The 57,671-nt window shown below is 46.1% G+C and carries 50 protein-coding genes (2 of these 50 cut by a window edge); 28 read left to right on the top strand and 22 right to left on the bottom strand.

Going from position 1 to position 57,671, the window contains the following annotated elements; all coding sequences use genetic code 11:
• The 3 genes in view from hutH to hutC are tightly spaced (at most 16 nt apart) and all read right to left on the bottom strand, a layout consistent with a single transcriptional unit that may run on beyond the window.
• A protein-coding gene (hutH, locus tag P3C17_RS02135; protein WP_233081530.1) for a histidine ammonia-lyase crosses the window boundary here: on the bottom strand, nt 1-997 show its 5' portion. Its footprint begins 539 nt before the window's first position; only the first 997 of its 1,536 coding nucleotides appear in the window; its start codon is at nt 995-997; its stop codon lies beyond the left edge, outside the window.
• Nucleotides 998-1,013: 16 nt separating this feature from the next.
• The gene (hutU, locus tag P3C17_RS02140) at nt 1,014-2,690 is read right to left on the bottom strand and encodes a urocanate hydratase (RefSeq protein ID WP_300927892.1); all 1,677 of its coding nucleotides are present in this window, start codon (nt 2,688-2,690) and stop codon (nt 1,014-1,016) included.
• A 12-nt stretch (nt 2,691-2,702) separates the two neighbouring features.
• Nucleotides 2,703-3,428, bottom strand: a complete 726-nt coding sequence (gene hutC, locus P3C17_RS02145; protein WP_300927893.1) for a histidine utilization repressor — start codon at nt 3,426-3,428, stop codon at nt 2,703-2,705.
• A gap of 137 nt (nt 3,429-3,565) precedes the next feature.
• On the opposite strand from hutC, the gene hutI reads away from it, so the two are divergent.
• Together hutI and P3C17_RS02155 are read left to right on the top strand one after the other, a co-directional pair.
• Nucleotides 3,566-4,801: an imidazolonepropionase gene (gene hutI, locus P3C17_RS02150; protein WP_300927894.1), complete on the top strand. Its 1,236-nt coding sequence runs from the start codon at nt 3,566-3,568 to the stop codon at nt 4,799-4,801.
• Nucleotides 4,802-4,886: 85 nt separating this feature from the next.
• Nucleotides 4,887-6,410, top strand: a complete 1,524-nt coding sequence (locus tag P3C17_RS02155; RefSeq protein WP_300927895.1) for a phosphodiesterase — start codon at nt 4,887-4,889, stop codon at nt 6,408-6,410.
• Here P3C17_RS02155 and P3C17_RS02160 read toward each other — a convergent pair.
• Both P3C17_RS02160 and rraA read right to left on the bottom strand, forming a co-directional pair.
• A complete protein-coding gene (locus P3C17_RS02160) occupies nt 6,404-7,435 on the bottom strand; it encodes a formimidoylglutamase (protein ID WP_300927896.1) in 1,032 nt (343 codons plus the stop codon). The two genes, P3C17_RS02155 and P3C17_RS02160, sit on opposite strands and share 7 nt — an antisense overlap.
• 3 nt (nt 7,436-7,438) lie before the next feature.
• The gene (gene rraA, locus P3C17_RS02165) at nt 7,439-7,924 is read right to left on the bottom strand and encodes a ribonuclease E activity regulator RraA (RefSeq protein WP_233081540.1); all 486 of its coding nucleotides are present in this window, start codon (nt 7,922-7,924) and stop codon (nt 7,439-7,441) included.
• A 271-nt stretch (nt 7,925-8,195) separates the two neighbouring features.
• Here rraA and P3C17_RS02170 point away from each other — a divergent pair, with 271 nt between their 5' ends.
• From P3C17_RS02170 to P3C17_RS02180, 3 genes are all read left to right on the top strand, one after another.
• A complete protein-coding gene (locus P3C17_RS02170; protein ID WP_300927897.1) occupies nt 8,196-10,196 on the top strand; it encodes a GGDEF domain-containing phosphodiesterase in 2,001 nt (666 codons plus the stop codon).
• A 77-nt stretch (nt 10,197-10,273) separates the two neighbouring features.
• Nucleotides 10,274-10,798 (top strand): phosphatase PAP2 family protein, encoded by a 525-nt coding sequence (locus P3C17_RS02175; RefSeq protein ID WP_300927898.1) that lies wholly within the window; start codon nt 10,274-10,276, stop codon nt 10,796-10,798.
• A 149-nt stretch (nt 10,799-10,947) separates the two neighbouring features.
• Nucleotides 10,948-12,828 carry a methyl-accepting chemotaxis protein gene (locus P3C17_RS02180; RefSeq protein ID WP_300927899.1) on the top strand — a complete coding sequence of 627 codons (1,881 nt, stop codon included), beginning with the start codon at nt 10,948-10,950 and terminating at the stop codon, nt 12,826-12,828.
• A 57-nt stretch (nt 12,829-12,885) separates the two neighbouring features.
• Here P3C17_RS02180 and P3C17_RS02185 read toward each other — a convergent pair whose 3' ends face one another.
• The 5 genes from P3C17_RS02185 to priA all read right to left on the bottom strand — a co-directional run bounded on the left by P3C17_RS02185 (nt 12,886) and on the right by priA (nt 18,057).
• On the bottom strand, nt 12,886-13,293 hold the full coding sequence (locus P3C17_RS02185) for a DUF971 domain-containing protein (RefSeq protein WP_300927900.1): 408 nt from the start codon (nt 13,291-13,293) through the stop codon (nt 12,886-12,888).
• Between the two features lie 27 nt (nt 13,294-13,320).
• Nucleotides 13,321-14,652: an HslU--HslV peptidase ATPase subunit gene (gene hslU / locus P3C17_RS02190; RefSeq protein WP_300927901.1), complete on the bottom strand. Its 1,332-nt coding sequence runs from the start codon at nt 14,650-14,652 to the stop codon at nt 13,321-13,323.
• An 11-nt stretch (nt 14,653-14,663) separates the two neighbouring features.
• A complete protein-coding gene (gene hslV, locus P3C17_RS02195) occupies nt 14,664-15,182 on the bottom strand; it encodes an ATP-dependent protease subunit HslV (protein WP_046520987.1) in 519 nt (172 codons plus the stop codon).
• A 119-nt stretch (nt 15,183-15,301) separates the two neighbouring features.
• Nucleotides 15,302-15,865 carry an SPOR domain-containing protein gene (locus tag P3C17_RS02200; RefSeq protein ID WP_300927902.1) on the bottom strand — a complete coding sequence of 188 codons (564 nt, stop codon included), beginning with the start codon at nt 15,863-15,865 and terminating at the stop codon, nt 15,302-15,304.
• Nucleotides 15,866-15,894: 29 nt separating this feature from the next.
• Nucleotides 15,895-18,057, bottom strand: a complete 2,163-nt coding sequence (priA, locus tag P3C17_RS02205) for a primosomal protein N' (protein ID WP_300928360.1) — start codon at nt 18,055-18,057, stop codon at nt 15,895-15,897.
• A gap of 196 nt (nt 18,058-18,253) precedes the next feature.
• Between priA and rpmE the strand changes: the two genes are divergently transcribed.
• The 7 genes from rpmE to P3C17_RS02240 all read left to right on the top strand — a co-directional run bounded on the left by rpmE (nt 18,254) and on the right by P3C17_RS02240 (nt 26,220).
• Complete coding sequence (rpmE, locus tag P3C17_RS02210; RefSeq protein WP_008899179.1) at nt 18,254-18,466, top strand: 50S ribosomal protein L31; 213 nt, start codon at nt 18,254-18,256, stop codon at nt 18,464-18,466.
• 322 nt (nt 18,467-18,788) lie between these two features.
• Nucleotides 18,789-22,049: a winged helix-turn-helix domain-containing protein gene (locus P3C17_RS02215; protein ID WP_300927903.1), complete on the top strand. Its 3,261-nt coding sequence runs from the start codon at nt 18,789-18,791 to the stop codon at nt 22,047-22,049.
• A 30-nt stretch (nt 22,050-22,079) separates the two neighbouring features.
• Nucleotides 22,080-22,448, top strand: coding sequence for a DP-EP family protein (locus P3C17_RS02220; protein ID WP_300927904.1), 369 nt, complete (start codon nt 22,080-22,082; stop codon nt 22,446-22,448).
• A gap of 218 nt (nt 22,449-22,666) precedes the next feature.
• A complete protein-coding gene (locus P3C17_RS02225; protein WP_300927905.1) occupies nt 22,667-23,422 on the top strand; it encodes a DP-EP family protein in 756 nt (251 codons plus the stop codon).
• Between the two features lie 257 nt (nt 23,423-23,679).
• On the top strand, nt 23,680-24,717 hold the full coding sequence (locus tag P3C17_RS02230; RefSeq protein WP_300927906.1) for a sensor domain-containing diguanylate cyclase: 1,038 nt from the start codon (nt 23,680-23,682) through the stop codon (nt 24,715-24,717).
• A gap of 237 nt (nt 24,718-24,954) precedes the next feature.
• Complete coding sequence (locus tag P3C17_RS02235) at nt 24,955-25,524, top strand: HutD family protein (RefSeq protein ID WP_300927907.1); 570 nt, start codon at nt 24,955-24,957, stop codon at nt 25,522-25,524.
• 321 nt (nt 25,525-25,845) lie between these two features.
• Nucleotides 25,846-26,220 (top strand): rhodanese-like domain-containing protein, encoded by a 375-nt coding sequence (locus tag P3C17_RS02240; RefSeq protein WP_300927908.1) that lies wholly within the window; start codon nt 25,846-25,848, stop codon nt 26,218-26,220.
• Nucleotides 26,221-26,280: 60 nt separating this feature from the next.
• On the opposite strand, the gene suhB is transcribed toward P3C17_RS02240, so the two are convergent.
• The 3 genes from suhB to P3C17_RS02255 all read right to left on the bottom strand — a co-directional run bounded on the left by suhB (nt 26,281) and on the right by P3C17_RS02255 (nt 28,944).
• A complete protein-coding gene (gene suhB, locus P3C17_RS02245) occupies nt 26,281-27,084 on the bottom strand; it encodes an inositol-1-monophosphatase (protein ID WP_300927909.1) in 804 nt (267 codons plus the stop codon).
• 79 nt (nt 27,085-27,163) lie between these two features.
• On the bottom strand, nt 27,164-27,676 hold the full coding sequence (locus P3C17_RS02250) for a response regulator (RefSeq protein ID WP_300927910.1): 513 nt from the start codon (nt 27,674-27,676) through the stop codon (nt 27,164-27,166).
• Nucleotides 27,673-28,944, bottom strand: coding sequence for an ATP-binding protein (locus P3C17_RS02255; RefSeq protein ID WP_300927911.1), 1,272 nt, complete (start codon nt 28,942-28,944; stop codon nt 27,673-27,675). Before P3C17_RS02255 ends, P3C17_RS02250 begins: the two co-directional genes overlap by 4 nt.
• A gap of 280 nt (nt 28,945-29,224) precedes the next feature.
• Between P3C17_RS02255 and sixA the strand changes: the two genes are divergently transcribed.
• The 4 genes from sixA (at nt 29,225) to P3C17_RS02275 (ending at nt 33,641) form a co-directional block, all read left to right on the top strand.
• Nucleotides 29,225-29,710, top strand: coding sequence for a phosphohistidine phosphatase SixA (gene sixA, locus P3C17_RS02260; RefSeq protein WP_300927912.1), 486 nt, complete (start codon nt 29,225-29,227; stop codon nt 29,708-29,710).
• A 126-nt stretch (nt 29,711-29,836) separates the two neighbouring features.
• Complete coding sequence (locus P3C17_RS02265) at nt 29,837-31,975, top strand: TonB-dependent receptor (RefSeq protein ID WP_300927913.1); 2,139 nt, start codon at nt 29,837-29,839, stop codon at nt 31,973-31,975.
• Nucleotides 31,976-31,982: 7 nt separating this feature from the next.
• On the top strand, nt 31,983-33,185 hold the full coding sequence (locus tag P3C17_RS02270) for a PepSY-associated TM helix domain-containing protein (RefSeq protein WP_300927914.1): 1,203 nt from the start codon (nt 31,983-31,985) through the stop codon (nt 33,183-33,185).
• 237 nt (nt 33,186-33,422) lie between these two features.
• On the top strand, nt 33,423-33,641 hold the full coding sequence (locus tag P3C17_RS02275) for a hypothetical protein (protein ID WP_300927915.1): 219 nt from the start codon (nt 33,423-33,425) through the stop codon (nt 33,639-33,641).
• Nucleotides 33,642-33,729: 88 nt separating this feature from the next.
• On the opposite strand, the gene purH is transcribed toward P3C17_RS02275, so the two are convergent.
• The 3 genes from purH to dusB form a co-directional block, all read right to left on the bottom strand.
• Complete coding sequence (gene purH, locus P3C17_RS02280) at nt 33,730-35,331, bottom strand: bifunctional phosphoribosylaminoimidazolecarboxamide formyltransferase/IMP cyclohydrolase (RefSeq protein WP_300927916.1); 1,602 nt, start codon at nt 35,329-35,331, stop codon at nt 33,730-33,732.
• 335 nt (nt 35,332-35,666) lie between these two features.
• Complete coding sequence (gene fis, locus P3C17_RS02285; RefSeq protein ID WP_008897208.1) at nt 35,667-35,957, bottom strand: DNA-binding transcriptional regulator Fis; 291 nt, start codon at nt 35,955-35,957, stop codon at nt 35,667-35,669.
• Nucleotides 35,958-35,975: 18 nt separating this feature from the next.
• Nucleotides 35,976-36,950 (bottom strand): tRNA dihydrouridine synthase DusB, encoded by a 975-nt coding sequence (gene dusB, locus P3C17_RS02290; RefSeq protein WP_300928361.1) that lies wholly within the window; start codon nt 36,948-36,950, stop codon nt 35,976-35,978.
• A 339-nt stretch (nt 36,951-37,289) separates the two neighbouring features.
• Between dusB and P3C17_RS02295 the strand changes: the two genes are divergently transcribed.
• From P3C17_RS02295 to P3C17_RS02310, 4 genes are all read left to right on the top strand, one after another.
• Nucleotides 37,290-37,715 (top strand): copper chaperone PCu(A)C, encoded by a 426-nt coding sequence (locus P3C17_RS02295; RefSeq protein WP_300927917.1) that lies wholly within the window; start codon nt 37,290-37,292, stop codon nt 37,713-37,715.
• 9 nt (nt 37,716-37,724) lie between these two features.
• Nucleotides 37,725-38,702 (top strand): DUF2333 family protein, encoded by a 978-nt coding sequence (locus tag P3C17_RS02300; protein WP_300927918.1) that lies wholly within the window; start codon nt 37,725-37,727, stop codon nt 38,700-38,702.
• Between the two features lie 3 nt (nt 38,703-38,705).
• Nucleotides 38,706-39,455, top strand: coding sequence for a TIGR04219 family outer membrane beta-barrel protein (locus P3C17_RS02305; RefSeq protein WP_300927919.1), 750 nt, complete (start codon nt 38,706-38,708; stop codon nt 39,453-39,455).
• Between the two features lie 106 nt (nt 39,456-39,561).
• Complete coding sequence (locus P3C17_RS02310) at nt 39,562-41,727, top strand: response regulator (protein WP_300927920.1); 2,166 nt, start codon at nt 39,562-39,564, stop codon at nt 41,725-41,727.
• Here the strand turns inward: P3C17_RS02310 and P3C17_RS02315 are convergent.
• Nucleotides 41,699-42,613 carry a TIGR03899 family protein gene (locus tag P3C17_RS02315; protein WP_300927921.1) on the bottom strand — a complete coding sequence of 305 codons (915 nt, stop codon included), beginning with the start codon at nt 42,611-42,613 and terminating at the stop codon, nt 41,699-41,701. The two genes, P3C17_RS02310 and P3C17_RS02315, sit on opposite strands and share 29 nt — an antisense overlap.
• A 310-nt stretch (nt 42,614-42,923) precedes the next feature.
• On the opposite strand from P3C17_RS02315, the gene P3C17_RS02320 reads away from it, so the two are divergent.
• On the top strand, nt 42,924-45,140 hold the full coding sequence (locus tag P3C17_RS02320) for an EAL domain-containing protein (protein ID WP_300927922.1): 2,217 nt from the start codon (nt 42,924-42,926) through the stop codon (nt 45,138-45,140).
• 62 nt (nt 45,141-45,202) lie between these two features.
• Here P3C17_RS02320 and P3C17_RS02325 read toward each other — a convergent pair whose 3' ends face one another.
• From P3C17_RS02325 to P3C17_RS02335, 3 genes are all read right to left on the bottom strand, one after another.
• Nucleotides 45,203-46,342, bottom strand: a complete 1,140-nt coding sequence (locus P3C17_RS02325; protein WP_300927923.1) for a methyl-accepting chemotaxis protein — start codon at nt 46,340-46,342, stop codon at nt 45,203-45,205.
• 283 nt (nt 46,343-46,625) lie between these two features.
• On the bottom strand, nt 46,626-47,156 hold the full coding sequence (ppa, locus tag P3C17_RS02330) for an inorganic diphosphatase (protein WP_233078463.1): 531 nt from the start codon (nt 47,154-47,156) through the stop codon (nt 46,626-46,628).
• 215 nt (nt 47,157-47,371) lie between these two features.
• Nucleotides 47,372-48,343 carry a class 1 fructose-bisphosphatase gene (locus P3C17_RS02335; protein WP_300927924.1) on the bottom strand — a complete coding sequence of 324 codons (972 nt, stop codon included), beginning with the start codon at nt 48,341-48,343 and terminating at the stop codon, nt 47,372-47,374.
• A 201-nt stretch (nt 48,344-48,544) separates the two neighbouring features.
• Here P3C17_RS02335 and mpl point away from each other — a divergent pair, with 201 nt between their 5' ends.
• Genes mpl through P3C17_RS02355 form a run of 4 tightly spaced genes read left to right on the top strand, consistent with a single transcriptional unit; the run spans nt 48,545 to nt 52,224 of the window.
• On the top strand, nt 48,545-49,894 hold the full coding sequence (gene mpl, locus P3C17_RS02340; RefSeq protein WP_300927925.1) for a UDP-N-acetylmuramate:L-alanyl-gamma-D-glutamyl-meso-diaminopimelate ligase: 1,350 nt from the start codon (nt 48,545-48,547) through the stop codon (nt 49,892-49,894).
• Between the two features lie 25 nt (nt 49,895-49,919).
• On the top strand, nt 49,920-50,534 hold the full coding sequence (locus tag P3C17_RS02345) for a flavin prenyltransferase UbiX (protein ID WP_300927926.1): 615 nt from the start codon (nt 49,920-49,922) through the stop codon (nt 50,532-50,534).
• Nucleotides 50,531-51,457: an ABC transporter ATP-binding protein gene (locus tag P3C17_RS02350; RefSeq protein WP_300927927.1), complete on the top strand. Its 927-nt coding sequence runs from the start codon at nt 50,531-50,533 to the stop codon at nt 51,455-51,457. Before P3C17_RS02345 ends, P3C17_RS02350 begins: the two co-directional genes overlap by 4 nt.
• Nucleotides 51,454-52,224 carry an ABC transporter permease gene (locus P3C17_RS02355; protein ID WP_300927928.1) on the top strand — a complete coding sequence of 257 codons (771 nt, stop codon included), beginning with the start codon at nt 51,454-51,456 and terminating at the stop codon, nt 52,222-52,224. The genes P3C17_RS02350 and P3C17_RS02355 overlap by 4 nt, the downstream gene beginning before the upstream one ends.
• A gap of 57 nt (nt 52,225-52,281) precedes the next feature.
• Here P3C17_RS02355 and P3C17_RS02360 read toward each other — a convergent pair whose 3' ends face one another.
• Entirely contained in the window at nt 52,282-54,159 is a 1,878-nt protein-coding gene (locus P3C17_RS02360; RefSeq protein ID WP_300927929.1) for an EAL domain-containing protein, read from the bottom strand.
• A gap of 324 nt (nt 54,160-54,483) precedes the next feature.
• Between P3C17_RS02360 and panP the strand changes: the two genes are divergently transcribed.
• Entirely contained in the window at nt 54,484-56,130 is a 1,647-nt protein-coding gene (gene panP / locus P3C17_RS02365; RefSeq protein WP_300927930.1) for a pyridoxal-dependent aspartate 1-decarboxylase PanP, read from the top strand.
• A 109-nt stretch (nt 56,131-56,239) separates the two neighbouring features.
• Here the strand turns inward: panP and P3C17_RS02370 are convergent, their stop codons facing one another.
• The gene (locus P3C17_RS02370; protein WP_300927931.1) at nt 56,240-57,115 is read right to left on the bottom strand and encodes a DUF4394 domain-containing protein; all 876 of its coding nucleotides are present in this window, start codon (nt 57,113-57,115) and stop codon (nt 56,240-56,242) included.
• Nucleotides 57,116-57,387: 272 nt separating this feature from the next.
• On the opposite strand from P3C17_RS02370, the gene P3C17_RS02375 reads away from it, so the two are divergent.
• Together P3C17_RS02375 and P3C17_RS02380 are read left to right on the top strand one after the other, a co-directional pair.
• Entirely contained in the window at nt 57,388-57,585 is a 198-nt protein-coding gene (locus tag P3C17_RS02375) for a PspC domain-containing protein (RefSeq protein WP_233078478.1), read from the top strand.
• Between the two features lie 29 nt (nt 57,586-57,614).
• A protein-coding gene (locus P3C17_RS02380; protein WP_300927932.1) for a GFA family protein crosses the window boundary here: on the top strand, nt 57,615-57,671 show its beginning. It continues 351 nt past the right edge of the window; the window shows 57 of its 408 coding nt (coding positions 1-57); the start codon lies at nt 57,615-57,617; the stop codon falls past the right edge of the window.

Raw genomic sequence — 57,671 nt, forward strand, 5'->3', positions numbered from 1 at the left:
CGTGGAAGTTACCACCAGAGATAATGTCATCTTCAGCAGCAAACACCAGCGGGTTGTCGGTCACGCCGTTGGCTTCTACCAATAACACAGAAGCAGCAAAACGGATTTGAGCTAAGCAGGCACCCATCACCTGAGGCTGGCAACGCAAGCTGTATGGGTCTTGTACTTTTTCACAGTCGATATGTGACTCGGCAATTTCTGAGCTCTCACCTAATAAATGGCGGTAAATCAGAGCTGCATCTATCTGGCCTTGCTGACCACGCACTGCATGAATACGGGCATCAAAAGGCGAGCGGCTACCCATAGCGGCTTCCACACTCATAGCGCCAATGACAGAACCTGCTGCATATAAGTCTTCAGCGCGGAACAAACCTTCCAAAGCAAAAGCAGTGGACGCCTGAGTACCGTTTAATAACGCCAGACCTTCTTTTGCCGCTAAAGTAATAGGCTCTAAACCCGCTATGGCTAAACCTTCTTTGGCGGAGTAAATCTGACCTGCGATGCACACTTCGCCTTCACCTATTAAAGGCAACACCATATGAGATAAAGGGGCTAAATCGCCTGAAGCACCGACTGAGCCTTTTTTCGGAATACAAGGGTAGACACCCGCATTGACCAGTTTAATCAGCGCGTTGATCACTAAAGGACGTACACCTGAATAACCACGGGCTAAGGAGTTAATTTTCAGTACCAGCATTAAACGTACCGTGCTGTCGTCCATCAGATCGCCAAAACCGGCAGCGTGCGATAAAACGATAGAACGTTGCAGCGTTTCCAGTTTGTCCTGATCAATTTTGGTATTAGCCAATAAACCAAAACCAGTATTGATGCCGTACACAGTGCGGTTTTCTGCGACAATTTTGGCCACTGTCGCAGCTGAAGCTTCAATAGCAGGTAAAGCGGCTGGATCTAAAGTCACAGTCACTGCATGTTGTTGCACCTGACGCAGTTGCGCCAGAGTCAGTTCACCTGGGGTAATGGTTAAAGCGTAAGTCATGTTCTTATCCTTCAAATTAGTTCTGGTTGATCATTGGCAGATCAAGGCCTTGTTCACGGGCGCAGTTTTTCGCTATGTCATAACCTGCATCAGCATGACGCATCACGCCAGTGCCTGGGTCATTCCACAAAACACGGCCTAAACGGCGCGATGCTGCCTCTGTACCATCGGCTAAAATAACCACACCAGAATGCTGGCTGTAACCCATACCCACACCACCACCGTGGTGCAAGGACACCCAGGTTGCGCCGCCTGCAGTATTTAACAGCGCGTTTAATAACGGCCAATCAGATACAGCGTCTGATCCATCCATCATGGCTTCAGTTTCACGGTTTGGACTGGCAACAGAGCCTGAGTCTAAATGGTCACGGCCAATGATAATCGGAGCTTTGAGTTCGCCATTTTTCACCATGTCGTTAAACGCTAAAGCAATGCGGGCGCGGTCTTTTAAACCAATCCAGCAAATACGGGCCGGTAAACCCTGGAACTTAATACGTTCACGCGCCATGTCCAGCCAGCGGTGTAAATGTGGATTGTCCGGGATCAGCTCTTTGACTTTAGCGTCAGTTTTGTAGATATCTTCCGGATCGCCTGATAGCGCAACCCAGCGGAATGGACCTATGCCCTCACAAAACAATGGGCGGATATAAGCAGGCACAAAACCAGGGTAATCAAAGGCGTTAGCAACCCCCATATCGAGCGCCATCTGGCGGATATTGTTGCCATAATCCACAGCAACAGCGCCTTTGCTTTGCATATCCAAAGTAGCTTGCACCTGTATAGCCATTGAGGCTTTTGCTGCCTGAACTACTGCAGTTTCGCTTTCAAGGCGGCGCTCTTTGGCTTGCTCCATAGTCCAGCCTTGTGGCAGGTAACCATTTAACGGGTCGTGCGCTGAGGTTTGGTCAGTCACTACATCAGGAATAATGTTGCGGGCAACTAATTCAGCGAAGATATCAGCAGCATTGCCTAACAAGCCGATAGATGTGGGTTTGCCTGATGCTTTGGCTGCTTCTAATTGAGCCAAAGCTTCATCCAGGTTGTAAGCTTTTTGGTCAACATAACCAGTGCGTAAGCGAAAATCGATACGTGACTCGTCCACTTCACAGGCAATCATATGAAAACCAGCCATAGTGGCCGCTAATGGCTGAGCGCCACCCATGCCACCTAAACCACCGGTAAGAACCCACTTGCCGTTTGGCTCGCCAGCAAAATGCTGTTTGGCGATGGCAACAAAAGTCTCGTAGGTACCCTGAACTATGCCCTGAGTACCAATGTAGATCCAGGAACCCGCAGTCATCTGGCCGTACATCATCAGACCTTGTTTATCCAGCTCGTTAAAGTGTTCCCAGTTCGCCCAGTTTGGCACCAGGTTCGAGTTGGCCAATAGCACACGAGGTGCGTCCGGGTGAGTCGGGAATACACCTACAGGTTTACCGCTTTGGATCAATAAGGTTTGATCGTCGTTTAATCTGTCCAGTACTTCGACAATTTTGTCATAACAAGCCCAATCACGAGCTGCACGACCAATACCACCGTACACCACCAATGAAGTAGGGTGCTCTGCTACTTCAGGATCGAGGTTATTCATCAACATACGTTTGGCGGCTTCGGTCTGCCAGCTCTTGGCAGTAATTTCGCTGCCGCGTGCGGCGCGGATCACGCGGCTTGGGTCTAAACGTGGATTGCTCATAGGATTATCTCTTTAAGTCTTAGGGTGGATAGTCAGGTGTCCGCCTAGACGATAGCGGCTGCCTGCAGAGGTCAGATAGGCAAAACTGACAGCGCCACCCCGGCTAAAGGTACGGCGTGTCAGGCGTAAACAAGGTTCAGACGATGGTATTTTTAAATGCAGGCGGGTTAAATCGTCCGGCAATACGGCTTCCACTATATGCTCGGCGTCTGTCAGTGGTGCCACAGCACTTAAGTATTCATGTGGGGTTTGCAGCACAAAGTCCTGAGCTAAATAATCAGGCACTTGCTCTGGATTCACATAACGGGCTTCCAGTTGCAGCGGCTGCTGGTTTTCATAATGCACAATCAATGAAAAAAACACCGGCGCATTGCGGCTTAAACCTAAAGCTGTGGCGACCACAGCAGGGCAAGGCAAACTGGTCAGTTGCACCAGTTCGGCTTTATGAAAATGACCACGGCGCTGAATTTCATCGGCAATATTACGAATTTCCAGCAAGGATGATTGCGACTTAGGAGAGGCGACAAAACTGCCAACGCCCTGAGTGCGGTACAACACCCCTTGTTCGGTTAATTCCTGCAAAGCACGGCGTGCAGTCATGCGGCTGACGGCAAACTGAGTCGCCAGCTCGTTTTCCGATGGAATACGGCTATGCTCAGGCCAGGCCGCAGTTTCTACCTGACTCAAAATATAATCTTTGATAGTGGCAAACTTCTTTTGCCCTGAACTGTTTTCCATGACCGGTTTGACGCCTTGAGGTTAATGCAGAGAAAAATAGCTGAATTTGGTTGTATATACAAGTTGATCGGGTAGAATTAATTTCAGGCACAAAAAATTAAACGAAGCAGAGCCACAAGCCAGGCTGAGGATTAACAATGCAAGTCTTTGATGCAATTTGGATTAATGTCAATTTAGCTACCATGACTGATAATGGTCAGCCTTATGGTGCTATTCCCAATGGCGCTTTGGCAGTCAAAGACGGCCGTATTGCCTGGCTTGGCCCTAAAGCAGAATTGCCGGAAACCGATTTGTTATCTACTCCTTTGTATGATGGTAAAGGTCAATGGTTACTACCGGGTTTTATCGACTGTCATACCCATTTGGTGTATGCCGGTAGCCGCGCCAATGAATTTGAAATGCGTTTAAATGGCGCGACTTATCAGCAAATCGCAGAGGCGGGTGGTGGTATTAAATCCACTGTGGCCGCCACCCGGGCCGCCAGCCATGAAGACTTGTTTGTGCTGAGTAAACAGCGCTTAAATGCCCTGTTGAGTCAGGGCGTGACTACTGTAGAAATCAAATCAGGTTATGGTTTGGATCTGGAAACAGAGCAAAAAATTCTGGAAGTAGCAGCAGAGCTTGATCGTACTCATCCTGTTGATATTCAGAAAACCTTTTTAGGTGCTCATGCGTTGCCTTTGGAATATGCCGGACGGCCTGATGACTATATGCAGCTGGTGGTGGAACAAATGTTACCCCAATTGCATCAACTGGGCTTAGTTGATGCGGTTGATGTATTTTGTGAAGGTATAGGTTTTTCAGTAGAACAAAGTCGTTTGTTATTTGAAAAAGCCAAAGCTTTAGGTGTACCTGTGAAAGCTCATGCCGAGCAGTTATCGCATTTAGGTGGTGCCAGTTTAGTGGCTGAATTCAGTGGTTTATCTGCGGATCATATTGAATATCTACAAGAACAAGACGTGCTGGCCATGAAAGCGGCCGGTACTGTGGCCGTGGTATTACCCGGTGCTTTTTACTTTTTGCGCGAAACCAAATTGCCACCTTTTGATCTGTTGCGTAAACATCAGGTGCCTATGGCGATTTCCACTGACTTAAACCCAGGCACGTCGCCTTTCTGTAATTTGCCTTTAATGCTGAATATGGCCTGCACTTTATTCCGTTTTACGCCGGAAGAGGCGATAGCTGGTGTAACCCGGCATGCAGCAGCTGCTTTGGGCATGGCTGACAGAGGTACTTTGGCTGCAGGCCAGCAAGCCGATTTTGGGCTGTATCAAATCAGCCAGCCGGCAGAGCTTTGTTATCAGTTTGGCGTCAGCACTTTAACTCAGTTGGTCAAAGCGGGGCGGGACGTCAATCTGCGTGGACTGAGCTAACTTTACAAGGCAGAAAAACAGAGTAATCTTAAGATCTTATCTGATCTGTTGAGTGTCAGCTGTGTTGTTACCTTTGCGGTCTGTTTTGTCTGTTGTATTACTGACCAGCTCTGCTCCTGTTTTGGCCCAGAGTCTGGCAGGCCAACCTTTGTTTTATATTGTGCTGCTGTTAGCTGCGCTGGTTTTGCTGTTGGCTGGCTGGATTCTGGTACTGAAAAAACGTTTGACGCAGCAAAAACCAGCAGAGAAGCAAGCTAAGCCCAAGGACCTGTCTTTTTTATCTTTGCATGATGATACCAGTGGTTTGCCGAATAAATTGCAGTTACAGCAGCAGTTTGAACTTTGGTGTCGCAGTCATCCCAATCAAAAAGCATCCTTGCTGCTATTAAAAATTCAGAACTTTGAACGGGTCAATCAGGCGCTGGGTCATCAGAATGCTAACTTAGTGTTGTTGCAAATAGCGCAGCGTATTAATACTGCAGTGCAACCTGATCAGGAACTGCTGGTGTTGGAGCAACAAGCTAAACAAAACAGCAAAGTAGCTCATTTAGGTGGGGTAGATTTTGTGCTTTGGGTAGATGCCAGCACCCGTCAACATGCAGCTGAACAAATTGCCCGCCGTCTGGAACACAATGTTCCTGAAGCCTTACTCATTCATGGTTGTGCTGTGGAGTATCAACTGAAAAGTGGTATTGCGCATTATCCGCAGCATGGAGAATTGTTATCTGATTTGATTGATCGTGCTCATCTTGCGATGCAAAACCGGCAATGGGCACAGGCCAGCTCACAAGTCTTTCATCCGGATCTGATCAGTTACAACAATGACAAATTGGGTTTAATGGCTGAGCTGCGTCATGCCATCAGTCAGCAACAATTGAAACTACATATCCAGCCACAAATTGTCCTAAGTTCACGCCAGGTTGTGGCTGGTGAAGTGTTAGTGCGCTGGCATCATCCTCGCCGCGGCTTGCTGGGACCCACTGAGTTTTTAGAACTTGCCGAACAAATGGGAGTCATTTATCCMTTGACTCAATGGGTACTGGAAAAGGCTGTGATGACCTTAGCTGAACTGGCGCAGCAAGAGATCCATTGCAAAATAGCAGTGAATATTTCCAGTAAAGATTTGCTGCAGGATGAACTGGTAGACAGCTTAGAACTGATGCTCAAACGCTACAAAGTGAAGCCTTCACAGCTGGTATTGGAGCTCAAAGAAAGTGCTTTAGTGGCCGAACCTGACAAAGCCATGCGGATGCTCAAGCATCTGGCTCAACTTGGAGTAGAACTGGCGCTGGACGATTTTGGCACTGGATTCTCTTCCTTAGCCTATCTGCGGGAATTACCTATCAGTCAGGTGAAAGTAGATTGTTCCTTTATTTTTGATTTACACCGCTCCGATACCCACACAGCTATTACAGGTGCCATTATTGATATGGCAAAAAATATGAATTTCATCGTAGTAGCCGAAGGTATTGAGCAGCCCGAAGTGGAGCAAAAACTGATTGCTATGGGCTGTGCCAGAGGGCAAGGCTATTTATATGCCAAGCCCTTTGCATTGGATGCTTTCCCTGACTGGGTAAAACAGTGGAGCTACAGCAAGGCGACTTACTGAGCCTTACCAAACAAAAAAGCACAAACTAAAGCTGTTAAGATTTGGCCTGCATCATTCATACCTGCAGCTAAACCCGCCGGATGCTGAGCCGGAGCTGCTTCAGCCAGGTGTAAATAACGACTTTGAGGCTGGCTTGCCAACAGATAAACAAAATGTTCGGCTTGTTGCACTGACACACCGCAGCTGTTGTAAGCACTGACCGGCATGCCAGTAATAGCGTCTGTATCCAGCTCTATACCAAAGACTTGTTGTGGATCTCGTTGACTTAACCACAGCTTCAGCAGTTCTGGCCAAGCGGCTTGCTCACGGACAAACAGCTGTTGATAACTCAACACATCCACACCAGCCGATTTAATTTGCGCTAAGGAGCTGGCAGAGTTTTTCAGCTCATGCAAACCCATCACCAGATAATGTTGCAGATGCCCCTGAGCTTTGGCGTAACTAAAACCATTGCCGCTATGGCGTCCTTCAAGTAAACGAAAATCAGCATGAGGATCGAGGTTAATGCAATTGACTGGCTGTTGTGCACTTTTGGCTAAAGCGCTCAGCAGTGGCAGGCTGTTGTTATGACCCCCACCTATAACAATAGGCGTTAAAGCTGCATCGAAAATAGCCAACAATACAGGCTCTAAACGTAAATCAATCTCTGCGCAGAGGGTACGTAAGGTCGCGACATCGGCATTTTGGCTTTGCTGTTGCAGGTCGGCGCAGTTCAGCTCACCCAGCACCAGTAGTTGTGAGCCGTCTAAAAAATCGTTTTGTTGTAAGTTAATAAACTTACGGATGAAAGCCTGCCAGCCAAGTTCAGCACCACCTTGCCCTAAGTTAGCGCGTGGCCCAATATCTTCAGGCACCCCCAACAGTACAAAAGCGCAGCCTTGTTGTTTCGCCTGCGCCAAAGCTTCAGCTAAAGGCAAAACTGGATCCGGATAAGACACAACCTGACCTAAACGGGTTTCACCTTCACGCTGTTGTTGAAAGGCCGCCAAAGAGGCGGCCTGATAGCGAATGACAGTATCACTCATTTGTTATTCCAGATCTAAAGGCTCAGGTGACAAAATAATACCTGTATTGTCAGCATACAGATGATCACCAGGTAAGAAGGTTACTCCGCCAAAATTAACAGGAATTTCGTGTTCACCAAAACCACGATCGTCAGCGCCCACTGGAATAGCGTTCACCGCCTGAATACCAATATCAAAGTCTTCCAGTGTATCAACGTCCCGCACACTGCCGTAACAGACAATGCCTTCCCAACCGTTGGCTGCAGCTATAGAAGCTAACTCGCCATCAATCAAAGCGCGGCGGGCAGAACCACCACCGTCAACCAATAACACTTTACCTACGCCAGGTTCAGCTAAAGCCTGACGAATTAAACCGTTGTCTTCAAAGCATTTAATCGTCTGGATTGTGCCACCAAAAGAACGGCGGCCACCGTAGTTGGCGAAAATGGGCTCAACCACATCGATCATGTCTGCATAGAGGTCACATAATTCCGAAGTGTTATATTCCATGTTGTGCTCCAAAGGTTAAGTCTTTGATCAAAAACACAGTATACCCGTCTCACCTGAAGCTGCAAGGCTGTTCACTGCGCAGTATCACCGCAAATTCAATTACTTTGACCCTCGAACAGAAGCTATAACAAAGTTACGGCCTGAATTTTTTGTTTTCACAGCGCCAGCCGCATATTCAACTATTCTTTCACTGCTTGATTGTGACTCTGGATTGCCAGTGTTAAGGTGACTTTGCTACCTTAATTGAAGTTGTTTAATCAGGATCTCGCCTTTGAGTTCAGAGCTGTTAGCCCGTACCTTGTTACACCTGACGCAGATAGGGTTTGCTATCACCCTCTCTGCTTTACTTTGGTATTTCTTCAGGATCTATCAACGTAACTACCTGAAATCCTGGGCTATAGCTTTTTGTTGTTTCACTGCCTATGCAACCTTTGTTCTGGTGGATGTGTTCTGGCGACCTGTATTTGCCGCTGCCTGGTTGGGGCAGATGGTTAAATTTTTATTAATTTGTTTTTGTTATGGCTTCGCCGTTTGGATCCTCGTTGGGGTTTTTGAAGCGGTAAAACAGCAGCGCCTTGCTGCCAGAAAGGTAAACCAGTTGTTGTTGCTGGTGACAGGGATTTCATTTCTGTCTGTCGTTCCTTTTCTTTTGTTTGAGCAATTACAAGACTGGGTTGTTTATCTGCAACTCTACATGCGACTTTTGCTGATTGGTGCTGCTTTATGTGTGGCTGGATTCTGGTTGTGGAGTTTAACTAAGCTTATTTTTGCCACTAAAGTGGTTGCCAGCGCAATGTTGGCCTGGGGTCTGCTGTTTTTAGGCAGTGCCAGCACTATAGTCTGGCAAAAAACTGAAGTTGATTATTATCAGGTTGCTATGTATTTCAAGCATCTGGAGCTGCTGATCCAGGTGATTTTAGGTTTAGGACTGATCATCTGGTTACAGGAAGATGAGCGCAGTACCAATCAGCAATTGACGGCTAAAACTCAGTATCTGGATAGTCATGACCCATTAACCGGGGCTTTAAATCGTGATGCTTTGTTACGTGAGTTAGCCTTGTTGTTGCAGAACAATGCCGCCTTAACTTTGCTGATGATTGGTTTAGATAGTTTTAAAGTGGTGAATGAGTCTGTTGGTTTAAAGCAAGGCGATCGTATTTTGCGTGAAGTAAACCGGCGTTTTGAATCTTCAATTGTGAAACCCCGATTAATAGCCCGCACTGGAGGTGATATCTTTGCTTTGGTGCTTGATGACTGCAGCACTGACCGACAGAAGCTGTTTGCTTTACAGCATCTGGAGCAACTAATTGAAAAACCTTTTACCACAGACAATGGCCTGATTAAGCTGACAGCCAGTATAGGTTTAGCCTGTGCGCCACAACATGCAGTAGAAGCCGATCTGTTGCTGCAAAAAGCCAATATTGCCTTCCATCACTGTAAACGTCAGCAGCAGCGCTGCACTTTTTATCAGCCTGGGATGGAAGAAGAATCAGCCCGTTTGCTCAGCCTGGAAAAAGACTTACTGCTGGCTTTGGAGCAGGATCAATTTATCTTTTATTTCCAGCCGCAATGGGATCTTCGCGAACAAAGAATTGAGGCTTTTGAAGCTTTAGTGCGCTGGGAGCATCCGCAAAAAGGCTTACTGATGCCTGGTCAATTTTTACCTTTAGTGGAGCAAGTCGGATTAAGCAAAGATCTGGATTTATTACTGCTGGAAAAAGCCGTTAGCACTTTAGCTGAGTGGAAAAAGCAGGGGATTAACAGCATTCCCATAGCGGTAAATATGTCACCTGTGCATTTTCAGGTCGATGGTTTAAAAGGACGGATTCAACAGTTATTGCTGAAGTATCAGGTATCACCAGCAGTGCTGGAGCTTGAGATCACAGAAAATACCGCCATGGGGGATATGGAAAAAGGCTCTAACTACATCAATGAGTTACAGCAAATGGGTATTCGTGTATCGATAGACGATTTTGGCACTGGTTATTCATCTTTGGGGTATTTACGCAAAATGCCAATCGACAAAATTAAAATTGATCGCAGTTTTGTCACTGATATGGCTGCCAACGACTCAGATATGATGATAGTTAAAACCATGATTACCCTGGCTCATGGTTTGGGTAAACGTATTCTGGCGGAGGGGGTGGAAACTGAAACTCAGTTGCAGTTGTTACGCACTTTAGCCTGCGATGCCATTCAGGGCTATTTATTGTCGAAACCTTTGCCTGAAGCAGAAGCTCTGGCCTTACTCAATGGCTGTGCTCTGTCTTAGTCATTCATCTGTTGTCATGTTTTTGTCACTAAGCCACTTTAAGCTGCATAAGGTCAAAGTAAAACGGCAGGTGACTTATGTGGTTACAAAGGCTCGGATTATGGGATCAGCGTTGTTTTGTAGCGCTTTTTAGTAAAAGCGAACGAAAGCGTATCCATCAATTTAGTTTCTGGTGCTCTAAAACCGGTGACGGCCCTTTATACCTGTTATTAGTTGCGTTGTTGTTTGCGTTGGAACTGACACATGCCAGTGCTTTTACCGAATTATTACTGCTCAGTTTTGCTATCGAATTGCCTTTGTATCTGCTGCTAAAAAACTCGATTCGTCGTCAGCGTCCTTATCAGTTAATGGCGGGTATGATGCAAGCTCACATTGAAGCTTCAGATAAATTCAGTTTACCGTCCGGCCACACAGCTGCGGCCTTTGTAGTAGCCAGTACTTTGTTGTGTTTTTATCCAGAGTGGGCCTGGCTGGCTTTTAGCTGGGCAGCTTTAATCGGCTTGTCACGTATCTTGTTAGGGGTACATTTTCCGCTGGATATTCTGGCGGGTTCATCTCTTGGTGTGTCCAGCTGTTTGGTCGCGCAGCAAATTCTGCATTAAATTCTGCGATTTTTACTAAATATTTCATATTTAATTCTACTAAAGTAGCTCATCTTCAGTTTGCCTCTCTATAATTAATGGGTTACGACTAATCCTTCATTGATTAAGTCGATTGAATAACCTTGCCGTTGCATTTTGGAGTAGCTCAAATGGCCTTTTTACGCCAGTTTTCAATACGTCAGCGTTTGTTGCTGAATGCAGTCACAGTAGCTGTATCTATGTTAGTTATGTTGGGGCTGCTGTTGTTCCAGAGCAGTCAGCTGAATGTGTTATCGGAATTGCGGCTGGAGGTTGAAAACCTGAAACCTGCTGTGCTGCAATTACGTCGAGATGAAAAAGACTTTTTACTGCGCTCTGATATCGAATATCAGCAAAAATTTAATAACTCCTCTGCTGAACTCAATAATAAAGTCAAGATGTTAACTGAGGGGCTGGTGCAGGAAGGCATTGACACCGCAGCTCTGAAATCCTTTAGTGACTTTACCCAAACCTATCAACAGCTGTTTAATCAATTGGTGCAACTTTCGGTTGAAGTGGGTTTAGACCCTGAATCTGGTTTGTATGGCGAGTTTCGCTCAAAAGCTCATGCTTTAGGTCAGGCCTTTAAAGATATCAGTGACTGGCAATTAACCGCCCAATTATTGCAACTACGCCGTGACGAAAAAGACTTTATGCTGCGTAAAGATCTGAAGTACTTAACAGCTTTTAACCAAGGGCTGTCAGAGTTTCGTGGCCAAATTCAGCAAAATATCTCAGATCCGACTTTGGTGATGCAATTGCAGCAACTGGCTGATGCTTACGGTGTGGCTTTTGCGCGTTTAGTGGAAGGGGAACAAAAAATTGGACTTGCTCCTGATCAGGGGCTGATGGGACAAATGCGTGCTGCTATTCATCAGACCGAAGACAGCCTCGAGTCTATGTCAAAACAAACTGAAGCCGCAGTAAGGCAAGCCAGTGCTTCCAGTGAAACTCTGGCCATCAGCTTGTTTGTATTGGTCTTAATTTTGGTTGTCGCTTTGGTACTGATGACCAGCAACAGCATTCTGCAGCCTATACAAAAAGTATGCGCCACTATAGGTTTAGTGCGCAAAGACAATGACTTCCGTATACGGGTTGACGAAGATGGCCGGGACGAAATGACCACTTTGGCCAAGGATTTTAATCATATGTTGTCTGATGTGCAGGAGCTGGTGCGCAATGTAAATCAGGCGCTTGAGATGTTGGATGTCGCGACACATGAACTGGCGAAGTCTACTGCGGAAACCAGCAAAGGTATGGCGCAGCAGCAGATGGAAAGCGATATGGTCGCCACTGCAGTCACAGAAATGGGCGCAACAGTAGATGAAATTGCAGTAAACACTGAAAACACCGCAACTAAAGCTCAGGACACTAATGCTAACGCCATGTCAGGTTTGAAAGAAGTAGAACATACCGTCAAGCGTATCAATCTGTTGTCTGAAGAGTTGCAGCAAGCATCCGTTGTTTTGACTGAACTGGAAAAAGACAGCGCTACTATTGGCTCTGTATTAGATGTGATCCGTGGTATTGCTGAACAAACCAATTTATTGGCGCTGAATGCTGCAATTGAAGCGGCGCGGGCAGGCGAACAAGGCCGGGGTTTTGCTGTAGTTGCAGATGAAGTTCGTAGTCTGGCGCAGCGTACTCAGGAGTCGACAGGGCAGATTGAAAAAATCATTTCAGGTTTGCAGCAACGCACCAAAAACATTGTGGCTGTGATGCAAAATTGTCAGACACAGGGCAAAGAAAGTGCCAGTCAGGCAGGTTCAACCATCGAATTGTTAAGGCAAATCACCAGCGATGTAGCTTTGATTATGGATATGACCACCCAAATAGCCACAGCAGTGGAAGAACAAAGTTTGGTTGCTGCTGACGTGAATAAAAACGTGGTACGTATTCGGGATATTTCTGAAGACTCGTTAAATATCTCTAAACACAACGCTCAGATCAGCGAAGAGGTGGCCAGTCAGGCCAGCATGTTGCATCACACAGTGGATAAGTTTAAAGCTTAATCAAAATGGGGTCAGATCACATAGGTTACGCATAACTTATGTGATCTGACCCCATTTTTAGAGTTGTTTGATCATCAGCTGACTATCGCGGTTGCTGTTGGCTTGCTTTAAACGCTGCAGATAATCAGCCCAAAGTTCGTCCTGCTCAGCCGCGAGTTTTGCCAGATAGGTCCAGCTGTACAAACCCGTCTGATGGCCATCATCAAACACCAGTTTTACCGCGTATTGGCCTACAGGCACAATCTGGCTGATGGCTACGTCTTTTTTATGGCTGACCAGTTGGGGTTTGCCATGGCCTCGTACTTCAGCCGAAGGCGAAAACACCCGTAAAAATTCAGCGCTAAAACTAAAGAGCTGTTCATCTGAAAACTTAACGTCCAGAACTTTGCTGAAGCGATGGTAATGCAGCACAGACACCAACGAGGTTTTTGCAGCTGTAAAAGAAGCTGAAGTCTGTGCTGTCATCGGATCCGCCTTGAGTCAACTATCAGGTTATAAAATAAAACGGCTTAAATCTTCGTCCTGCACTAAAGCGTCCAGGTGCGAATCCACATAAGTGGCATCGATCAAAATTTGCTGACCACTGTGATCGGCGGCATCAAAGGAAATCTCTTCCAGCAATTTTTCCATCACAGTGTATAAGCGACGGGCACCGATGTTTTCAGTACGCTCATTCACCTGCCAGGCAGCATTGGCAATGCGCTTAATGCCATCTTCGGCAAAACTGATGTGCACGCCTTCGGTTGCCAGCATGGCCACGCTTTGTTCGGTCAGCGAGGCTTTAGGTTCAGTCAGAATACGCTCAAAATCATTGGCTGATAACGCATCCAGCTCGACCCGTATGGGTAAACGGCCTTGTAACTCTGGTACTAAATCCGACGGTTTTGCCATCTGAAAGGCGCCGCTGGCAATAAACAGAATATGGTCAGTTTTCACCATGCCGTGTTTAGTGGTGACAGTGCAGCCTTCTATTAACGGCAGCAAATCCCGTTGCACACCTTCACGTGAAACGTCAGGGCCACTGGTTTCGCCACGTTTACAAATTTTGTCGATTTCATCAATAAAGACGATACCGGTTTGCTCCACAGCCTCTAACGCTTTCAGCTTCAGCTCTTCCGGATTGACCAGACGGGCTGCTTCTTCTTCTACCAGCTGTTTAAAGGCATCTTTGATTTTCAGCTTACGGCTTTTTTTCTTGTCAGAACCTAAGTTCTGAAACATCGACTGCAGCTGGGATGTCATTTCTTCCATGCCAGGTGGTGCCATAATTTCCACACCCATCACAGGGGCAGATAACTCAATTTCAATTTCTTTATCATCCAACTGGCCTTCACGTAACTTTTTACGGAAAGTCTGTCGGGTACTGCTGTCTGATTCGCTGGTTTCAGCTTTGCCCCAGGCATCACGGGCTGGTGGTAATAAAGCGTCGAGAATACGTTCTTCCGCTGCTTCTTCAGCGCGGAATTTGTTTTTCGCCACTTCCTGTTCACGGAACATCTTCACTGCGCTGTCGGTTAAATCGCGGATAATACTTTCCACTTCTTTACCTACATAGCCTACTTCAGTGAACTTGGTGGCTTCCACTTTAATAAAAGGCGCGTTGGCCAGTTTGGCCAAACGACGGGCAATTTCTGTTTTACCCACACCGGTCGGGCCTATCATCAGAATGTTTTTTGGCGTAATTTCCTGCCGTAAAGCCGGGTCGAGCTGCATACGACGCCATCTGTTACGCAGCGCTATAGCCACTGCTCGTTTGGCATTAGCCTGACCAATAATGTGGCGATCCAGTTCGTGAACTATTTCTCTTGGGGTCATATCAGACATCAAATCTACCCTTACAATTCTTCAATGGTCTGGTGATGGTTGGTGTATACACAAATATCACCAGCTATGGTTAAGCTTTTTTCAGCAATTTCGCGGGCACTTAATTCAGTGTTGGCCAAAAGCGCAGTGGCCGCTGCCTGGGCAAAAGGTCCGCCGCTGCCTATGGCGATTAAATCGTGTTCTGGCTGGATCACATCACCGTTACCTGTGATGATCAACGAACAATTGGCATCAGCCACAGCTAATAAAGCTTCGAGTTTGCGCAGCATGCGGTCGGTGCGCCAGTCTTTTGCCAGCTCAACAGCAGCGCGCATTAAATGGCCCTGATGCATTTCGAGTTTGGCTTCAAAACGTTCAAATAAAGTAAAAGCGTCGGCTGTGCCGCCGGCAAAACCAGCCAGTACTTTGCCATGATATAAACGGCGAACTTTGCGGGCATTGCCCTTCATGACGGTATTACCAAGTGAGACCTGGCCGTCACCTGCAATGGCAACATGGCCGTTGCGGCGTACAGAAACAATAGTGGTCATCAGAAGCCCTTTTTGGCTGAGGAGAACAGGTTACCAAGGAGATAAGGGTGGGGATTCAGATTTTCAATGCCCTTTCTACTGAAAGCTGTTGCTTTGAGTCGAAAGGGCTAAAAGGAATATCAAAGTGTGGCTATACGGCAATCCGCGACTCGTTGTCGCAGTAAACGGCTTCTGTCGCTTTCAGCCTGGCGTTTGCTGCTGTAAGGCCCCAGAGTAACCCGAAAAAATACACCGTTTTTGCCTTCAATGCGTCTTACTTCCGAAGGGTAACCAGCAAAAGCAACTTTGGCTTTCATTTGCTGAGCCGTTTCGTTGACACGGTAAGTACCACAAAACATTAAAAATGGCCCTTTGGCTTCCAGCTCCTCGACAGTTACCTGAATTTCTTTGTTTTCCAGCTCTTCAATGTACTGGTAAGGCTCTTTGGCAGGCTTAGGGGGCAAATCATCTTTTTTGCTGGTGATCACCGGAGTGACTGGATCTGCGACCGGAGTTTTTTGCGATAAATGATATAAAAACCACGCAAAACCAATAACTAAAACGCTGACCGTTATCACTAAAGGCCAGGGGAAAGGTTTCACAGTTTTGGTGTTTTTTCTTGGTCTGGGTGCGGCCCGACCTGCTTTGACATAATCTTTTTGTGGCATCTTCACAACTAAGGACAACTGGCCTGATGTCCGCATTCTACTGCAGTTTTGTTAAAAAGAAATGTTTAATTCAGGTCTTGTGGGTCTACATCCAACTGCCACTTTACCTTACGGCTTAGCGACCAGCGGCTGATTTCTGCTAATACTGAATCCAGACTTTGGTGTAATTGTTTTCTGTCTTTGGCAAAAAGCTGAATTTGCCAACGGTATTTGCCCGCCTTACGTTCCATAGGGCAAGCCAGTGGCCCCAACAACTGCACTTGTGGCCATTCTTTATAATGGTCCGCCACTTTTTGCAGCCATTCTTTGCACAGTTCCAACTGATGCGCTTCCACTCTAAACAAAGCCAGGAACATAAAAGGTGGTAAAAAAGTTTGTTGCCGCTCTTTTAATGCGCTGCGGGCAAAAGAGGCGTAACCATTCTGGATCACATCCTGTAGCAGCGCATGACCCGGATAATGGGTTTGCAGTAAAACTTTGCCCGGCTGTGAGCCCCGCCCAGCCCGACCTGAGACTTGCGTTAACAATTGAGCTAACTGTTCAGGGGCTCTGAAATCATTGCTGTATAAAGCAGAGTCGACATCAATAATCACTACTAAGCCAACATTCGGGAAATGATGGCCTTTGGCTAACATCTGGGTGCCTAAAATAAGCTGAGGCTCCCCTTGTAAGATCTGATCCAAGGCCTTCTGCAAACTGCCTTTGCGTCTGATGCTGTCTCTGTCCAGTCGGGTGACTGTATGAGTTGGGAAAAGTTGTTGTAGCTGTTCTTCCAGCTGTTCAGTGCCCTGACCTACAGGAGCCAACTGAGTACTGCCACAACCACCACATTGATGCGGCACCCCTTTAGTCGCACCACAATGGTGGCACACCAACTGACGACTTTGTTTATGAAAAGTAGTGAAAGCACTGCATCTGTGGCATTCGGTCATCCAGCCGCATTCATGGCATATCAGTGCTGGCGCAAAACCACGGCGATTTAAAAACAGCAGTACTTGCTGGCCGAGTTTTAAATGTTGTTCGATACGCTGGCGGGTTAAACCTGCCATGCCATGCATCATTTGCTGTTGTTTTAAATCCACCAGCTCGACTGTTGGCATCAACTGGCCAGCGGCGCGGTCAGGTAATTCCAGATGAGCAAAGCGGCCTTGTTGCACATTGGCCAGGCTTTCTAAGCTCGGCGTCGCTGAGCCTAATAAAATAGGGCAGCCCTGAATCGAGGCGCGTTTAATCGCCAAATCCCGGGCGTGATACCGAAAGCCGTCCTGCTGCTTAAAGGAGTTGTCGTGCTCTTCATCGATAATCAGCAAATCAAGCTTTAGGAAAGGCAAAAACAACGCAGAGCGGGTGCCAATCACTATAGCTAAATCACCAGTCTGGCAGCGTTGCCAGACGGTAAAACGCTCCAGGTCGGTCATATTGGAATGCCAGACGCCAACAGGCACGCCAAAACGTTGTTCAAATCGGGCTAAGGTTTGTGGTGTTAAACCAATTTCCGGCACCAACACCAGCACCTGGCCACCTGTTTTTACGACTGGGCTGATGGCCTGCAAATACACTTCGGTTTTGCCCGATCCTGTGACGCCTTCCAGTAAAAAACAACTGAAACTACCTAAAGCTTGTTGTACTGCTGTGACGGCCAAAGCCTGCGCAGGATTTAAGGGTAGGGACTTTTGTTGTTCATCAGCCGTCTGATAAGGGCCGTATAAGAGCGGCGTAACATGAGCCCAACCTTGTTCAACAAAATACTGCAGCTCTTTGCGCTGAAAATGCTCCAGCAACTGGGTTTCGGTTTGAGGCTGTTGCAGCTGTTGCCATAAGGCCAGTCTTTTTTTCGCGGCTTTAAACTGCTGTTCTGTTAAATGCTGGCCTGCTTGGGTCAGGCTATAGCTAAGGCCTTTGACCGGATCGGCATTTTTACCATCGCGTAATAAAGCGGGCAGGGCACTGGTCAGTACATCGCCTAACGGATGATGGTAGTAATCTGCGGCAAAACTTAATAACTGGCGAATAGGAGCTGCCAGTACCGGAGTTTGATCCAATACTTGGGTCACAGCTTTCAATTGAGCTGCGTCGTAGCTGTCGGTGGGGTTCAGTTGCCAGACAATACCTATCAGCTCGCGTTTACCAAAAGGCACTAAAACACGACAACCTGGGCTTACCTGTTCGTCACAAAGGTAATCAAAATGCACCCGAAGAGGAATGGGCAACGCTACCCGAATTACCATCACAGCCAAAATCCACCTGTTTTATCAATCAATTAGTTTAATGATCGGAGTAAGACAAAGCCATTAAAAATAAATTGGCCAATTTGTTGAAACTTTGAGCCTTAGCAATTAAACTACGCGCCCTAATTTAACTGAAATTGCGTATGGTGTCTGACAAAAGTTGATCAGATAGCGATACGGCCTAACGAGGTAACCCATGAAACCAAGTATCCACCCGGAATACAAAGAGATCACTGCAACTTGTACTTGCGGTAATGCTTTCAAAACTCACTCTACACTGTGCAAAGACATCCACTTGGACGTTTGCTCAGCTTGCCACCCATTCTATACTGGTAAGCAGAAAGTGTTAGACGTAGGCGGCCGTGTTGACCGCTTCAAAAAACGTTTCGCAGTACTGGGCGCCAAGTAATTTCAGGCATCAGTCAAAAAAGGCACCTTGGGTGCCTTTTTTACATTTTGCTGTCCTGCAAAATGCCCTCCGGGCCATCGTCGCTCCGCTCCAATGTTAAAAAACAGCAGGACAGCTGTTTTTCACAGCTTCAGCTGCCGTAGGCGAACATCATGGATGATGTGAGTGAAAAATCGTTCCTGACGATTTTTTTATTGCTCCTAACTCGAGTTTTAGAATCTGCCCACGCTGCGGCTTCAAGAACGACGTGTAACAAATCTATACTTTCATAATGCTGCCCATAACTATATATTAAACATATAGTTAACTTACGGCTGCGGTTATGATTGGTACTTTCTTTTTTGGTGAGTGGCAGGTTGATCCCAGTGCCAATACGCTGAGGCTTGGCAAACAGCTGATCCAGCTTGAACCTAAAGCTATGGATGTGCTGGTGTTGTTGTGTCAAAACGCCGGAGAAGTACACAGCAGTGACGAGATTGTAAGCATTTGCTGGCCTCAGGCGGAAGTGGGCGATAACCCACTGCATAAAATTATCACGCAAATTCGTAAGGCCCTCGGCGACAGCGCTACCTCTCCTTCTTATATTGAAACCATCCGCAAACGCGGTTACCGCACTCTGGCTCAGGTCACTTTTCCGCTGGGGCAGGAAGAAAGCGCCACACCCCAAAGTTGGCAAGGTGGTTCGCCTTTTCCTGGCTTGCAGGCTTACGATGCCCGTTATGCCAAAGTGTTTTTTGGCCGTGGCAGCCAAATTGATACCTTATTGGAACGTATAGCGCAGCAAGTGCAGTACGGCAGAGCTTTTTGTTTAGTCTTAGGCCCAAGCGGCAGCGGTAAATCCTCGTTAATTAATGCTGGCGTTATGCCAAATCTGATGCAAAACAGTGGCTACAATGGCGTTAAGGTGGAGTCGTACAGCAGCCTGGATTTAGCTGACCTTACACCTGGTCAATTGCTGATGCAGCTCGCCAGTGCTTTGCTCGACTGGGACCTCGCAGACCAACCCGTATTTGACGGCTGCAGTGCCGAACAACTGGCAGAAAAATTACAACATCAAATGGACTGGGTGCTGCAAAGCTGCAAAAAGGCGCTGCAACACCAAAATGAAAGCAAATCCCGTTTTGCCATTTTTATCGACCGGCTTGAAGTGCTGTTGTCTTCGCCGCTGTTTAGTGAAGAAGAACGGCTGCTATTTATCGACCGGATGGAACAACTGGCTACTTCCGGTGTTGTCGTGGTATTAAGTGCTTGCCGTAACGAGTTTTACCCTTTACTGGTCACCTATCCCAGTTTGATGGCTGGCAAAGCCCGTGGTGCTCATTTTGACTTAGCGCCGCCCGGCAGAGCCGATTTGTTACAAATGATCCGCTTACCTGCGATAGCCGCCAATTTAAGTTGGGATTTAGACCCAAACACAGCAGTGCCGCTGGATGAGCTGTTGTGCAGCGAAGCGGCCAGCAACCCCGATGCTTTACCTATGCTGCAATACACTTTGCAGGAATTGTATTTACAGCGCAGCGACAGCAATCAGCTGTTGTTTTCTGTCTATAAAAACTTAGGCGGTATTGAAGGCGCTATAGGTAAAAATGCTGAGCAGGCCATAGCCCTGTTAAGCACCGCAGAAAAAGACAGTTTACCCAGAGTTTTATCTTTACTGGTGACTTTACGCGAAGACGAACAGTCCATCACCAGCCGTACAGCACTCTGGCAACAATTACAAAATGACGCTGAGCGAGCTTTGGTACAAGCTATGGTGGAGCATCGCTTATTTGTCTCCCACCTGCAAAATGCTGCGCCTTGTTTTAGTATTGCGCACGAAGCTTTATTAAGACGCTGGCCAAGAGCCACAGCCTGGATAGCAGAACATCATCAAAGTTTAAGTGTAAAAAGCCGCTTGCAGCATTTAACCAAACGCTGGCTGGCCGAAGATAAACACAGCGCTTATTTATTGGCAGACGGTAAACCTTTAGCCGAAGCGCAGCAACTGGCGCAAAACGGCTTTTTTACCCTGGATGCTAACGAAAAAGACTTTATTCAGGCCTCAGGCAAAAGATCCAAATTAGTACGCACCAGCAGGCGTTTAACCTTTGTTTTACTCTGTGTGCTGACTTTTACCGCAGTGCTAATGAGCTTTCGAAGTTTTGAGGCGGAAAAACAAGCACAGCAAAAACGTTTAGCCGCCGAAAGTTTATTAGGTTTTATGGTGGGTGATTTTGCCGACAAATTACGCAGCATAGGCCGGATGGATTTACTCGACGGTATTAGCAATAAAGCGCTGGAGTATTTCAGCGACTTTTCTGATGCGGAAAAAGACCAATACCTAAGCGCCCAGGCCCGTTTGCAACATGGCCAAACGCTGGAAGCTATGGGCGAAGTGGCTTATTCACGTGACAAAATTGATGAAGCCAAAACTGCTTTATTAGCAGCCAGAGAAAAACTGGTGCCAGTGCTTGCTGAGCAGCCAGATAATTTAGAGCTGCTAAAAACCTTAGGCGCCAACGCCTTTTGGTTAGGGCAAATTCAGTACGATGCCAAAAACTGGCTGGCTGCTAAACCAGAACTTGAGCTGTATTACAGCTATAGTCAGGCCATGTACCGGGTGGCACCTGAAAGCTTCGACGCCTTGATGGAATTATCCTACGCCACCAACTCTTTAGGCTCTTTGGCGATGAAATTACAAGAGTTTGAACAAGCCACAGCCTTTTTTAACGAATCTTTGACTCTGAAATTGTTAGCGCAAGCTAAGGAACCCGCTAATACAACTCTGATTGGCGACATAGCAGATACCCGCTCTTGGTTAGCCAGTGCAGTGCTCGCTCAAGGTGATATTTGGCAAGCTATTGAAGTTCACAAAAAGATACAAAGTGAATTTCAACGATTTAGCAAAACAAAAGAGCCTGATGGTTATTTGTTAGATAAAGTATTTGGCAGTTATAGAAATTTATCTGCTTTGCTTGGATATCAAGGGCTTAAACACGAAGCTTTTGAACTGAATTTTTTAGCTCAACAATTGCTCGAACAAGCGTTACAACTCGATCCAGAAAATGAAGTTTGGCATATCGATTTATTTAATATCAAATTACAGTTAATGCGGTTAAATGCTGAGCTAAAAGACCCAAGGATCAATTACACACCTGAACTGTTAAAAACACAGTTTGAAAGTAACAGAAAGCGTTTGTCTGAAACGCGTTATCTTAATTTATTCAGGATCTGGTATATCGAATCAGTGCGTTATTATCAGATGACAGCACAATGGGACAAAAGTGCAGAATTATTACAACAAGCTTTACCTTTTTATCGAGAGAATTTCAGGCTGAATATGGATAGTAGAGAGTGGCGGTATTACTTAGCCTATATTGAACTAGTAAACGCCAACCAATTGAAATTTGAACTGAAACTTGAGCAAAGCCAGCAAGCTTGCCAACATGTAAAAGAGGTACTGGCTCCGATGAAAGATCAAGTTAGAACTCCGCAATATATTCACTCTTATGCTACGGCTTTAAGTTGTTTGGGGGAGCTAGACCAAAATGTAACTCTACGCCAACACATAGAGCAAAGCGGTTTAGTGATTGAAAAACTTTAGTCTATGATTTATTAACAATAAGGAGAACTTATGAGTACGGTAGATACCACGATTGACGTAAAAATCACGTTAGATGAAAACAATATTCCACAATTCAGTTACAGCCAAAATGGTGAGATTAGCGATGGTAGCGTCGTAGTGGACTGCGGCCAGGATATTATTTACCAACTGGTTGAATCACCAGGTTACGCTTTTACTGGTGCAGGTTTTTTAACTCCTTTTAACAAAGTTATTGACTCTGTTTCCGTTAGTGGCGATGGCCAGCAACTTATACTGGTCGATGAAGACTCTGTTAGTGGTGTAACTAGTTTCCAGTTGATTCTGAGCTGTGCAACAAGTGGTTTGCTATTGCTAAGCCCTGATCCGCAAATTGTAAACAAAGGTGCCGATCCAGAGTGATTGAAAGTTAGTTGCTAACTGTCATTCTCAGTATAGAATTCGCTTTCTTGCCGATACATATAGACACTTGCAGCAAAGCCCTTATTAGGGCTTTTTTCTTCAGTTTAAAAAAGCCACGACTCAAGTTGTCCCCAATTTTCTCTTGTTTATTCGTTGTCCCGCTATTAGCATGTTGCTGATTGTTCCCATCTTAAAGCTTTTAATCAAAAGGATTTACTGTGAAAAAACTGTCTTTGCTTTTTACTGCTTTGTTAGCTGCCTCTCCATTCTTGAGCCAGGCGGCTACCCAACAAGAGATTGATCGTGCCCTTGCACCTGTGAAAAATAAATCAGATCTGCAACTGGTGCTCAGTTCTGTTTCAGCTTTAGATGCGCTTGAAGAACATTTGCCTGAATTTTTGGATAGCGTGAAATTCCCTAAAAAGGGGCAGCAGCCAAAATTTGATAAAGAGCTGCTGGAAACAAACTTATCCGCTACTGAAATTTATAAAATTCTGGCGTTATTCGGCCAGCAAAGCAGCATAGGCCAGTATCAGGGCGCTGCTATTGTCACTGACACAGACAGATTGTTATTAACTGGCTCAACCTTGCCATTTTGTGACGCCGCCAGCCCTATCGAGCTGAGAGTTATGTTAGATAAAAATAAACAGGCGCAATTTAGCTACGCGCAAAGCGGTACCTTTTGTGACGGTAACGTCGAGCTGACTGAAAATACCACTATTACCTATCAGCTGGTGCCACATAAAAAATCGCCTAAAGGATTACGTATAACAGGTGCTGGTTTTACCAACGCTTTTGATGGCCATATCGAAAAAGTGACGGTAAGTAGCGACGGCCAAAGCATTCAGCTGGAGAACAATATTGAAAACTCCGGTGTCAGCAAATACCAGTTTATCCTTGAGTCGGAAGAAAATGATTTGCTGCTGGTAAGCCCCGATCCGCAAGTTGTAAACAAAGGCACTGAGCCAGCATAGTTAAAACTGAATTTTTAACTTCTGTTTGCAGCTTTGGAATCCGCTCAAGGAAGATCGTTTACGTTATATATTTAACAAGACCATTTTATTAAAGCCCTTATTAGGGCTTTTTTAGTTTTTAGATTAAAATAATTGCATTTAAATTCAATACCTTAAATCAGAAGGTTGCCGGAAGGTTTGTTTTTTCCATAAGTTCTAAAGTCATGCTCAGTAAACGCAGTAATGCGTCGGTACCAGGGCTTATGGAGCACAGACTTATGACAGGTTCAACACAAAGTAAAAGATTATATTTAACCTCTGCAGCGGTAAGTGAAGCGAATGGCAGCCCAGCTGAGCTGAATCCTTCACTTTATAACCGCAACGATGTAAGCCGGATAGATTTTTCTGGCGCTGGTGGTTATGCGGTGCCTCACCTTGAGTCTTTACCTGCACTAATTGAGTATTTGTCTGAAGCTGTTTTGGTGGTGAACTCCAGTGGCAAGATTGTTTGTATTAACAGTAAAGCAGCGCAGTTTTTGGGTCATACCCAAGGGGCGTTACGTGGTCATTGCTGGCCGGACTTTTTAGTCAAACGTTATCAGCTGAGTTATCAGAACATGGTGGATATGGGCCGTCGAGGTTTATTGTCACAGCAGCATAACCTGGCTGAAATGGCCATTATTTGTGCCAATGGTGATGTAAAAGATATCGAGCTGTCCCTGACCTATTTACCTTCAGATGAGCCGTTGCTGGTGATTGTGATGCGTGATCTGACTTCCCACAAAGCCGAATGTTACAAGTTGCATATGCTGGCCTGCACTGACCCTTTAACGGCATTGGCCAACAGACGCCATTTTGACGAGATGTTGCAGAAGTACTGGGATGAGTGCAATAAAACACAAAGCCCTGTCAGTGTGCTGATTGTTGACGTAGATTATTTCAAACAGTTTAACGATCAATATGGCCATATTCAGGGTGATGAATGTTTGCGTCGCATTGCAGCTGCTATCTCACTGGCGGTTCCCCGTGGTCAGGGCTTAGCGGCCCGTTACGGTGGCGAAGAATTTGCGCTTATTCTGCCTTATCACGACGAAGCTATGGCAAAAGCTGTGGCCTTAAGAGTGCAGCATTATGTGCGTCAGCTGAATTTCTGTGAACAAGGCCTGCCGGAAGATTTATGCGTTAGCGTCAGCCAGGGCATTGCCAGTGAAATCAACGGCCAGTTCCGCACCCCTTTTGCCATGTTATGTGCGGCTGATACAGCTTTATATCGTGCTAAATCAGAAGGCCGGGATTGCATCAGTAGTTGCTGCTAATTTACCCGAAAAACTGTAGGGGCGGGTCTTGCACCCGCCCGTCTAATGATACCGCGGTGCCCATAGACGGGCCGGGACAAGCCGCGGCCCCTACAAAAACACCGGCTTTGCTGCAACAAAGTCAGATGATTGTTTAACGCCCCACTGCAAAGGGGCGTTATTTGTTGGCTCAGCTCTTTTGCCATCACAGCTTAACGCCTAAGATAAGCCACTTTAAATAGCTTTTAAGTTCTTCCTATGGCGTTCCAACTTATCTCCCCCAACCAATGGCAAACTCAGGCCTGGAAAAATGGTGCTGGCATAACCCATCAGCTCGCCCGTTCTGACGACAATATCGGTATGCGCTGGCGTGTATCCATAGCTGAAGTAGCCAGCGATGGTCCTTTTTCCCTTTTTGAACAAATCGACCGCATTATTATGCTGCTGCAAGGTAATGGCTTTTGTTTGAATAGAGCCTTGGCTCAGCCCGTGGTTTTGGATAAGGTCTTGGTGCCTTTTGCTTTTACCGGTGAAACGGCCATTGACTGCACCTTAATAGATGGGCCAGTGCGGGATTTTAATCTGATGACCAGGCGCTCTGATGTAACAGCCAGTGTGCAGGTGCTATCGGTGACTGAACCCTTGCCTTTAAGGCTCACGCAAGAATCGTTGTTGTATCTGGCTTCTGGTCAGCTTCAGCTAAGTTTCAAAGAACAGAGCTATCAACTGGAAGCAGGGCAAAGCTTGTTATGCACTGATGAGGCGGGGGAGTTGCAGATGAAAGCTGGTGTGGAGCCAGGTCAGTTGGTGTGGATTAGAATTTTGTAGTTCTGAGTTGGTGGCAGTTTGCTACTGAATTAAAACGCTTTCGCCGTTGGCGCAAAGCAGAAAAGTGCAGGAGCACTTTTCAACAGCTGAAAGCTGGACCAAAAGGTTGAATTACATGGATGTAATTCATAAAAGGCTGTTGTGTAACTCGTTCGTCGCTACCGCTCCTCTCTCAAACACTCCTCGTCTTAAAACCTTGGCCACCCATTTTTGAACGGCTTGCGGCTAAAGGGGAAAAGAGGTAGCTTCGTTTTATATTGATTTAACTGACGCTGCCATTGATTAAAAACAGTGGCTAAATGTAACTACAAGAAGGTTTTTATGTCCAAACAACATTCTCCGGGTTTTCTGGCTGTGGTTGAAGATGCCAAAAGCAGGGTTAAAGAACTGACTATTGCTGATTTGCAGCAGTTTCCTACCCCTTATGTGCTGGTTGATGTGCGGGAAGATTTAGAGTGGCTGGCCGGGCATTTGCCTGCTGCTATTCATTTGGGTAAAGGTGTGATTGAGCGTGATGTGGAAAAAGCAGTGCAGGATAAACAGCAAACGCTGATTTTGTATTGTGGTGGTGGTTTTCGTTCGGCTTTAGCGGGTGATATGCTGCAGAAAATGGGTTATCAGGACGTCTGGAGTTTGGCTGGGGGTTATACAGCCTGGGTCAATGCAGGTTTACCTTTGACTAAGCCGCAGATTTGATCGGCAAATAGAGGGTCAGAGCACATTTGCTGCGCAAATGGTGATCTGACCCTTATCGTATTATTTCAACAGAGCTTCTGTTAAATGTGGGCGCATGCCTTTTAACATAGCACCTAATACTTTTGGACTGCCTGCAACTATGTTGCCGCTGCGCAGGTAGTTGTTACCACCAGCGAAGTCACTGATTAAACCGCCAGCTTCACGTAAAATCAGCTCGCCTGCAGCAAAATCCCACGGCTTTAAACCAATTTCCCAGAAACCATCAAAACGGCCTGCTGCGACATAACATAAATCCAATGCTGCTGAACCAGTGCGACGTACGTCTGCGGCCTGAGTCATCAGAGTTTTAAAAGTTTCGGTGTACGCATCTAAATGGTGTTTATGTTTAAACGGGAAACCTGTTGCCAGAATAGCGCCGCTTAATTCAGGTAAATTGGTGGTACGGATACGACGGCCGTTTAACTGAGCGCCTGCACCACGGGATGCTGTGAATACTTCACCACGTAATGGGTCAAAAACGACGGCTTGATCCAGTCTGCCCTGATGACGCAGAGCTATGGATACAGCAAAGTGAGGGATGCCTTTGATAAAGTTTGTGGTGCCATCAAGCGGGTCGATGATCCACTGGTAATCGCTATTGTTGTTGCCATATTCGCCGTTCTCTTCACCGATAATATCGTGATCAGGGAATGACTTACGTAAAACATGCACTATGGCCTGTTCTGCTTCTTTATCGATGTTGGTCACAAAGTCATTGGTGCCTTTCTGAGTCGTCTGAACTAAGTCCATTTGACCACAAGCTTTAGCGATGACATTACCTGCGCTGCGGGCAGCACGAATTGCGATGTTTAACATCGGATGCATAACGATTACCTTATTGTATAAAGAACAGTCAAAAGAGCGGCGCGTATTGTAGCCGCTGACAAGAAAAAGTAAAGCGAATTCAGGGCCTGTGTTTTTGTAGTTTACGTTGCAAGGTACGTCTGTGCATCGCCAGTGCTTTGGCGGTCTGGGATATATTGCCCTGATGTTGTTCCAGAACCCGTTGAATATGCTCCCATTCCAGCTGATCTGTCGATAAAACATCGGCTTCATTTGCTGCTGTTTGGCTAACTTGACCACTTAACGCCTGAGTTAAAGTTGCAAAATCCACAGGTTTGGTCAGGTAATCATCGGCTCCGGCTTTTACCGCTTGCACTGCTGTGGCTATGCTGGCGTAGCCGGTCAGTAATACGATGCGACATTTGGGCAGTTGTTGTCGTAGCGGCTGTACATAATCCAGACCAGACACAGCACCAAAACGTAAATCCAGCAGATAACAGTCGGCTTGCTCTGCGACCAGTTCATTTGGGCTTATCGCTTGGTTGTAGCTTTGTACCTGATGGCCCAAAGCTTCCAGTCGGCGGCACAAAGTGCGGGTTAAGATGACATCATCATCCAGCACTACCAGTTTCATGAGTGCTTACCACTAAAACTAATACGGGTTAACACGCCAGTTCCTGCACAATTTTCCCGTTCCACTTTGCCACCTAAACTATCAATCGACACATTAGCCAGAAATTGGCCTAAACCTAAACCCTGTTCACTGGGGCTGGGTTTTTTGCCCAGTTGCGCCAGATCTTTATCCGGTAAACCCGGGCCATAATCCCTAATTTGTAGTTCAAGCTGACTATTGCTTTGTTGCATCGTCAGGCTTAGCCGCGGCTGTTTATTTAGCAAGCTGGCATCAGCTGCATTATCCAGAATATTAAACAAAGCAGCAGCCAGACTAATGCTGTCGGTTATGTTCAAAGTGGACTGATCGCTGCTGAAATGTTGTTCCATACTGATTTCAGGCCTGCTGACCAGCCACAGCTGAACACTGCGCTCTATGGCGTCATACAAAGGCTGAGCTTGTAGTTCACCTTTACGCAACTGCTGAGCATTGCTGCGAAGTTGCTGTACTATTTGCTGACAGAGCTGCAATTGCTGCCGCAGATCGGCTGCTAAAGCCGGGTCTTGTTGTTGCTCTGTCAACTCGTCAGTCAGCAGCACCAGGTTTTGTAATGGCGTGGCTAAATCGTGAGCCGCATTTGCGGCGTAAGTAGCGACGGCCAGCACTTGCTCATGCTGCAGTTGTTTTTGTTGCAGCTTATTCAGTTGCGCTGAGGTGCTACGAATGCGTTGAGTTTGTGCGCTGATAAACCAGCTGACAATAAAAGCGCTGAAGCTAAAAGCCCACCACATCTGGCTGATATGCTGGCTAAAAGGCTCAGCACTTAGTTGATGTGCATGCTGGTGCGCTGAATGTTCGCCCGCCAGTGGAATTTGTAATAACAGGCTGTAGCAGCCAATAGCCAGAATGGCCATCAGGTAGCTTGGGCCTGTTGAAAACAACACGGCAGTCACAGCCACAGGCAGCAATAAAATAGCGACAAAGCCGTTACTGGCACCACCAGTCATAGCCAATAAGGCGGTGATCATAAAGAGATCAATGAAAATACTGATGGCGATAAAACGTTGTTCAGAGCCTTTATCGCCCCGCCAGAGTTTCAGGCTGATATTGGTAAAGACATGCACAGCCAAGACAAAAGACAGCAGGCCCCAGTTATGAATAGGGTAGTGCAGCAGATAAGCAGTCAGGCTGGCCAGCAGCTCTAAGCTGATCAGTACCCAACGAAAACGCTGCAGTTGCTCAATTGGGTGGTCTATGTAGGGGCTGTCGCTGGAAGAAATACTATTCATAGCGTCTCAAAAAAAGCGGCTGCCAGGCAGCCGTTGCAAAAAAACTGACAGCTCAGATTATAGGAGTGGGAACACCTTGTCATCTGATGGAAGTCAGAGTCATTTTGGTCTGGTTTACCGCACTGCGCAATGTGGCAAAAGGTCGCAGTTGGATAGGTTGTAGGGGCGACCTTTATGGTCGCCCGCAAAGCAGCGGTGCCAACTAAGAAAGGGTAAAGTCATACAACTGTAACGCACGGCCTTTAGTCTGCCAGCATTTTCTGCAGTAAAGGTGAAATTGATGAAAGCTGTACTCTATCTGATGCGTCATGCGACCGCTGATATACGAAATTCACTGGTGGATGAAGCCGATCGTTGTCTGAACGAAAAAGGCAGGTTACAGGCTCGTCGTGTTGCTGATTTTATGCAAAAACAAGGTTTGATACCGGACCGTATTTTTTGTAGCCCTCATACCAAAGCTGTGCAAACGGCCGCTTTGGTGCGCAAAGATTCTGGTGTCAAAACCGCTGTTGAAGAATGGCACTGCTTATTGCCAGCTGTTGCTGCGACTGAAGTAAAAGAACATTTATTCAGTCAGTTACAAGACAATGAAGCAGTGCTGCTGGTAGGGCATGAACCTGAACTGGCTTTACTGATCAACGAATTATTGGGGTTGGATAAAACTTTTCTCGAGTTGAAAAAAGCCTCTTTGACCTGCCTGGAACTGGACTCTGAATCAACAGTGCCTGTGCGACTGGCCTGGTCTGTGCCAGCAAAATTTATGTGATCTGAGCCGATGAAACGCAAAAGGGCAACAACTGTCACACCAACAAAAACAGATTAAATTAATTAACTTGAATTGCGAATCATTCTTGTTTAGTCTGTGCGCCTTTATTGCCGCTCAGAGACTGTTATGTTGTCCTTACCTTCACCTTCTATTTTGGCTATTGCTGTTCTTACCGCTTTAAGTATATCTCCCGGTTATGCCCAGAACCTGGATAAACAGGATTCAGACAAAGAGCTGGAAGTGATAGAGGTGAAAGGCCGGGCTCAGACTTTATACCGTGCTTCACAAAGCAGTGTAGGCACAAGAACAGATACAGATTTAGAACTGGTGCCTCAGAGTATTCAGGTATTACCTGAAGCCTTGATCCGCGATCAGGCCGCACGTCAGGTGACAGATTTATACCGCAGTATGAGTGGTGTCAGTGCTTTTAGTTATTCAGGTGTTACCTTCCGTGGTTTCCGTCAGGATGAAATTTTATACGACGGTGTAAGAGGCGATCCTTTTAATGGTTTTGCTGTGCCTCAGCTGTTTAATGTGCAGGAAGTGCAAATACTCAAAGGCAGCAGTGGCGCTTTATACGGCAGCAGCGCTCCAGGTGGCTTAATTAACTATGTGACTAAAAAGCCACAACGAAGCAGTAAAAATCAGCTGGAGTTTGCTTTAGGCAATGATAGTTATTGGCAAGGCTCGTTGGAATTGAGTGGTCCTTTAACAGAGCAGCAAGCCTATCGTTTTGGCTATTACCGGGATTCTGAGCAGCCTTTTCGCTGGAATACCAAAGTTGAAAACGACATTCTGGACTTGGGTTATCTGATTGATCTGACAGACAGCACCAGCCTGACTCTGCAATACAACACTGTGACTCAGGATTATCAGGGCGCCCGGTTACGAGGTGTACCTACAGATGATCAGGGCAACTTCCTGGGCGACAGAGCCTGGAACCATAACGAAGCCACAGATTTCCAGTCACTGGACGCTGATGTCTGGCAGGTTCGGGCTGATCATGAATTTAACAGCAACTGGCGCACCGATCTAACCTGGCGTCATTATGGAAACACTGAATTGCAAAATTACCATGAGCCTTTCTGCAGCTACGACACAGATGGCGATGGCGTTGTGGATTATTGCCGCCGTCAGTTCAGGGATCAACGCCGCGAAAATACCGCAAATAGTGTGACCTGGAACAATATCCTAGAGTTCAGCACTGCAGGCTTTCACCATCAATTGCTGATAGGCGCTGATACCATGACGCAGGATTCCTACTTTTTAGGTCGCAACGTAGCGCCTATAGAGCAGGGCGGTAAGGTCCCGGGTATCAGTCTGACTAACCCTGTGTATGGCCTGACCTCAGCGGCGGACTATGATATCGACAGTATCAAATCTGATCCGACAGATACCACAGCTATACGTCAGGGAATCTATTTGCAGGATCAGCTGGATTTAACTGCAAGCTGGAATCTGTTGCTGGGTGTACGCTGGGACAGTTATGAAGATAAAAACAATGTAGCGTCTTCAAAAGTTGATGGCAGTGACAGTTCATGGCGAGTTGGTTCTACGTATCAGTTGACTGACTGGGTGCGTTTGTATGCCGTTAAAGGCACAGGCTTCAGCCCACAGGCCAGCACCTCTCAGGTGCCTGAAGTGGGCGGTCCTTTTGACGCTGAACAGTCCAGCATTATCGAGGCTGGTGCGCGTTTCTCTTTACTCAATGATGCGATACGCCTGAATGTGGCGACTTACGAGATGATCAGAAATAACATACTGCAAACTGATCCTCGTGGTGATGTGGGCGGTGATGGTCGTGATGATTTAATTGCTCTGGGTGAAGTAAAAAGTAAAGGGCTGGAACTGGATTTACTGGGCGATTTAACCGACTCCTGGGTGCTGAACGTTAACTATGCCTACAATGATACCCGCATAGTGGAAAGCAACAGTGCTATCACCAATGCGGTCGGTGACAAGTTCGCCAATGCGCCACAACATCAGATTGGTATATGGAGCCGTTATGAGCTGGATGGAATCAACTCAGCCATAGCTGCAGGTATGGATTATGTCAGCGACCAGTTAAGTATTAATGGTCAGCATGTGAAATCCTACACCGTTTTTGATATGAGCTGGCAAACCCGCTGGCAGCAGTGGTTGTTTCAGGCCAATGTAAAAAACCTGTTTGATAAAACTTATGCCACTGCTGGTTTTATTGAACGGACCGGGCACTTTCCCGGTGAACCACGCCGTTTAATAGTGACCGCCAGTTATCAGTTCTAAGTTGGCTATGACTGCTAAAAGCTGGTTTAAGCTACATTCTTTTGCAGGCTTTGCCTTTGGCCTGCTGCTGTTACTGGTGTGCTTCACCGGCACGCTAGCTGTGGTCAGCCATGAAATTCAGTATCTGGCTGATCAAAAATACAGGGCCTTGTCAGAACGACAAGGCCCTGTGCCCTGGCAGGTGTTGGAGCAAAGCTTAGCCAAAGCTTATCCCGACTATCAGATCAGCAACCTCAATGTTCCAGAGCAGCGGTATCTGGCTGGTAGCGTCAGTTTGAATAAAGGCTCAGAGTTTTTATTTGCCTATTTTGATCCTGCATCAGGTGCTTTAACAGGCGAAGGCCAGTGGGGCACTGTGTCGCGGTTTTTACGCAATATTCATATGTACCTGTCGCTTGGGCCTACAGGCAAAATTGTGGTCACCAGTTTAAGTTTTTTACTGCTGATTATTTTAGTCAGCAGTTTTTATGTTTACCGGCAGTGGTGGCGTAAAGGTTTTCAGCTGCCTTCGGCGACTAAAGTATCGAGCCGTACTTTTTGGTCCGATTGGCATAAATGGACAGGCGTGTGGTGTTGGGGTTTTATTCTGCTGATGTTTTTAACAGGCCTTTGGTATTTCACCGAACACTTTTTACTGAAGTTTAAAGTAGAGCACTATCCGAAAGCGCCAAAGCTGGAGCTGGTTACAGCACAATACCAAGCCTTGTCTTTAACTGAACTAATGCAGGCTGCGCAAAAAGCCCGGCCAGATCTGGATATCAGAGCACTGAATTATCCATTGTCTGACAAAGCACCTGTGGTGGTGACAGGTCAGGATGCTACCTTGCTGGTGCGGGATAGAGCCAACCGTATTTACCTGGATCCGGTGACAGCAGAGGTACTGAAACTACAAAAAGCGGCTGAGTTAAAACCTGTAGCTTATATAGCTGATATGGCCGATCCGCTGCATTTTGGTAACTTTGCCGGATTGGGCGTGAAGCTGCTGTATTTTGTGTTTGGACTGGGTTTTACCTTTTTAGTCGCAGGTGGGATTTGGATGCACTGGCTGCGTACCAAAAGACAACAACCACAGCTTATTCGCTGGTTAGGCTGGACCGGAGGCGTTTCATCCGCTTTAGTGATCGCCGCTTTAGTGGTGACTTCAGTGCAGTTTTCACAGCGTGAAGTGAAAAACTTGCCTTTGTCGCCTGTATTAGGTTCTCTGCCGTAGCTTTACTGTTACTCCATGACTAATTCGTGCTGCAGAGCATTTTTATTTATGTATGTTTAACGTATTGTTTATAATAGTTTTTGTCTGTTTTTTTTAGCTTTAGTAACATACGTGACCCTAGAAATACCCACTTGGGTTTTTCAGGCATAGCTATGGGTCAGCCTGAGTTGTTTTTCCTGGTTGTATTAAACAGACTTGTTGTGGGATTTCCGCATTAGGATAAATAAGGAGTAACGCGTGTTAGAAGCTCTTCGGAATGGAGATATTCATCCAGCCCATTTTTTTGGGGGATTATATTTTGTTTTTATCTTTGTATCCTGCCTGATGATTAATCTTGTGATGGCAAAGACAAAAGGCTATAGCTGGAAAAAGGCAGTTATTCTTGCCTTTGTTCCGTTTTTCGATATAGTTTTTTCGTTAATCTATTTAGGTTTGCCGAAAAAAGATAAAGAGTAACTGTTTATCTGACAGTAATGTTAGTGAGAAGCTCAAAATAGAAAAAGGCGGGAACCAGTCCCGCCTTCATTCATTTGAGCGCTTGTGTTTAGTGACGGAAATGACGCACACCAGTGAAGATCATCGTCATGCCATGTTCGTCTGCAGCAGCTATCACTTCTGCATCACGCATTGAACCACCAGGCTGGATCACGGCTTTGATACCAGCAGCAGCTGCGGCATCAATACCATCGCGGAACGGGAAAAACGCATCAGAGGCCATCACTGAACCTTTGACTTCCAGGTTCTCGTCAGCAGCCTTGATACCGGCAATTTTTGCGCTGTACACGCGGCTCATCTGGCCTGCACCCACCCCAATAGTCATGCTGTCGTTGGCATAAACAATGGCGTTCGATTTCACGTATTTAGCGACTTTCCAGCAGAACAATAAGTCACGTAACTCATCTGCAGTAGGCTGGCGTTTGGACACTACTTTTAAGTCATCCAAACCGACCATTTTCTGGTCACGGTCTTGTACTAACACACCACCGTTAACACGTTTGATATCAAAACCAGTGGTTTTGCTTTCCCATTCGCCACACACCAGTAAACGCACGTTTGGTTTAGCAGACACCACAGCAGCAGCCGAAGCTGTAGCGCTTGGCGCAATAATCACTTCAACAAACTGACGGCTGACAATAGCTTCGGCAGTTTTAGCATCTAATTCGCGGTTAAAAGCGATAATGCCACCAAAAGCAGAGGTTGGGTCTGTTTTATAAGCACGCTCGTAAGCGGCAAGAATATCGTCGCCAATAGCTACACCACAAGGGTTCGCATGTTTAACGATCACACAAGCTGGTTCGTCGAATTCTTTTACACACTCTAAAGCTGCATCAGTGTCAGCGATATTGTTGTACGACAGCTCTTTACCTTGCAGCTGAGTGGCGCTGGCGATTGATGCTTCCTGAATGCTGTTTTCCACATAAAAAGCCGCACTCTGGTGGCTATTTTCGCCATAACGTAAGTCTTGTTTTTTCACAAACTGTGCGTTAAAAGTGCGTGGGAATTTGCTTGGCTTGGCGTCTTCATCACCGTAAGCGGACAACCCATACGCAGGTAACATTGTGCCGAAGTAGTTGGCAATCATACCGTCGTATTGAGCTGTATGCTCAAAAGCACTGATAGCTAAGCTAAAACGGGTGGCATGAGTAGTAGAACCAGCGTTCGCTGCCATTTCTGCTAACACTTTGTCGTAATCTGCTGCGTTGACCACAATAGTCACATCGTTATGGTTTTTCGCTGCAGCACGCACCATAGTTGGGCCGCCGATATCGATATTCTCGATGGCGTCTTCTAAAGTACAACCTGCTTTGGCCACTGTGTTGGCGAACGGATACAGGTTCACTACCACTAAGTCGATAGGATTGATATTGTTTGCTGCCATGACAGCTTCATCCATACCACGGCGGGCCAGAATGCCACCATGTACTTTTGGATGCAGCGTTTTCACGCGGCCGTCCATTATTTCCGGGTGACCTGTGTAATCAGATACTTCAGTCACAGCTATGCCTTGGTCTGCCAATAACTTGGCTGTGCCACCTGTGGATAACAACTCCACTCCCTGGGCGGCTAAAGCACGGGCAAATTCAACTATACCGGTTTTATCAGACACGCTTAACAAGGCGCGACGGATTGGACGAGCTGCGTTCATTGGATCATTCTCCGCTGTAATGGTTAATTCGGACCAGCATTGTTTTTTTGGATAACACAAAAGCCAGGACATAAGCATAGAGAAAAAATGGCTTTGGTGTATCACCGGGATTAGCTGGTGAAATCCCGCTTTTACTTCACGTACTATGTAAATTAATTCCCTAAGTAATTGGAGTTGCAGCTAGGCGACAAGGGCGTGAGACCCCAGGAGCATAGTAGTCCTATGTGACTGGGGCGAGAGCACGCAGGTAACAAAGCTGCAGCTTCAAGTACGACGGGAATAAGAAAAAAGCACCCGAAGGTGCTTTTTGCTGCGGGACTCCTCCCGCGGGGGCATTAACTCATGCCGTATTGTTTCAGCTTCTTACGCAGAGTACCGCGGTTGATGCCCATCAGGTTGGCAGCGCGGGTCTGGTTGCCGCGAGTGTATTTCATCACTTCTTCTAATAACGGCTTTTCTAATTCGGACAACACTAATTCGTACAGGTCGTTAACGTCCTGACCGTTCAGTTGTTGTAAGTAGTTCGCCACCGCTTTTTGTACCGCGTTGCTTAAAGGCTGCGGTTTTTCTTGCGTTTGAACATGGGCGTTGGTGATAAATGGCGAAGTCACGTTTTGATTAAACATTGCCTATTCTCTTTTACGTTAGGTTGCTGCTAGTAATTGCTCGAAATACACGTATAAGGTATCCAACTGCTGTTGGGCTTGTTCGATACCATTAAATTCACTGCGAAACATGCCTTCGCTGTCATGCTCTGCCAGGTACCAACCCACATGTTTGCGGGCAATACGTGGACCAAGCACTTCACCATATAACTGGTGTAAGCCACGGACATGCTCCAGCAAAATATCCCTGACGTCGCCCGTCGAAGGCGAAGCCAGATGTTCACCCGTTTGCAGATAGTGCACCACTTCACGAAAAATCCAGGGTCTGCCCTGAGCGGCCCGGCCAATCATGACCGCGTCTGCTCCGGTATAGTCCAATACAAATCTGGCTTTTTCCGGCGTGGTGATATCGCCATTGGCAATCACCGGGATAGACACATTTTGTTTAATAGCGCGGATAGTGTCGTACTCCGCCTCTCCTTTATACATACAAGCTTTAGTGCGGCCATGAACCGCTAAAGCCACAATGCCGTTGTCCTGCGCAATTTGCGCTATCTGTACGCCATTTTTATTCTCGGTGTCCCAGCCAGTCCGGATTTTTAAGGTCACAGGTACTGTTACTGCCTGAACTACGGCCTGAATAATCTGCTGTACTAAATCCGGATACTGTAATAGCGCCGAACCCGCCAGTTTTTTATTCACCTTTTTTGCCGGACATCCCATATTGATGTCGATGATTTGGGCGCCATGTTCAACATTAAACACAGCAGCTTCAGCCATCTGATCTGGATCTGAACCGGCAATTTGCACCGATCGAAGACCAGACTCATTTTGGTGAGTCATACGATTTAGCGATTTTTCACTTTGCCAGACCAAAGGATTGCTCGACATCATTTCTGATACAGCTAAACCTGCACCAAAACGACGGCAAAGCTCACGAAAAGTGTAATCAGTCACTCCCGCCATAGGAGCACAGATTACGTTGTTCGTTAATTGATATGGACCTATGCGCACCGCTAAAACCAAGGCTCTACCCTAAAGGGGCGCTAAGTTTACGGATTTTTGCCAACAATGCAAAGGTTATTATTTAAACAAAAGTATAAATTTATAGGGGGTTGCTGGGTTGACAATAGCTAAACGCCTGAAAACTAGACTTTCTGAAATACAAAACCCACTAAAATCAGGGGCAGGGCTTACAGATAATTGTACAGCTGCTGTTTTTGTCACCAGCTTGTTAGGCGTCACACTGAAAAAAGCTGTTACTAAAGAAGTCAATGCTTTTCGTCGGTGAAGTTTGTTGGCCTGACCTCTGTCGTGTAAGATAAAGCAATGATCTTTAAAGGAGTACTTTGAATGAAGCAGTGGATATGTGCAGTATTGTTAGGCTTAGGCAGCTGTGTGGTCGTGGCTGAGGTTCTGGTCACAGACGCTACTGTTCGGGAGATGTTACCTGGACGCAGTATGACCGCAGGTTATTTCAGTATCACAAATAACAGCACCACAGATGCCGAACTTATCAGTGCCACCAGTCCAGGTTTTGCATCGATCGAACTACATCAGCATACTCATAAAGATGGCATGATGAAGATGGAGCAGGTGCAGTCTGTAAAGATTGCTGCTGGCAAAGTGGTAAATTTCCAGCCTGGAGGTTTGCACCTGATGATGTTTGATGCCAAAACCAGCATCACTAAAGGTCAGCAAATTCCGTTACGTTTAGAGTTTAAAGATGGCCAATCCATCGAAGTGCAGGCCACTGTCAGCGCTATTCCAACTCATTAGGAGCAAAAAATGAACAGATTCAGGATTATAAGTTTAACCGTGCTGTTCGTTTTTATTTTAGGTTATGGCACGGCCTGGTGGGCCAGCAATGAACCAGAGCTGTTTGATGTCGAGGATTTATCAGCACAACTCAGTCCGGAGCATCAACAAACCGTAGGTTATACCACCACCAGCGCGCTTATCCGGGTGCTGGAAACCCTGTTGAGCAAAAATGCTGGTTTTATCAGTAACGATGTAACACCGCCATTTTCGCTGCTCGACAATATGCCTGCCTGGGAACTCGGGGCTTTGGAAATGTCACGTGATTTAGCTTTAGCTTTGCGCAAAGACTTAAGTCGCTCTCAGTCACAGTCTATTGAAAATCAGTATTTAAAGCTCGCTCAGCCTATGCTCAATATTGACCATCGCAGCTGGGCTGTTCCAGCTGCAGAAGCCGAATATCAACAGGCCATAAAACAATTATCTTTGTATCGCACAGCGTTATTGGATCCGAAGAAAACGGACAGTCAGTTTTACACCAGAGCAGACAATTTACGTGACTTGCTGAAAAACGTTGAAAAACGTTTAGGCAGCTATAGTCAGCGTTTAAGTGTCAGTGTCGGGCAGGACAGGTTAAATACCGATTTAGCTGGAGATAAAAATGCCAGACAATCCACTGCTACTGCTGAATCCAACCGAATTAAAACCAGTTGGTGGAGCATAGATGATGAATTTTATGAAGCCCGTGGTGCCTGCTGGGCTTTGTTACACTTCTTAAAAGCGATAGAATTAGACTTCGCGGAGGTGCTGACCAACAAAAACGCGATGATTAGCTTACGGCAAATTATCCGTGAACTGGAAGCGACCCAGGAACCGGTCTGGAGTCCGATGATTCTGAATGGTCGGGGTTTTGGTTTTATGGCAAATCACAGTCTGGTGATGGCGAATTATATTTCCAGAGCCAATGCGGCTCTGTTGGATTTAACTGAATTATTAGCGCAAGGATAAAGCATGAAAAAGTCTGTATTAAGTATGGTAGCTGTAGCTGCATTCGCTGTTCCTGCCGTTATGGCTGATACCGTTGCTGGTGTTTATATTGGTGCCGATTTACATTTTGCCGACGCCAAAGGTGGTTTTGGTCAGACAGGCAATCAGCAGGACTTTGATTTTGACGATAAAAATTTAAGCAGTTTTTATATCAAAGTTGAACATCCGGTACCTTTGTTACCTAACATCAAGTTGCAACGTAATAGCTTAAGCTCCAACGGCAATACGACGTTAAATCAGACTTTTGTGTTTGATAGCAAAATTTTTGCTGTAGGTACTACTGTTGCTCAGGATGTTGATTTATCCAATATTGACGCGACTTTCTATTATGAAATTCTGGACAATGATTTAGTTAGCCTGGATTTAGGTGTGACGGCTAAATACATAGACGGCGATATCACTGTTGCAGCTGAAGGCGGAAGCGCTACTCAGGATTTGTCTGCTGTGATCCCTATGGGCTACGCCTACGGTAGTTTTGGCTTATTAGGCACTGGCACTAAAATTTTTGCTGAAGTGAATTACGTCAGCTATGACGGCAGTGCTTTGTCTGATATGCAGTTTGGTATTGCCTATGAATTGATTGACTCACTGGCTGTGGATTTATCGTTAAAAGCTGGTGTTAAAAAGACAAAGCTTGAACTGGATGACATTGACAACGTAGATGCAGATTTAACCTTTGATGGTGCTTTTATTTCTGCTGAGCTGCATTTCTGAAACCTGAACAAATGATAGTCTGATCCAAAACTCAAAGCAGAATAGCTATTGTTCTGCTTTGAGGGGCAGCTTATAGTGCAGGTCAAGGAAAAGAGGTTCAATTGACATGACGTTAAAAGCTAAACTGGGTCTGGTGGTGGGATCATTCGCGCTGATTGTGGCTTGTCTTTACGCCTCAGCAAAGCTGCAATTGCGTCATGAAACTTTAGTCAGAGTGCAAGCCGAGCAGCAACTGCTGATGAGCTTGTCTTTGATGGTCGAACCTTTTTTAGTTCAAAACAAAGTAGAGCAAGTCAAAGGCCATCTGCTGGCTACCAGCTTTTCCAGTACTTTACCCATTAAAGCTATTCTGGTGTATCAGGCCGACGGCAATTTATTTGCGGCCACTCAGTTCCCCCGCGAGTTATTTAATTTCAGCCCAACGCGAGATTTAACAGGACAAAAGGCACTACAGGACGGTTCTGATCTGTTGTGGTCTGCAGTGATGGTAACTCCTGCCAGTATGAGTTATTTCGACACCAACAAAGTAGCAGCTGAAGGCAGTACTTTGGGTTATGTGGCTATTCAGATTTCTCCATTACGATTGTCCCAGCTCTGGTGGTGGCAAAGCAGTTTGTGGGGCACGGCTTTATTTATTATTGTCGCTTTGGCTTTATTGTGGCAGCGGCGTATTTTCAAAACTCAACATCTGCGCTGGCAAGGTTTTTTGCGACAACTTCGTGCTTTAGTTCCGTCTGCGGCTGATGGAAAAAAGCTGGCCGATTTTGACAGTGCTGAACTTACCTTGTTGTTCCGCTCTCTTTACGCTCAACAGCAACAGTTTCAACAGCAATTGCAGCAACAAAATCAGGCAGAACAACAGCAGGGGCAGAGTCATAGCACCGCCTGTAAACAACTTGAGATCAGTTATCAGCAGCAATTAGCCAGCCTGACTCACGAGTTAAAAACCAGTCAAAACCAATTGCATCAGTGGCAACAGCTTAGTGAGCTGGCTCAAGCCGGAAAAACTGAACAGCAGGCTCAGCTACTTCGTTGGTTATTGCGGCAAAATGTACTGGAAAAAACAGCATTACAGCCTCAAACCGTCTGGTTTCCTGAATGGTTAGCGCAACAAATAGAGTTGTGGCAACCTGAATTTGAACTGGCGGACCTGCCTTTTATCCTGGTGGAAGATCCTGCATTGAGCTTGTCTGAAGTCAGCTTTTTCACTGAGCATGCAGCGGAGTTATTGCAGCAAATTATCAGTTTGATCCTGCGGGATATACAACAACATGAACTGAGTTTATTTATTAATTTGCAGGCTTTTTCGGAGAATAAACTGTTACTGCAGTTTGATCATGCAGGTCAAAGTAGTGCGATACAGCAAGTTCTTGATGCAGCAAAAGGCGAAAACGCCGGGGTTTTACAGCAACTCTGTGCCAGTTTGTTGTCACGTCTTGGTGCCAGATTAACTATTTCTTCCCTGCAGGATTTGGGCTGCTCTGTGCGCCTGGAGTTGCCATTAACAGCGGTTTCAGTCAAAGAGCTGCCTATGTGCCAAACTGCTATCTACCTGGACAGCAATAGCTTACGAGCTGCAGTGTTAAAGCAAAGTGTGGGTTCTGTGGCAGAACAAGTGATTTGCTTGCAGCAGCCGCAGCAACTGAAAGCGGAGTTACAGCATCGTCTGGTAGATTTGGTATTGATACAATTGCCTGCGCCTGAAGAAAGCTCTGAGCTTTGGATTGAACTTGATAAAACCACCAATCGCAATCAGATGCTGGCTTTTTGTCATGCAGCACATCAGTCCTATTGGGCCAGTGTGTTGAGTTGTGCTGTTTTAGCCAATCCGATGTTATCCGCGCATATTCGGCAACACCTCAATCAGGCACCGAAAAGCAATGCTTTGCGAATGTTGGTGGTGGACGATAATCAAACTAATCTGGCTTTTGTCAAAGCCATGCTGAGCCAGCAACAGTTTGAGGTAGATACTGCTGCGACGGGCACAGAAGCCATCCGGCTTGCCAAAAGCGGTAGGTATCAGCTGATCCTGATGGATATTCAGCTTCCGGATATGTCCGGGGTTCTGGCTACTTCCATGATCAGGCAATTACCCCAGCATCAAAACACTGTCATTATGGCGTTTACCGCTCATGCTTTACCTGATGAGATCCAGCAGTTTCATCAGGCTGGTATGAATGATGTGGTGATTAAACCTTTAGATAGTCAAAAAGTGGCTGATCTGATCCGACGTTGTCAGCAGCTTAGCCTTCAAAGTCTAATACCGGGCTGAACAGTTGCTTTACGGCTTGCAGATAAGCTGGGTTCGCCTGACTGTTCAGCAAAGGCAATAGCTCAACACCCACAGCGGTAAATTTATAGTACTGCAGTACTACTCCTGAATGCTTAGCTTTGCAGGTCAGTTGATGCTGATGGTACTGCAACTGCAAAGCTTGATCGGGGATCAATTCGCCACTTTCTATTTCAATCTGATGCAGCAAGTTTAAATCAATCAGGCTTAAAATTTGCGGAAAGGTTAAACCAAATTGGCTCAGGTTCAGCACTGCTTTACTGCGACCTGTCAGAACCTGCCAAATAGATGGTTTACGCACATAGCCAAAGTAAATATGCCCACTGTCCTGCAGCCGGACTCTGCAGGTCAGGCTGGCGGCTTTTTGCAGCGCCAGTGCTTCTTTAAAGCTCATACGTTGTAACAAAAATAAGGTTTTTAGTGAAAAACTACCGGGTTGTCCAATTTCGCCGGCCAGTATTTTGGCCCAGAGTTGTTGCATTGTCTGGTTAGAAATATTCAACACTAAATCACAGTATTGCTGAAACCAATCTGGATCCACATCCATCTCTGCAACGTATTCAGGACAGTAGTCTAAAGCTAACGCCATTATTTTTTCTAAATTGGCCTGCTGCCTTTCTTTGTGCATACGTTCACGCCGCTCGGCGCGCTGTGACAAAGTCGGAGCTTTAAAACCTGTATCGGCATGTGCCGGAGCGCCGGAACGCTGTGCCAGACGTTGATGGCGCTGATTAAAATCGCTTTTCTGCACTAAGCTGGCAGAGTCTGCGTCTGTTGTTGTGGCTTTGGTTTCAAATTCGTGACCCAGCTGGCTGCGTGCCAGTTGGAGTAAACGTTGATGTCCGCGGCCAGCAGAAATTTTCTGCATGAACTCACCTTTGGTAGAGACATATTTTGTTGCTTAATTTTCACAATAACGCAAAAAATCACGGACAACTCAAAAAGAAGTTTATGAAAGTGTTAACTTTATGATTTTAAAGATTTTAATAAAATGAATTGCTTTTTTTGCCTGAGGGTATAGTGTAGATCCACTGGATTAAAAGCTTACAAAGGATAGCGGTAGGGGCTGGCCTTGATTGCCAAAGTGAATTCAGGGTATATGCTAGTATTTATGCAATAGTGCCTTGATATGCTTTCAAAAAGTATTCCCCTACAGCTGATGTAAAAAAGGTCGGAGCATGGTGTCAAAAGCAGCAGATGATGATTTTCTGTTCCTCGCAGAAGACGAAACAAGTTCGGAAGCAGAAACACAATCCAGTGGTGAATGGCACTTGCTGATTGTGGATGACGACGAAGAAATTCATACGGTCACTAAACTGGCTTTATCTGATTTATTGGTCCTGGACCGTAAATTAGTTTTTCATCATGCGTTCTCCGGCAAAGAAGCCTTAAAATTTCTGGTACAAAACCCTTATATTGCCGTCATATTGCTTGATGTTGTGATGGAGTCTGACGATGCAGGTTTGAAAGTCGTACAGCAAATTCGGGATGAATTAAAAATGGATGAAGTGCGTATAGTTCTGCGCACTGGCCAGCCTGGTTATGCTCCGGAAGAGAGTGTGATCAAAGAATACGACATCAATGATTACAAAACGAAAACCGAACTGACCCGTAATAAACTGGTTACCGCTATTATTTCGTCCATTCGCAGCTACCAGCAAATACGCACTATTAACCAGAACCGCATTGGCCTGCAGAAAATCATTAATGCCGGTGCTAATTTGCTGGAACAACATTCGTTGCATGAGTTCTCCGAAGGGGTTGTCACTCAGATTTCTTCGTTAATTGGCTTGCATGCAGAAGGCGTACTTTGTGCTCAGATTGAGGATGATGGCAGCAGCAGTGACAATATTTATGTACTGGGCGCAGCAGGACATTACGCACCTTATATTAAGTGCAAACTGGAGCGGCTGAATAACAGCAGAATTATTCAGCAAATCACAACTTGTCTGTCTGAGCGCCGACATATTTTTACTGACAAAGATACGGTGCTTTATCTGGGCAATGTCGATCATGCTGCTGCGGTTTATATCGAAACCAACCGACCTGTAGAAGATTTTGACCGCCAGCTGATTGAAGTATTTTTAAGTAATATTTCTATCGGTTATGAAAACGTGACCTTGTTTCAGCAACTCAAGCATGCAGCTTATATTGACCCTTTAACCAAAACGCCCAACCGCAATGAGTTTACCTCTTTGCTGCAGGAAACCAGACGGCTGGATCCTGAACGCAATGTGGCTGTACTGATTGATATCGATCATTTCTCAGATGTAAACGATGGTTTAGGTCAGGAAACCGGCAATGAGTTGCTGATCGCCATTACGCACAGATTAGTGGCACAGTTTGGTGAAATTGCCCAGATTGGCCGTATTGGCGCTGATGTGTTTGGTCTAATTGGCCCTGAGCAGGCGCTGACCCCTGAAACCTTGTCCGGCATCTTTGAAATGCCATTTCAGTGTTCAGAACATTCCTTGCAGGTGAATGCGACCTTTGGTTTCTGCCGCTTACGTGACAGTGCTTTGCATGGATTGACTATTCTGAAGCATGTTTACATTGCATTGAACAGAGCAAAAAAACATTTGGCACAAAATTATGAGTATTACAGTGCTCAGATGGAAGAGCAGATGGTTGATCGGTTGGTGATGCTCAGAAGCCTGAGATCCGATTTTCAGAAAGACAAGCTTCAGTTGTGGTATCAACCGCAAATTTGTTTAAAAAGCGGCAATGTGCTGGGTATGGAGGCGCTGTTGCGCTGGCCTCAGGCTGACGGCTGCTTTATTTCTCCGGCCGTATTTATTCCACTGGCCGAATACTCAGGCTTGATTATCGAAATCGGCGACTGGGTGTTACAGCAGGCTTGCAAACAACTGCAGAGTTTAAAAGCACAAGGTTTTTCTCATCTGAGGATAGCGGTGAATGTGTCTATGCCACAGTTCCGTAATCATCGATTTGTGCAGTCTGTGATCGATTGTGTGGAGCGTTATCAGGTGGATCCTGCATTGCTGGAACTTGAAATCACCGAGTCTGTGGTGATGGACGATCCAAAGATAGTGATAGGTGCGTTGAATAAGTTAAAGGATTTTGGCATTAAAGTGGCTATTGATGATTTTGGCATTGGCTTTTCATCTTTAAGCTATTTGCAGCAGTTGCCACTGGACAGGATTAAAATTGACCGTGCTTTTATTCAGGATTTTGCCCGACCTAACGGGACCTTGATTGCTGAAACTATAGTAAATCTGGGGCAAAAGCTGGGTTTGGCAACTATAGCTGAAGGTATTGAAACTCAGGCCCAGGAAGATGCAGTAAGGGCTATGGGCTGTGAAGAAGTGCAGGGCTTTATGTATGCCAAGCCGATGACGGCTGTGGATTTAGTCAAGTTTTTATCTAAAAGCTGAGCTTGAATTCGAGCCAATAAAAAAGCCGACAAGTCGGCTTTTTTGATTAGAGTGCCGGAGTCTTAGCGGTTGGCTATCAAGGCCAGTTGCTCACCCAGCTGTAGAAAGTCTTTGCTGTTTTGCTGGCTTTGCGCTGTGTGGGTGGTGATATCACGCATATAGGTGACCATAGCTTTGGTCAGATGCTGTTGTTCGTCCGTTGCCGTAGCTATTTCCTGATTCATCGCACAAATTTGCGCTATGCTGCCGGTAATTTCCTGTAGAGAATGTCCTGCCTGATTAGCCGACTGCACACTTAAATTGGCTTGTTCACTACTCAACTTCATTTTTTGCACCGCTTCACGGGCTGCACTTTGTAACTGTTCAATAGTGCGCTGAATTTGTTCCGTTGATTTTTGCGTGCGTGAAGCCAGAGTTCGTACTTCATCTGCTACCACGGCAAAACCACGGCCTTGTTCACCTGCTCGTGCCGCTTCGATTGCTGCGTTCAACGCCAGTAAGTTGGTTTGTTCCGCTATGCCTTTAATGACTTCCAGTACAGCACCTACCTGATTACTGTCTTGTTCCAGCTGAGCTATAGTGGCAGACGCTTGTTGTAAATGTACCGCCAGTTGTTCGATATTCTGCACAGTACTGGCGACAGTTTGCTGACCTTGTTTGGCTATTTGATTGGAGTGATTGGCTGCTTCTGCTGCTAAGTTCGCGCTTTGCACTTCGTCCAATACACTTTGGTTCATCGACTCAACCATGGTCAGAGTTTGACCTGCGGTATGTTCTAATTGACTCAGATGTTTTTGCTCATCCGCTGTAATGTGGCGTATTGATGTCACCAGCTGTTTTAACTGCTCGTTATGGTTGTGTGACTCCTGTTGTTGCTGCTTTAAGGCAACAAGCCACAGATTAAATTGCTCCCGAACCGGCGCTAAATCTGAATTGTTTACTGCACTTAACTGCAGGCTCAGACTTTTTTCTTTTACAGAACGTTGGATCAGCAGTTGTTGTTCTGCGACGAAGCTTTGATAGCTGTGTAAAGCTGTTTGACTCAAGATCCATTGCAACACTAAAGTCGTCGCTATCACTAAAGCTGACCAGAGCCAGTGTTGCTCTGCTAATACAGTGAAAACCAGCAGCATACCTACCAAAGTGGTGATGCCTGACAACATAATTTTGGTCCGCGCAGACCCAAATTCAAACAAAGCCATAACCTTACCCCTGAATCACTTCGCACCAGCGGTCGAAGTAGAATTTATTATTGTAATAATGAAAATTGGCAGGCAAAACCAAACCAAATCTGTTGCTGAAAATAACAGATATTGATGGAAGTTTTTATCAGATTTTGCGTTTTTTTTGATAAATAAATACGGCTTTTGATGAAAGGCATCAGCAGTGGTGAATTTAACTGAACAGGTTGTCTGGGCAGGGGCGGATGGTTGTATAAAAAAACGGCACCTAAGTGCCGTTTTGTGCAGTTTTCAGAACTGGATATTACTTTTGCTGAGCGCGTTCAAATGAACTGACGATTTCAGCTTTGGCTTCGGCTTTATCGCCCCAGCCAACAACTTTCACCCATTTGCCTGGCTCTAATTCTTTGTAACGTTCAAAGAAGTGCTGGATTTGGTTTTTCAGCAGTTCTGGCACGTCATTCAGATCATGAATGTTGTCGTAAATTTTAGTCAGTTTGCTGATTGGCACAGCTAATACTTTAGCGTCTTCACCTGATTCGTCTGCCATTTTTAATACGGCAACAGGACGGCATTTGATCACGGCGCCTGGCACCAATGGGTAGGGTGTTGGCACTAATACGTCAACCGGATCTCCGTCTAACGACAGGGTATGGTTTACAAAGCCATAGTTGCAAGGATAGAACATTGGAGTCGACATAAAACGGTCAACCCAGACAGTGCCTGTGTCTTTGTCTACTTCGTATTTGATTGGATCGGCATTGGCCGGAATTTCGATGATGACATTAATTTCATCCGGCAGATTTTTACCTGCGGCAACCTGACTTAAGCTCATAACGCTTCCTCTGTGCTGAATTGTGGTGCTGCATTATAGCAGCGGCCGTAAATATGGCTATACCCGTTGTACTTGAAGCTGCAGCTTTGTTGCCTGTGAGCTTTCGCCCGACATCAGTTTTACATTGGGACGGGCGCGGGTAAAACACGCCCCTACAATTTTCCTGTGCTTCAACATCGATTTTACATCGGGACGGGCAGGGATAAACCCAGTCCCTACGCCTTGTGATACTGCAGGCAGCTTTCCACTTCGTGTTTTGAACCTAAAATTACCGCCACACGCTGGTGAATATCGACAGGCTGAATGTCCATAATACGTTCTGTGCCTGTGGAACTTGCGCCACCTGCTTGTTCTACCAGAAAACTCATTGGATTGGCTTCGTACATCAGTCGAAGTTTGTCCGGTTTTGTTGGGTCTTTTAGATCCCGTGGGTACGCAAAAATACCACCACGGCATAAAATTCTGTGTACGTCACCGACCATAGCGGCAATCCAGCGCATATTAAAGTTTTTACCACGCGGGCCTTCTTTGCCTTTTAGCAAATCAGCCACGTAGTTTTGCATTGGAACCTGCCAGTAGCGCTGGTTCGACATATTAATAGCAAATTCTGCGGTGACGCCCGGAATGGTGACTTTTTCCTGAGTCAGCAGGAAACCACCATAGGTTTTATCCAGCGTATACATTTTGGTGCCTTTGCCTGTGGTCAAGGCCATCATGGTAGACGGACCATAGAGTATATAACCTGCAGCGATCTGGTTTGTACCAGGTTGCAGGAAAATAGCTGGATCGGCAGGGTCTGCGCCTTTGGGGGCGGGCAGAATTGAAAAGATAGTGCCAATTAAGCTGTTGATATCTGTGTTGGACGAGCCATCCAGCGGGTCAAAGGTGACCAGGTATTTACCTTGAGGGTTACCTGCAACTGTGCTGTCTTCTTCTTCAGAAGAGATAGCCATGACAGAACCTGTTTCGAGGATCAGATCTTTAAGCAGCTCATTGGAGATGACATCGAGTTTTTTCTGGGTTTCGCCCTGAACGTTTTCATTCAGAGTGGAGCCCAACACATCTGAGAGTTCACCTTGCCCGACACGAAACGAAATTTCTTTGCAGGCAGCTACGATGCTTTTAATCAGATCTATCAGGTCTGCTTCTGCACCATCAAGACGCAGGGCTGGAGCCAATCGACGCATAAAACAATCCTTTTTTTGTGTAGGTAGAGGAAGCTTTGACCGCAGAGTTAATTTTGATTGGAGGCTGTCGGCCACAGCGGCTGCTATTTTAATCAAGTTCAGGCTAAATTGCAGGTTTATGCTGGTTTTATTTCAGCTGTTCTGCAGAGTCCTTTGCTAGAATGGCCGCAGAACCCGTTTTACAGGCAGTAAGGATGCAGTATGCATATTCATATTTTAGGCATTTGTGGCACTTTTATGGGCGGTATTGCCGCTATTGCAAAAAGTTTGGGGCATAAAGTCACAGGCTCTGACGCCAATGTGTACCCGCCTATGAGTACTCAACTGGAGCAACTGGGTATTGAATTGACTCAGGGCTATGATCCGGTGCAGCTGCAACCTGCCCCTGATCTGGTGATTATTGGTAATGCCATGTCACGGGGCAACCCTGCCGTGGAATATACGCTGGATCAGAATATTCCTTACAGCTCAGGCCCACAGTGGCTGGCTGAACAGGTGTTGCATCAGCGTTGGGTGCTGGCGGTGTCTGGCACTCATGGTAAAACCACCACCAGCAGTATGCTGGCCTGGGTGCTGGAGTATGCGGGTTTAAAGCCTGGCTTTTTAATAGGCGGTATTCCACAGAATTTTGACAGCTCAGCCCGTTTAGGCGACTCGCCGTTTTTTGTTATTGAAGCCGATGAATACGACACTGCTTTTTTTGATAAGCGTTCCAAGTTTGTGCATTACAGACCCCGTACTCTGGTGATTAATAACCTGGAATACGACCACGCTGATATTTTCCCGGATTTAGCCGCTATTCAGCGTCAGTTCCATCATTTGCTGCGTATGGTGCCATCCACTGGCCTGGTGTTAAGCCCGGCCCGTGTTGACGCTGTGGATCAAACTTTAGCTATGGGCTGCTGGAGTGAGCAGCAGCGTTATGGCAAAGACTGGACAGTGCAATTAAAACAGCCAGATGGCAGTGTGTTTGAATTGTTTTACATGGCGGTATCACAAGGCACCTTACACTGGGATTTATGTGGCAACCATAATGTCGAAAATGCGGTCATGGCGATAGCTGCTGCCCGTCATGTCGGTGTGCCTGTGGCTGTGTCTATTGAAGCTTTAGCCCAGTTTGTTGCGCCAAAACGTCGGATGGAACTGAAAGGCACTGTCAAAGGCATTGCTGTGTATGATGATTTTGCTCATCACCCAACAGCTATTGAAACCACCTTAGCGGGTTTAAGAGCTCGTGTCGGAGAGTCTAAAATCTGGGCTGTGCTGGAGCCAAGATCCAATACTATGCGGATGGGCGTGCATAAATCTGCTATTGCCGATTCTTTGCATGATGCCAATGATGTCTTGTTGTTTGAACCTGCTAATTCTGGCTGGTCTTTGGCTGGCGTGGCAGAACAAATGCCGGGCAGGGCTGCAGTTTTTCAGTCAGTGGAATTAATAGTGGCGGCTTTGGTTGAAAAAGCGGCCGCAGGGGATCATATAGTCATTATGAGCAATGGCGGTTTTGGTGGCATACATCAAAAGTTGCTGGATGCACTGTCTTCTGATTAAACAGCTTTCTTTAAAAGAGAACTCCATGACCCAAGAAGTCACCTTAGCTTTTACCGGCGCTTCAGGCGCTGGTTATGGCTGGCGTTTGCTGGAAAATTTACTGGCGCAACAGGTCAAAGTGCATCTGTTAATTTCCAGCGCAGCCCGCGTGGTATTTGCCACTGAATATGATTTAAAACTGCCGGGCGGCCCTGAAGCCTGTCGCGATTTTATTCTGGAAAAAACCGGTGCCAGCAAAGAGCTATTAGCTGTGTATGGCAAAGATGATTGGTTTTCGCCTTGTGCTTCAGGGTCTGCTGCGCCTAAACAGATGGTGATTTGCCCATGCTCTACCGGCACAGCAGCAGCTATTGCCCATGGTATGAGTGACAATCTGATTGAACGCGCAGCAGATGTAGTACTGAAAGAACGCGGTCAGTTACTGATAGTGCCACGCGAAACTCCGCTAAGTACCATTCATCTGGAAAACTTACTGGCTTTGTCCAAAGCTGGCGCTGTGGTAATGCCGGCTGCGCCTGGTTTTTATCATCAGCCTCAATCTGTCGATGACTTAATCGACTTTATGGTGGCACGAATTCTTGACCATTTAGGTTTAAAGCAACAGTTAGTCAGCCGTTGGGGCTATGGAGATCCGCAGTGACCTTAGCGTTAGAAATTAAACAGTTACACAAGGTGTATAAAAGTGGCACCGTCGCTTTAACTGGTATTGATCTGGAAGTGCAGCAAGGCGACTTTTTTGCTTTATTAGGCCCGAATGGCGCAGGCAAAAGTACCAGCATTGGCATTATCAGTTCACTGGTGAATAAAAGCAGCGGTACGGTCAAGGTGTTTGATTATGACTTGGACACTCACCTTGAAGATGCCAAAAGCCAATTAGGTTTAGTGCCGCAGGAATTTAACTTCAACCAATTTGAAACTGTGCTGCAAATAGTGCTAAATCAGGCTGGTTATTATGGCGTGCCACGTTCTGTCGCCATAGTGCGGGCGGAAAAATACTTAGGGCAGCTTGGCTTGTGGGAAAAACGCCATGCCCGTTCGCGTGAGCTCTCTGGTGGTATGAAACGCCGTCTGATGATAGCCCGTGCTTTAATGCATGAGCCTAAGTTATTGATTTTGGATGAACCTACAGCGGGCGTTGATATTGAGCTGCGCCGTTCTATGTGGGAATTCCTTAAAGAAATTAACCAGCAGGGTGTGACCATTATTTTAACCACCCACTATCTGGAAGAAGCTGAATCTTTGTGTCGCAATATCGCTATTATCGACAAAGGCCAGATTGTTGAAAACACCAGTATGAAAAACCTGTTGAGTAAGCTCAATAAAGAAACCTTTTTACTCGATATAGCGCCGACTGAGGCCCTGATCACTCTTGATGGTTATACATTCCGGCAGAAAGACAGTCATAGCCTGGAAGTAGATGTGGTTAAAGCTCAGGGGTTAAATGGCGTATTCAGCGCTTTAACAGCGCAGGGCATTCAGGTGCTTTCGATGCGTAATAAAGCCAACCGTCTGGAAGAGTTGTTTGTCAGTCTGGTCGAAAACGGACGCGGAGCCAAAGCATGAGTTCAGGTAATTTAATAGCACTACAAAGTATTCTCTACAAAGAAACTAACAGATTTATGCGCATTTGGGTGCAAACCCTGGTGCCACCTGCCATTACCATGACTTTGTATTTTGTCATCTTTGGCGCTTTGGTTGGCTCACGTATTGGTGATATGGGTGGCTTCAGCTATATGGAGTTTATTGTGCCTGGCCTGATTATGATGTCAGTGATCACCAACTCCTACTCGAACGTGGCTTCGTCCTTTTTCAGTGCCAAGTTTCAGCGTAACGTCGAAGAGCTGCTGGTCGCTCCTGTGCCTAACTACATCATAGTGTTGGGCTATGTTGGTGGTGGCGTGGCACGCGGTATTCTGGTGGGTTTAATAGTGTCTTTGTTATCGCTGTTTTTTGTTGATATCAAAGTGCATCACTTGTTTATTCTGATGTCGACCGTGGTGCTCACTGCCACTTTGTTTTCGCTGGCCGGTTTAATTAACGCTATTTATGCCAAGACCTTTGATGACATCAGTATTATTCCAACTTTTGTGCTGACGCCTTTAACCTATTTAGGTGGGGTGTTTTATTCACTGAGTTTATTGCCACAATTCTGGCAATACGTATCGCAGGTCAACCCTATTGTGTATATGGTCAACGCCTTCCGTTACGGCTTTTTAGGTGTCAGTGATGTCAATCTGGTGTTTGCGTTCAGCGTGATTATTGGCTTTATTCTGGTGTTTTTTAGCTTTGCTATGTACCTGATTAATAAAGGTACTGGCTTGAGAAGTTAGACAGAAGCAGTCTTTGAGCAACAGAACAGGAAGGGCGCTTAGACAGCGCCTCTTTTTTTAGATCATACCCCTTTCGTAATACCGCAATGGCACTGGGGCCGCAGGGCCAAAATAGTACCCTTGTGCATAGCTGATACCGCAACGTTCCAGTGCATCCAATGACTGTTTACTTTCCACCATCTCAGCGATGATCAGCAGTTGGGTTTGTTTGGCAAAAGAACTGATATGTTCAATAAACAACTGAGCGTCCTGATCTGAACTTATCATCTCAATTAAGCTGCCATGAATTTTTAAACCATCCACATGCAATTGCAATAAATCCGCCATACCTACACCACTGGATACTCCAAAATCATCCAGCAGCACTTTGGCTCCGGCCTTTTGCAACGCAGCTATGGCTTCTCTGCAACGGTCAAACTGGGGCAATACCCCGGCTTCGGCCAGTTCAAAATACACTCGCTCTGGTTTAGGGTAATGCTGCAGGTAATCAAGGAAAAACTGCTGTAAATCATCGTCCAGCAAGTCGCGGCAATTGACATTAATAGACCAGCTGATCTCTGAAGTTGCAAACTGACTGGCGCTTTTGATAAACATCATTTTGGTCAGTTCTGTATCCAGATGACTGCGGTTAATAATGCTTAAAAATTGATCCGGAGTCAGTATGCTGCCGTCACTGCGTAATATGCGGGCCAGGCATTCATACTGGAAAATTTCGCCTGTGCTGATCTGCACTACAGGCTGGAAGTAAGGCACTATTTGTTCATGGCCTATGGCTTCACGTACTTCCTTCGCCATTTTGATATTGGTATGCAGATGTTGTTTCAGTGCCAGCAAATTGTCTGAATACACCACTAAAGATTGTTGTTGCAAGCGGGCTGTATTAACGGCAAGGGTCGCGTTTTCCAGCACCACAGTTTGGGGCGACAGGGCGACACCTAAAGTCACAGTAAAAAGCAGGTAGGGGTCGTTCAGTACCGGCTGAGTGAAATCAAAACTCTTTAGTTTGTCGTGCAAATCATTATCCGAAATAGCAGCAACACGGCGGATCGCCAGCTTTTCAAACGACAAACGGTATAAACGGAAGGAGCGGCCTAAATGCAGTTGTAACTGCTGAATAAACTGATTAAAGGCTTGTTCTGCAATAGGAGTTCCATACAAGTGACTGATTTCCTCCAGATTGTTCACTTGTAGAATAGCGAGTTGACTTAAGCCGCCAGTTTCATGCCGCAGATGAGCTTCTAAAGCTAAGGCATTACGTTTGCCTGAACTGCGGTCTGTGGTCAGATTATGCCGCAGCACCATGGCATAACTTAATGCCAGCAGCAACGCCAGACCAAAAAACACTGTGCCACTTAAAACAGACTGCTGCATGCTGGCCATCAGCCATTGATCCAGATCGGTAATGGCAATATCGGCTCCGGCTAAATACATGGTGCCGTCTGAGCTTTGATAAGGCATCAGCACTGAACGGAAATGACCAAACTGATCAACAGACTCTTCAAACACTGGGGTTAAAGAAGCAAAAGCTGCTTTATTGGCTTCTGTTGCTTCAGGGTAATAATCGTAAAAATAACTCAACTGGCCACGTAACAAGTCATCTTCGGTATAACTGGACGCAGTGAAGTGCACTTTGCCATCCACTTGAATCATGCTGTAAAGGTACTGCAGTTTTAAATCTTTGGCATAAAGACTGAGCTTCTTTGCCAGTTTCAGATAGTCGCTGCGGGGGATATGCTGTGGACCACTGATATTGTTATGGTAGTCATCACCCAACAGATAAGGCACAGCTTTCACTGCATTCACCAGTTGCAAGTCAACCTGAGCCAGTTTGGCCTGATAGGTTTGCTGGTACTGGTAATACACATAAGCAGCAATAGCGAGCAGGTACACCACCAGGCTGATAAGAATAAAATGTGCTGAACGGATCCGTAGCATGCAATGACTCGTAAAAAAGAGACCTGAAAACAATACCTTGATAGCTTAGCTGATTTAATTCGGGCTGACAGCTAATACTTTAATCTGAATTCTGATATGGCGTTGATGGATATTTTCTGCAATCAGGTGGCTACAATCAGTAAAAACGCAGACTTTATGCGGTTCTTTGCTGCAAGTTACCGCAAGATGATGCACAGATGAAATTTTTTAAAGACATTTAAAGGGGCTTTTAGTACAGTGACTTCCTTTTTGACTTACTGATTTTACGGCCTGAAAACACAAAATAAGAAGCCGATAACGCGACCCCGGTGAGACAGGATACGAATGACAGAATTAAACAAACGTCAGGCTACAGCTTCTGAAGAAGCTTTGTGGCGGATATTTACTGTGCCAGAGGCTCCGGACTCGACTTTAAGTATCATCGAACAGAATATTTCGCAGAACCTGGCCGGTTTTTTACGCGAAAGCATTGTTGCTGTGGAAAAGCCTCTATGGCAAATCGAGCGCGATTTTCAGGCGCATCAAATCCCCTCTGAACCTAAATTTGTATCAGATTATGCCGAGCAAATGATGGAGAAGCTGGTGGCGCATTCAGTGCATACCGCTGCTCCCAGTTTTATTGGCCATATGACCTCAGCTTTGCCGTATTTTGTCTTGCCGCTGTCAAAAATGATGGTGGGGTTAAACCAGAATCTGGTGAAAATCGAAACCTCTAAAGCTTTTACTCCGTTAGAGCGTCAAGTCATCGGCATGATGCATCATCTTGTTTATGGCGAGGGTGACAGCTTTTATAAAAAATGGATGCACAGTGCTAACCATTCACTAGGGGCTTTTTGCTCAGGTGGCACTATTGCTAATATCACTGCACTCTGGATTGCCCGCAACCGTTTATTAAAAGCCGATGGTGACTTTAAAGGCGTCGCCAAAGAAGGCTTGTTCCGTGCTATGAAATATTATGGCTACGAAGGTTTGGCCATTTTAGTCTCAGAGCGGGGTCATTATTCTCTAGGTAAAGCTGCTGATATTTTAGGTATTGGCCGTGAGTTTTTGGTTCCGGTAAAAACCGATGCCAATAACAAAGTGCAAAGTGATGAAATGCGTCGGGTCAGCCGAGAGCTGAATGACAAAAACATCAAAGTAATGGCGATAGTGGGCGTGGCTGGAACTACTGAAACCGGCAACGTTGACCCGCTGAACGATTTAGCCGATTTAGCTGCTGAACTGGGTTGTCATTTCCATGTGGATGCCGCCTGGGGTGGTGCTACTTTATTGTCCGATAAATACCGTCATTTATTGAGCGGCATAGAGCGTGCTGATTCAGTGACTATAGACGCACATAAACAAATGTATGTGCCTATGGGCGCCGGCATGGTGGTATTCAAACATCCGTCCTCTGCTCATGCTATTGAACACCATGCTGAATATATTTTGCGTAAAGGCTCCAAAGATTTAGGCAGTCAGACGCTGGAAGGTTCGCGCCCCGGTATGGCCATGTTAGTGCATGCCTGTTTACAGGTGATTGGCCGTCAGGGTTATGAAATTCTGATCAACCGCAGCTTAGATAAAGCCCGTTATTTTGCCGGTTTAATTCAGGATCATGCGGAATTTGAACTGATCACTGAACCTGAGCTGTGTTTATTAACCTATCGTTATGTGCCCTCTGAAGTTCAGCGTGCTATGGCAAAAGCAGCGCCAGAAAAGCTACATAAGTTTAACGAACTGCTGAACGGCTTAACCCGTTTTATTCAGAAAACCCAGCGTGAAGAAGGACTGTCTTTTGTCTCCCGTACCCGGATTAAACCGGAACGTTATCAGCGGCAGGATACCGTGGTGTTTCGTGTGGTGTTGGCAAACCCGCTGACCACAGATCAAATTCTATTTGATGTGCTGGCAGAGCAGCAACAGATCGCCGCGCTGGATAAAGAGTTTCTGCCTAAGTTATTACAACTGGCAAAAGACAGCGCTGCCTGATCTGCGTTTATGCAGCCGCCCCCGGCTCATTCTATTTAAAAAGCCCAATCTCAGCAGTGTGATTGGGCTTTTTGTATTCAGTGCCTTGCTAAGATCAATAGCGAATGAATCAAGGTTCGATCGCCATGCCGAGCAGGCTTCGGCCATCTGCTAAAGTCCCCAGCTTTTGATGTTTTCCAGTCTCTAAATCCAGCTGATAAAGAGTGCTGGCCGGTTCGGCTTTTGTAGAGACGGCAATAAAACTCAGATTGTTCAGATCTGAGATATCAAAAGACACCTGATCCAAAGGTGCAAGTTCAAGCTTAGCTACAGTAAACAGCAAACCTGTATTGGGTGAAACCGCTGGTGTTACGCCTTCTTTGCTGCCTTGAGTTACCAAAGCACCAGTGGTTTTGTCTATCGCATAGTTAGTAGTCAGCGTACTGTCTTGTTGATTGTAAGTGTAGGCAGCAGCTACTACAGCGGGTTTTTTGCCGTAGTTGCTGTCATTTTCTGCATAGGCAAGCTGTGGGTCTACTGAGGCTAAAGCTGCAGTCTCAGGATGCAGTCTTAAGTTTTGTCCCTGCTCATTCACCACCCGGATCCTGTCAGCCACAGGGTTAAAATCAAAACCATACTGAGCTTTTTTCAAGGTGTCTGCAGCGAGTTGCGGGCCTGCTGCTGTGAGTTTTCCTGTACTGGTATCTATTGTGTAGAGCTGACCTTTGTCAGACAAAGCAAATAAAACACCATAAGCAACCCGGTAATCTATCCCCAGTAAGTATTCATCTTTGGCCAGGCCTGCCAGTGGCTTTTGTTCGACTATTTGGTTGGGTGCTGTCACTTTTACTTTCATCAGTTGATGCGCTTTGTCCACCAGCCACAATGTTTCATTGCCTTTTAATGCAGGCATAGTGGCGGCACTCAGTCCTGTTGAGAGCCCTGCAGACAAAAGGCCAGTTAGAGTCAGCAGGGCAGAACCGAAAATCTGCTTGGTTATTTGCATAAATTCTTTCCTTTGTTGTTTTATACTGCCCCTGTATCGGGCCTGTTGTCTCATTAAACAGAGCTATAGCTCTGTGACTTGTTACCATAGTGCAGCCTGACGGCCTTACAAAAGATACGCATAGGAACGAAATTCGATCAACTGTGTCAGGCAAAGTACATTTCAACGGACTGAAGCTAAACATAGTTCCTTACATTTGCAGGCATTGCATCACTGCTGTTGCGGCGGTACTTTAGGCTCCTGAGTTCAAAGTAAATTAAGAGGGAATAACTATGTCTGATAAAACCTTAGCTTTATCCAATGACAAGATGATTGCAGGCGTTTGTGGTGGTATAGCCGAGTACTTTGGCTGGTCCAAAGGGGGTGTGCGTCTGGTTTATGTGTTGCTGTCTGTGTTGTCAGCAGCTTTCCCTGGTTTGTTTGTCTATATCATTTTATGGTTGTTGATGCCAAAAAAAGACAGCATCTGAGCTGATATCAGTGAAGCAAAGGGTCAATTATGTATTCAGGTCAATGCCTTTGTGGCGCTGTAAAAATTGAAATTCGTGGTGCTATT

It is taken from the genome of Rheinheimera sp. 1928-s (genome assembly GCF_029269265.1).
GTDB lineage: Bacteria > Pseudomonadota > Gammaproteobacteria > Enterobacterales > Alteromonadaceae > Pararheinheimera.

Excerpts from the sequence above, each read along its gene's own strand:
- hutU (WP_300927892.1), bottom strand. The coding sequence starts at position 2,690 with ATGAGCAATCCACGTTTAGACCCAAGCCGCGTGATCCGCGCCGCACGC.
- hutC (WP_300927893.1), bottom strand. The coding sequence starts at position 3,428 with ATGGAAAACAGTTCAGGGCAAAAGAAGTTTGCCACTATCAAAGATTAT.
- hutI (WP_300927894.1), top strand. The coding sequence starts at position 3,566 with ATGCAAGTCTTTGATGCAATTTGGATTAATGTCAATTTAGCTACCATG.
- P3C17_RS02160 (WP_300927896.1), bottom strand. The coding sequence starts at position 7,435 with ATGAGTGATACTGTCATTCGCTATCAGGCCGCCTCTTTGGCGGCCTTT.
- rraA (WP_233081540.1), bottom strand. The coding sequence starts at position 7,924 with ATGGAATATAACACTTCGGAATTATGTGACCTCTATGCAGACATGATC.
- P3C17_RS02175 (WP_300927898.1), top strand. The coding sequence starts at position 10,274 with ATGTGGTTACAAAGGCTCGGATTATGGGATCAGCGTTGTTTTGTAGCG.
- P3C17_RS02180 (WP_300927899.1), top strand. The coding sequence starts at position 10,948 with ATGGCCTTTTTACGCCAGTTTTCAATACGTCAGCGTTTGTTGCTGAAT.
- P3C17_RS02185 (WP_300927900.1), bottom strand. The coding sequence starts at position 13,293 with ATGACAGCACAGACTTCAGCTTCTTTTACAGCTGCAAAAACCTCGTTG.
- hslU (WP_300927901.1), bottom strand. The coding sequence starts at position 14,652 with ATGTCTGATATGACCCCAAGAGAAATAGTTCACGAACTGGATCGCCAC.
- hslV (WP_046520987.1), bottom strand. The coding sequence starts at position 15,182 with ATGACCACTATTGTTTCTGTACGCCGCAACGGCCATGTTGCCATTGCA.
- P3C17_RS02200 (WP_300927902.1), bottom strand. The coding sequence starts at position 15,865 with ATGCGGACATCAGGCCAGTTGTCCTTAGTTGTGAAGATGCCACAAAAA.
- priA (WP_300928360.1), bottom strand. The coding sequence starts at position 18,057 with ATGGTAATTCGGGTAGCGTTGCCCATTCCTCTTCGGGTGCATTTTGAT.
- rpmE (WP_008899179.1), top strand. The coding sequence starts at position 18,254 with ATGAAACCAAGTATCCACCCGGAATACAAAGAGATCACTGCAACTTGT.
- P3C17_RS02215 (WP_300927903.1), top strand. The coding sequence starts at position 18,789 with ATGATTGGTACTTTCTTTTTTGGTGAGTGGCAGGTTGATCCCAGTGCC.
- P3C17_RS02220 (WP_300927904.1), top strand. The coding sequence starts at position 22,080 with ATGAGTACGGTAGATACCACGATTGACGTAAAAATCACGTTAGATGAA.
- P3C17_RS02230 (WP_300927906.1), top strand. The coding sequence starts at position 23,680 with ATGACAGGTTCAACACAAAGTAAAAGATTATATTTAACCTCTGCAGCG.
- P3C17_RS02235 (WP_300927907.1), top strand. The coding sequence starts at position 24,955 with ATGGCGTTCCAACTTATCTCCCCCAACCAATGGCAAACTCAGGCCTGG.
- P3C17_RS02240 (WP_300927908.1), top strand. The coding sequence starts at position 25,846 with ATGTCCAAACAACATTCTCCGGGTTTTCTGGCTGTGGTTGAAGATGCC.
- suhB (WP_300927909.1), bottom strand. The coding sequence starts at position 27,084 with ATGCATCCGATGTTAAACATCGCAATTCGTGCTGCCCGCAGCGCAGGT.
- P3C17_RS02250 (WP_300927910.1), bottom strand. The coding sequence starts at position 27,676 with ATGAAACTGGTAGTGCTGGATGATGATGTCATCTTAACCCGCACTTTG.
- P3C17_RS02255 (WP_300927911.1), bottom strand. The coding sequence starts at position 28,944 with ATGAATAGTATTTCTTCCAGCGACAGCCCCTACATAGACCACCCAATT.
- sixA (WP_300927912.1), top strand. The coding sequence starts at position 29,225 with ATGAAAGCTGTACTCTATCTGATGCGTCATGCGACCGCTGATATACGA.
- P3C17_RS02265 (WP_300927913.1), top strand. The coding sequence starts at position 29,837 with ATGTTGTCCTTACCTTCACCTTCTATTTTGGCTATTGCTGTTCTTACC.
- P3C17_RS02270 (WP_300927914.1), top strand. The coding sequence starts at position 31,983 with ATGACTGCTAAAAGCTGGTTTAAGCTACATTCTTTTGCAGGCTTTGCC.
- purH (WP_300927916.1), bottom strand. The coding sequence starts at position 35,331 with ATGAACGCAGCTCGTCCAATCCGTCGCGCCTTGTTAAGCGTGTCTGAT.
- fis (WP_008897208.1), bottom strand. The coding sequence starts at position 35,957 with ATGTTTAATCAAAACGTGACTTCGCCATTTATCACCAACGCCCATGTT.
- P3C17_RS02295 (WP_300927917.1), top strand. The coding sequence starts at position 37,290 with ATGAAGCAGTGGATATGTGCAGTATTGTTAGGCTTAGGCAGCTGTGTG.
- P3C17_RS02300 (WP_300927918.1), top strand. The coding sequence starts at position 37,725 with ATGAACAGATTCAGGATTATAAGTTTAACCGTGCTGTTCGTTTTTATT.
- P3C17_RS02305 (WP_300927919.1), top strand. The coding sequence starts at position 38,706 with ATGAAAAAGTCTGTATTAAGTATGGTAGCTGTAGCTGCATTCGCTGTT.
- P3C17_RS02310 (WP_300927920.1), top strand. The coding sequence starts at position 39,562 with ATGACGTTAAAAGCTAAACTGGGTCTGGTGGTGGGATCATTCGCGCTG.
- P3C17_RS02315 (WP_300927921.1), bottom strand. The coding sequence starts at position 42,613 with ATGCAGAAAATTTCTGCTGGCCGCGGACATCAACGTTTACTCCAACTG.
- P3C17_RS02320 (WP_300927922.1), top strand. The coding sequence starts at position 42,924 with ATGGTGTCAAAAGCAGCAGATGATGATTTTCTGTTCCTCGCAGAAGAC.
- P3C17_RS02325 (WP_300927923.1), bottom strand. The coding sequence starts at position 46,342 with ATGGCTTTGTTTGAATTTGGGTCTGCGCGGACCAAAATTATGTTGTCA.
- ppa (WP_233078463.1), bottom strand. The coding sequence starts at position 47,156 with ATGAGCTTAAGTCAGGTTGCCGCAGGTAAAAATCTGCCGGATGAAATT.
- P3C17_RS02335 (WP_300927924.1), bottom strand. The coding sequence starts at position 48,343 with ATGCGTCGATTGGCTCCAGCCCTGCGTCTTGATGGTGCAGAAGCAGAC.
- mpl (WP_300927925.1), top strand. The coding sequence starts at position 48,545 with ATGCATATTCATATTTTAGGCATTTGTGGCACTTTTATGGGCGGTATT.
- P3C17_RS02345 (WP_300927926.1), top strand. The coding sequence starts at position 49,920 with ATGACCCAAGAAGTCACCTTAGCTTTTACCGGCGCTTCAGGCGCTGGT.
- P3C17_RS02355 (WP_300927928.1), top strand. The coding sequence starts at position 51,454 with ATGAGTTCAGGTAATTTAATAGCACTACAAAGTATTCTCTACAAAGAA.
- P3C17_RS02360 (WP_300927929.1), bottom strand. The coding sequence starts at position 54,159 with ATGCTACGGATCCGTTCAGCACATTTTATTCTTATCAGCCTGGTGGTG.
- panP (WP_300927930.1), top strand. The coding sequence starts at position 54,484 with ATGACAGAATTAAACAAACGTCAGGCTACAGCTTCTGAAGAAGCTTTG.
- P3C17_RS02370 (WP_300927931.1), bottom strand. The coding sequence starts at position 57,115 with ATGCAAATAACCAAGCAGATTTTCGGTTCTGCCCTGCTGACTCTAACT.
- P3C17_RS02375 (WP_233078478.1), top strand. The coding sequence starts at position 57,388 with ATGTCTGATAAAACCTTAGCTTTATCCAATGACAAGATGATTGCAGGC.